The sequence below is a fragment of the Bacillus aquiflavi genome (genome assembly GCF_019915265.1).
Lineage (GTDB): Bacteria > Bacillota > Bacilli > Bacillales > Cytobacillaceae > Bacillus_BT > Bacillus_BT aquiflavi.
In genome coordinates this window covers 3,229,598-3,287,268 of record NZ_CP082780.1, presented here as the reverse complement: position 1 = coordinate 3,287,268, position 57,671 = coordinate 3,229,598, and the positions used below count along the sequence as shown (strand labels likewise).

Annotated in this window: 49 protein-coding genes and 4 pseudogenes (2 of these 53 running past the window's edge); 32 read left to right on the top strand and 21 right to left on the bottom strand. The window is 34.0% G+C overall.

The window, feature by feature from the left end:
• The 4 genes from K6959_RS15925 to K6959_RS15910 all read left to right on the top strand — a co-directional run.
• Nucleotides 1–1,557 carry the 3' portion of a serine hydrolase domain-containing protein gene (locus K6959_RS15925; protein WP_374058342.1) on the top strand. It extends 162 nt beyond the left edge of the window, so only the last 1,557 of its 1,719 coding nucleotides appear in the window; its start codon lies off the left edge, out of view; the stop codon is at nt 1,555–1,557.
• Between the two features lie 68 nt (nt 1,558–1,625).
• On the top strand, nt 1,626–3,674 hold the full coding sequence (locus tag K6959_RS15920) for a glycoside hydrolase family 3 protein (protein ID WP_163240480.1): 2,049 nt from the start codon (nt 1,626–1,628) through the stop codon (nt 3,672–3,674).
• A 21-nt stretch (nt 3,675–3,695) separates the two neighbouring features.
• Nucleotides 3,696–4,952, top strand: a complete 1,257-nt coding sequence (locus tag K6959_RS15915) for an exo-beta-N-acetylmuramidase NamZ family protein (protein WP_163240403.1) — start codon at nt 3,696–3,698, stop codon at nt 4,950–4,952.
• A gap of 515 nt (nt 4,953–5,467) precedes the next feature.
• A complete protein-coding gene (locus tag K6959_RS15910; protein WP_223087000.1) occupies nt 5,468–6,826 on the top strand; it encodes a DUF6612 family protein in 1,359 nt (452 codons plus the stop codon).
• A gap of 209 nt (nt 6,827–7,035) precedes the next feature.
• On the opposite strand, the gene K6959_RS15905 is transcribed toward K6959_RS15910, so the two are convergent.
• Together K6959_RS15905 and K6959_RS15900 are read right to left on the bottom strand one after the other, a co-directional pair.
• Nucleotides 7,036–7,947, bottom strand: coding sequence for a DUF4097 family beta strand repeat-containing protein (locus tag K6959_RS15905; protein WP_163240399.1), 912 nt, complete (start codon nt 7,945–7,947; stop codon nt 7,036–7,038).
• A 250-nt stretch (nt 7,948–8,197) separates the two neighbouring features.
• A complete protein-coding gene (locus tag K6959_RS15900; RefSeq protein WP_223086999.1) occupies nt 8,198–10,546 on the bottom strand; it encodes a glycerophosphodiester phosphodiesterase family protein in 2,349 nt (782 codons plus the stop codon).
• A gap of 409 nt (nt 10,547–10,955) precedes the next feature.
• On the opposite strand from K6959_RS15900, the gene K6959_RS15895 reads away from it, so the two are divergent.
• The 11 genes and pseudogenes from K6959_RS15895 to K6959_RS15850 all read left to right on the top strand — a co-directional run bounded on the left by K6959_RS15895 (nt 10,956) and on the right by K6959_RS15850 (nt 23,027).
• Nucleotides 10,956–13,115: a beta-propeller domain-containing protein gene (locus tag K6959_RS15895; protein WP_163240394.1), complete on the top strand. Its 2,160-nt coding sequence runs from the start codon at nt 10,956–10,958 to the stop codon at nt 13,113–13,115.
• Between the two features lie 142 nt (nt 13,116–13,257).
• On the top strand, nt 13,258–14,295 hold the full coding sequence (locus K6959_RS15890) for a hypothetical protein (protein ID WP_163240392.1): 1,038 nt from the start codon (nt 13,258–13,260) through the stop codon (nt 14,293–14,295).
• A 382-nt stretch (nt 14,296–14,677) separates the two neighbouring features.
• A complete protein-coding gene (locus K6959_RS15885) occupies nt 14,678–15,598 on the top strand; it encodes an ABC transporter ATP-binding protein (RefSeq protein ID WP_163240391.1) in 921 nt (306 codons plus the stop codon).
• Between the two features lie 476 nt (nt 15,599–16,074).
• Entirely contained in the window at nt 16,075–16,284 is a 210-nt protein-coding gene (locus K6959_RS19370) for a hypothetical protein (protein WP_246234530.1), read from the top strand.
• 130 nt (nt 16,285–16,414) lie between these two features.
• A complete protein-coding gene (locus K6959_RS15875; RefSeq protein WP_163240389.1) occupies nt 16,415–17,401 on the top strand; it encodes a diaminopimelate dehydrogenase in 987 nt (328 codons plus the stop codon).
• 207 nt (nt 17,402–17,608) lie between these two features.
• Nucleotides 17,609–18,514, top strand: coding sequence for a LysR family transcriptional regulator (locus K6959_RS15870; RefSeq protein WP_163240387.1), 906 nt, complete (start codon nt 17,609–17,611; stop codon nt 18,512–18,514).
• Nucleotides 18,515–18,667: 153 nt separating this feature from the next.
• Nucleotides 18,668–19,684 (top strand): NAD(P)H-dependent amine dehydrogenase family protein, encoded by a 1,017-nt coding sequence (locus K6959_RS15865; protein WP_223086997.1) that lies wholly within the window; start codon nt 18,668–18,670, stop codon nt 19,682–19,684.
• 372 nt (nt 19,685–20,056) lie between these two features.
• Complete coding sequence (locus tag K6959_RS15860) at nt 20,057–20,914, top strand: CNNM domain-containing protein (RefSeq protein ID WP_316252504.1); 858 nt, start codon at nt 20,057–20,059, stop codon at nt 20,912–20,914.
• A gap of 15 nt (nt 20,915–20,929) precedes the next feature.
• A complete protein-coding gene (locus K6959_RS19715) occupies nt 20,930–21,226 on the top strand; it encodes a transporter associated domain-containing protein (RefSeq protein WP_316252503.1) in 297 nt (98 codons plus the stop codon).
• 166 nt (nt 21,227–21,392) lie between these two features.
• On the top strand, nt 21,393–22,091 hold the full coding sequence (locus K6959_RS15855) for a response regulator transcription factor (RefSeq protein WP_223086995.1): 699 nt from the start codon (nt 21,393–21,395) through the stop codon (nt 22,089–22,091).
• Nucleotides 22,092–23,027, top strand: a pseudogene (locus K6959_RS15850) (sensor histidine kinase).
• A gap of 347 nt (nt 23,028–23,374) precedes the next feature.
• Here K6959_RS15850 and K6959_RS15845 read toward each other — a convergent pair.
• The 9 genes and pseudogenes from K6959_RS15845 to K6959_RS15805 all read right to left on the bottom strand — a co-directional run bounded on the left by K6959_RS15845 (nt 23,375) and on the right by K6959_RS15805 (nt 30,348).
• Nucleotides 23,375–24,301: an ABC transporter ATP-binding protein gene (locus tag K6959_RS15845; protein ID WP_163240377.1), complete on the bottom strand. Its 927-nt coding sequence runs from the start codon at nt 24,299–24,301 to the stop codon at nt 23,375–23,377.
• Nucleotides 24,301–24,987, bottom strand: coding sequence for an ABC-2 transporter permease (locus K6959_RS15840; RefSeq protein WP_163240375.1), 687 nt, complete (start codon nt 24,985–24,987; stop codon nt 24,301–24,303). The genes K6959_RS15845 and K6959_RS15840 overlap by 1 nt, the downstream gene beginning before the upstream one ends.
• Before the next feature lie 252 nt (nt 24,988–25,239).
• Nucleotides 25,240–26,802, bottom strand: a pseudogene (gene tnpC, locus K6959_RS15835) (IS66 family transposase).
• An 85-nt stretch (nt 26,803–26,887) separates the two neighbouring features.
• Entirely contained in the window at nt 26,888–27,241 is a 354-nt protein-coding gene (tnpB, locus tag K6959_RS15830; RefSeq protein ID WP_262421998.1) for an IS66 family insertion sequence element accessory protein TnpB, read from the bottom strand.
• A complete protein-coding gene (locus K6959_RS15825) occupies nt 27,238–27,432 on the bottom strand; it encodes a hypothetical protein (RefSeq protein WP_223086993.1) in 195 nt (64 codons plus the stop codon). Before K6959_RS15825 ends, tnpB begins: the two co-directional genes overlap by 4 nt.
• Nucleotides 27,433–27,577: 145 nt before the next feature.
• Complete coding sequence (locus K6959_RS15820; protein ID WP_163243463.1) at nt 27,578–28,306, bottom strand: LytR/AlgR family response regulator transcription factor; 729 nt, start codon at nt 28,304–28,306, stop codon at nt 27,578–27,580.
• Nucleotides 28,290–28,427 (bottom strand): cyclic lactone autoinducer peptide, encoded by a 138-nt coding sequence (locus tag K6959_RS15815; RefSeq protein ID WP_163243464.1) that lies wholly within the window; start codon nt 28,425–28,427, stop codon nt 28,290–28,292. Before K6959_RS15815 ends, K6959_RS15820 begins: the two co-directional genes overlap by 17 nt.
• On the bottom strand, nt 28,424–29,053 hold the full coding sequence (locus K6959_RS15810; RefSeq protein WP_163243465.1) for an accessory gene regulator B family protein: 630 nt from the start codon (nt 29,051–29,053) through the stop codon (nt 28,424–28,426). Before K6959_RS15810 ends, K6959_RS15815 begins: the two co-directional genes overlap by 4 nt.
• Complete coding sequence (locus K6959_RS15805) at nt 29,050–30,348, bottom strand: sensor histidine kinase (RefSeq protein ID WP_223086991.1); 1,299 nt, start codon at nt 30,346–30,348, stop codon at nt 29,050–29,052. Before K6959_RS15805 ends, K6959_RS15810 begins: the two co-directional genes overlap by 4 nt.
• Nucleotides 30,349–31,276: 928 nt before the next feature.
• On the opposite strand from K6959_RS15805, the gene K6959_RS15800 reads away from it, so the two are divergent.
• The 5 genes from K6959_RS15800 to K6959_RS15785 all read left to right on the top strand — a co-directional run bounded on the left by K6959_RS15800 (nt 31,277) and on the right by K6959_RS15785 (nt 34,806).
• Nucleotides 31,277–31,507 (top strand): AMEP412 family response elicitor, encoded by a 231-nt coding sequence (locus tag K6959_RS15800; RefSeq protein ID WP_223086989.1) that lies wholly within the window; start codon nt 31,277–31,279, stop codon nt 31,505–31,507.
• 144 nt (nt 31,508–31,651) lie between these two features.
• The gene (locus K6959_RS15795) at nt 31,652–32,380 is read left to right on the top strand and encodes an ABC transporter ATP-binding protein (protein WP_163243468.1); all 729 of its coding nucleotides are present in this window, start codon (nt 31,652–31,654) and stop codon (nt 32,378–32,380) included.
• A 4-nt stretch (nt 32,381–32,384) separates the two neighbouring features.
• Nucleotides 32,385–33,872 carry an elicitor-associated permease-like protein gene (locus tag K6959_RS15790; protein ID WP_223086988.1) on the top strand — a complete coding sequence of 496 codons (1,488 nt, stop codon included), beginning with the start codon at nt 32,385–32,387 and terminating at the stop codon, nt 33,870–33,872.
• Between the two features lie 65 nt (nt 33,873–33,937).
• Complete coding sequence (locus K6959_RS19360; RefSeq protein ID WP_258561202.1) at nt 33,938–34,072, top strand: hypothetical protein; 135 nt, start codon at nt 33,938–33,940, stop codon at nt 34,070–34,072.
• 524 nt (nt 34,073–34,596) lie between these two features.
• A complete protein-coding gene (locus K6959_RS15785) occupies nt 34,597–34,806 on the top strand; it encodes a response regulator transcription factor (RefSeq protein ID WP_374058382.1) in 210 nt (69 codons plus the stop codon).
• A 456-nt stretch (nt 34,807–35,262) separates the two neighbouring features.
• Here the strand turns inward: K6959_RS15785 and K6959_RS15780 are convergent.
• A pseudogene (locus K6959_RS15780) lies at nt 35,263–36,380 on the bottom strand (IS4 family transposase).
• 258 nt (nt 36,381–36,638) lie between these two features.
• On the opposite strand from K6959_RS15780, the gene K6959_RS15775 reads away from it, so the two are divergent.
• Nucleotides 36,639–37,379: a YiiX/YebB-like N1pC/P60 family cysteine hydrolase gene (locus K6959_RS15775; RefSeq protein ID WP_163243320.1), complete on the top strand. Its 741-nt coding sequence runs from the start codon at nt 36,639–36,641 to the stop codon at nt 37,377–37,379.
• 326 nt (nt 37,380–37,705) lie between these two features.
• On the opposite strand, the gene K6959_RS15770 is transcribed toward K6959_RS15775, so the two are convergent.
• Complete coding sequence (locus tag K6959_RS15770; protein ID WP_163243319.1) at nt 37,706–37,885, bottom strand: hypothetical protein; 180 nt, start codon at nt 37,883–37,885, stop codon at nt 37,706–37,708.
• The gene (locus tag K6959_RS15765; protein ID WP_163243318.1) at nt 37,849–38,154 is read right to left on the bottom strand and encodes a hypothetical protein; all 306 of its coding nucleotides are present in this window, start codon (nt 38,152–38,154) and stop codon (nt 37,849–37,851) included. The genes K6959_RS15770 and K6959_RS15765 overlap by 37 nt, the downstream gene beginning before the upstream one ends.
• Nucleotides 38,155–38,469: 315 nt before the next feature.
• Here K6959_RS15765 and K6959_RS15760 point away from each other — a divergent pair, with 315 nt between their 5' ends.
• Together K6959_RS15760 and K6959_RS15755 are read left to right on the top strand one after the other, a co-directional pair.
• On the top strand, nt 38,470–39,393 hold the full coding sequence (locus K6959_RS15760) for an ATP-binding cassette domain-containing protein (RefSeq protein ID WP_223086986.1): 924 nt from the start codon (nt 38,470–38,472) through the stop codon (nt 39,391–39,393).
• 237 nt (nt 39,394–39,630) lie between these two features.
• On the top strand, nt 39,631–40,329 hold the full coding sequence (locus K6959_RS15755; RefSeq protein ID WP_163243315.1) for an ABC transporter permease: 699 nt from the start codon (nt 39,631–39,633) through the stop codon (nt 40,327–40,329).
• Between the two features lie 329 nt (nt 40,330–40,658).
• Here the strand turns inward: K6959_RS15755 and K6959_RS15750 are convergent.
• Nucleotides 40,659–40,775: pseudogene (locus K6959_RS15750) on the bottom strand (H-type small acid-soluble spore protein); the annotation flags it as partial.
• Nucleotides 40,776–41,033: 258 nt separating this feature from the next.
• Between K6959_RS15750 and K6959_RS15745 the strand changes: the two are divergent.
• The 5 genes from K6959_RS15745 (at nt 41,034) to K6959_RS15720 (ending at nt 47,425) form a co-directional block, all read left to right on the top strand.
• Nucleotides 41,034–41,720: a phosphoribosylaminoimidazolesuccinocarboxamide synthase gene (locus K6959_RS15745; RefSeq protein ID WP_163243313.1), complete on the top strand. Its 687-nt coding sequence runs from the start codon at nt 41,034–41,036 to the stop codon at nt 41,718–41,720.
• Nucleotides 41,721–41,877: 157 nt separating this feature from the next.
• Nucleotides 41,878–42,498: a peroxiredoxin gene (locus K6959_RS15735; protein ID WP_163243312.1), complete on the top strand. Its 621-nt coding sequence runs from the start codon at nt 41,878–41,880 to the stop codon at nt 42,496–42,498.
• Nucleotides 42,499–42,636: 138 nt separating this feature from the next.
• Nucleotides 42,637–44,178: an FAD-dependent oxidoreductase gene (locus K6959_RS15730; protein ID WP_246234905.1), complete on the top strand. Its 1,542-nt coding sequence runs from the start codon at nt 42,637–42,639 to the stop codon at nt 44,176–44,178.
• A 343-nt stretch (nt 44,179–44,521) separates the two neighbouring features.
• The gene (locus K6959_RS15725) at nt 44,522–46,360 is read left to right on the top strand and encodes a monovalent cation:proton antiporter family protein (RefSeq protein ID WP_223086985.1); all 1,839 of its coding nucleotides are present in this window, start codon (nt 44,522–44,524) and stop codon (nt 46,358–46,360) included.
• A gap of 144 nt (nt 46,361–46,504) precedes the next feature.
• Nucleotides 46,505–47,425, top strand: coding sequence for a DUF1002 domain-containing protein (locus K6959_RS15720; RefSeq protein ID WP_223086983.1), 921 nt, complete (start codon nt 46,505–46,507; stop codon nt 47,423–47,425).
• Between the two features lie 320 nt (nt 47,426–47,745).
• On the opposite strand, the gene K6959_RS15715 is transcribed toward K6959_RS15720, so the two are convergent.
• The 4 genes from K6959_RS15715 to K6959_RS15700 form a co-directional block, all read right to left on the bottom strand.
• On the bottom strand, nt 47,746–48,762 hold the full coding sequence (locus K6959_RS15715) for a DUF1646 family protein (RefSeq protein ID WP_223086982.1): 1,017 nt from the start codon (nt 48,760–48,762) through the stop codon (nt 47,746–47,748).
• A 222-nt stretch (nt 48,763–48,984) separates the two neighbouring features.
• Nucleotides 48,985–49,356 carry a VOC family protein gene (locus K6959_RS15710; RefSeq protein ID WP_163243441.1) on the bottom strand — a complete coding sequence of 124 codons (372 nt, stop codon included), beginning with the start codon at nt 49,354–49,356 and terminating at the stop codon, nt 48,985–48,987.
• Nucleotides 49,356–50,390 carry an S-adenosylmethionine:tRNA ribosyltransferase-isomerase gene (locus K6959_RS15705; protein ID WP_163243442.1) on the bottom strand — a complete coding sequence of 345 codons (1,035 nt, stop codon included), beginning with the start codon at nt 50,388–50,390 and terminating at the stop codon, nt 49,356–49,358. The genes K6959_RS15710 and K6959_RS15705 overlap by 1 nt, the downstream gene beginning before the upstream one ends.
• Nucleotides 50,359–51,117, bottom strand: coding sequence for an SDR family NAD(P)-dependent oxidoreductase (locus tag K6959_RS15700; RefSeq protein ID WP_163243443.1), 759 nt, complete (start codon nt 51,115–51,117; stop codon nt 50,359–50,361). The genes K6959_RS15705 and K6959_RS15700 overlap by 32 nt, the downstream gene beginning before the upstream one ends.
• Nucleotides 51,118–51,324: 207 nt before the next feature.
• Here K6959_RS15700 and K6959_RS15695 point away from each other — a divergent pair, with 207 nt between their 5' ends.
• The 4 genes from K6959_RS15695 to K6959_RS15680 all read left to right on the top strand — a co-directional run bounded on the left by K6959_RS15695 (nt 51,325) and on the right by K6959_RS15680 (nt 55,231).
• Nucleotides 51,325–51,801: a DinB family protein gene (locus K6959_RS15695; protein ID WP_163243444.1), complete on the top strand. Its 477-nt coding sequence runs from the start codon at nt 51,325–51,327 to the stop codon at nt 51,799–51,801.
• Between the two features lie 482 nt (nt 51,802–52,283).
• Nucleotides 52,284–53,357 carry an efflux RND transporter periplasmic adaptor subunit gene (locus K6959_RS15690; RefSeq protein WP_163243448.1) on the top strand — a complete coding sequence of 358 codons (1,074 nt, stop codon included), beginning with the start codon at nt 52,284–52,286 and terminating at the stop codon, nt 53,355–53,357.
• On the top strand, nt 53,341–54,036 hold the full coding sequence (locus K6959_RS15685; protein ID WP_223086980.1) for an ABC transporter ATP-binding protein: 696 nt from the start codon (nt 53,341–53,343) through the stop codon (nt 54,034–54,036). The genes K6959_RS15690 and K6959_RS15685 overlap by 17 nt, the downstream gene beginning before the upstream one ends.
• Complete coding sequence (locus tag K6959_RS15680) at nt 54,020–55,231, top strand: ABC transporter permease (RefSeq protein WP_223086979.1); 1,212 nt, start codon at nt 54,020–54,022, stop codon at nt 55,229–55,231. Before K6959_RS15685 ends, K6959_RS15680 begins: the two co-directional genes overlap by 17 nt.
• 136 nt (nt 55,232–55,367) lie before the next feature.
• Here K6959_RS15680 and K6959_RS15675 read toward each other — a convergent pair whose 3' ends face one another.
• Both K6959_RS15675 and K6959_RS15670 read right to left on the bottom strand, forming a co-directional pair.
• Nucleotides 55,368–56,447 (bottom strand): Delta(10) desaturase DesB, encoded by a 1,080-nt coding sequence (locus K6959_RS15675; protein WP_163243447.1) that lies wholly within the window; start codon nt 56,445–56,447, stop codon nt 55,368–55,370.
• A 478-nt stretch (nt 56,448–56,925) separates the two neighbouring features.
• Nucleotides 56,926–57,671, bottom strand: the 3' portion of a protein-coding gene (locus tag K6959_RS15670; RefSeq protein WP_163239088.1) for an IS110 family RNA-guided transposase. It continues 490 nt past the right edge of the window; the window shows 746 of its 1,236 coding nt (coding positions 491–1,236); its start codon lies beyond the right edge, outside the window — the gene reads right to left on this strand; its stop codon occupies nt 56,926–56,928.

The following is a 57,671-nucleotide window of genomic DNA, read 5'->3' as shown; positions in this document are numbered from 1 at the left end:
CCATCCTTTTCATGGGATCAGTCAGGTCCAATGTCTCCTATTTTACATCCTGGTTCTCCGAGAGGTGCTGGAATGTTAAGTGGATCACTTCGTAAAATAGACGGAGTCATGACCGCTGCAATTGATAACAAGCTTCTACCCGGGGCGGTCGTAATGGTGGCGAGAAAAGGGCATATCGTTAAGCATCAGGCGTACGGACATGCTGCTCTTTATGAAGATGATCATTTTACAATGATGGACAAACCAGTTCAGATGAGGAAGGATACTATTTTTGATCTGGCCTCCATTAGTAAATTGTTTACTTCTACTGCTGTCATGAAACTATATGAACAAGGAGCAATTGATCTTGATGAACGAGTTGCTACTTACATTCCTGAATTTTCCCAAAATGGAAAGGAAGCAATTACTGTTAAGCAGCTAATGACTCATACTTCTGGACTTCCTGCATGGGTTCCATTGTATCGTATGGGTGAAAATAGGGAAGATCGATTGCAAATCGTGTTCGGGCACGCATTACAAAATCAACCGGGAACCGTTTATACATATAGCGACTTGAACATGATTACATTAGGGGCAATAGTTGAAAGAATATCAGGAAAGCGTCTCGATGAATTTGTTAAAGAAACAATTACAGATCCGTTAAAGATGAAAGATACAATGTACAATCCTCCTCATTCATTAAAAGATCGTATTGCAGCAACAGAATTCCAACCGTGGACAGACCGCGGTCTCGTTTGGGGAGAGGTTCATGATGAGAATGCTCTGTCTTTAGACGGTGTTGCAGGTCATGCAGGGGTTTTTTCAACGGCAGAGGACTTAGGGAAATTTGCCCATATGTTTTTAAATGATGGACGATACGGTGACAAGCAAATATTACAACCTGAATCAGTTCGGTTAATGATTGAAAATCAAATTCCTGACTTTCCTGGAAACGATCACGGTCTGGGATGGGAGCTAAATCAAGGATGGTTTATGGATGCGCTCGCAGAACAAACGACGTTCGGTCATACTGGCTTTACAGGCACTTCAATCGCTGTCAGTAAAAGCAATCAAACAATTGCGATTTTGCTTACAAATCGGGTGCACCCTTCTAGAAATCAAGGCTCAATTAATCCTGTAAGAAGAGCGTTTGCTAGATTAACTGCTGATGCAATTCCAGTAAACATTCCGTTTAAAGGAAAAGCGTGGTTTTCAGGTTATGGAGATCAATTATCACGTTCGCTTACTGCAAAAGTAAAAAATGGCTCGCCTGAAACACTCACATTTGAAACGTGGTATCGGACAGAGACGAATGCTGATTACGGTCTCGTTGAAGGATCTAATGATGGTATCAACTATACACCAATTAGTGAACAATTAACCGGAAGCAGCAACTGGGCTAAACATACAATGAAACTTCCAGAAGGAATAACATATGTTCGTTTTACCTACTATACTGACAGCTCTGTAAATGGCCGCGGCTGGTATATAAAAGATATTTCTTTTCAGTCCGCTGACAGAATGGAGTTAAAATCAGAAATTTACAGAGATGATGGCTGGGAATTAAGAAATGATTGAAAGGGAACTAACACTTAATTAAAAGGAGAGGGTGCAAGTTGAAGAGGTTTGTAAAGGTGCTATTGTGTATGTTGCTTGTTATTCCGTTTGTTGCATCCGAAATGTTCACTCATGTTCATGCCGAGGAAACGAATAAAGTGAAAGATGTAATCATTTATCAAAATATCCCTGAAGTTAACTTACAAACTGAAGCTGAACTTCAATTAAAGGCACTCCACATTTATGAAGATGGCCATTTTAAGTTTACAGACGGAGTAAAATGGAATTCCTCTAACAAGAAAGTGGCGACTGTAGATGAGGAAGGTAAAGTTACTTTTACCGGTAAAGGTGGAAAAACGTTTATTAACCTATCAGCTGGTCAATATAAAGACCGGATTGCGATCCATTATAAGCAAGCAAAAAAAGGCCGTAATGCTGAAATAAAAGTCATAAAGCAAAAAGGAAAACGTTATCAAATAATCGATACAGCAATAAAAAAGATGACAATTGAGGAAAAAGTCGGGCAAATGTTAATGCCTGACTTTAGAAAATGGAATGGCAAAGACGTGACTGAAATGCTTCCAGAAATTGAATCACTTGTGAAACAATATCATCTTGGCGGTGTCATTTTATTTCGCGAGAACGTAGTAACAACTGAACAGACAACAAAGCTAGTATTTGATTATCAACAAGCGGCAGAAAAGTTCGGTCTTTTGCTAGCTATTGACCAGGAGGGTGGAATCGTCACTAGACTTCAATCGGGAACAGATATGCCAGGAAATATGGCATTAGGTGCAACGAGATCTAAAGAGTTAGCGAGAAATGTCGGCAACGGAATTGGCGAAGAACTTTCTGCGCTAGGCTTTAATATGAACCTTGCTCCAGTTCTTGACGTTAACAATAATCCAGATAACCCTGTCATTGGCGTTCGCTCGTTCGGAGAAAACCCTGAATTAGTAGCAGAGCTAGGAACAGCTTACATTAATGGACTACAAGAGACTGGTGTAGCAGCAACCGCAAAGCATTTTCCAGGGCATGGTGATACAGCGGTAGACTCTCACTTAGGATTACCCGAAGTCCCTTATGATAAAGAACGTTTAATGAATGTGGAATTGTATCCGTTCCAAAAGGCGATGGAAGCAGGGATTGATGCAGTAATGACAGCTCATATAACCTTTCCAAAGATCGATGATACGAAAGTAATTTCTAAAAAGGACGGATCAGAAATATCTCTTCCAGCAACATTGTCCTATAAAGTGTTAACAGAATTAATGCGAGAAGAGATGGGATATAACAGTGTCATTATAACAGATGCATTAAATATGAATGCAATTGCTGAACACTTTGGTCCTGTTGATGCTGTAATTCGTGCTGTAAAAGCTGGTACAGATATTGTCTTAATGCCAGTCGGCTTAGAAGAGGTAGCAAACGGACTTCTTCAAGCAGTCGATAGCGGTGACATTTCTGTAGCACGTATTGAAGCTTCAGTAAAACGAATTTTAACATTAAAAGTTCAAAGAGGAATAATTCAATCAGAGACACCGGATGATCTTGAGAAAAAAATTGAAAATGCCTTATCAGTAGTAGGATCTGAAGCTCATAAAAATATTGAAAGGGAAGTAGCTAATCAGTCAATTACGCTTCTAAAAAATAATGGGGCTCTTCCACTGACAATAACTGATGAGGAAAAGATTGTTCTGATCGGAAACACATTTATTGAATCTTTAACGAAAGCGATTAAAGCATATCATCCAAATACAGTTGAAATAAAAGCAACAGGACCGTTGTCAGAAGAACAATTGGAATTAATTAAAGATGCGAAAACAATTATCGTTGGCACATACACATTCAATGTGCCCGGTAGATCTCCGGATAGTGATCAGATGAAATTAGTCAATCAAATTATTTCGCAATCTGAAGTTCCTGTTATCGGAGTCGGTATTCGCAATCCCTATGATATTATGGCTTACCCTCATATTGATGGATACCTGGCTCAGTATGGTTTTAGAGAGGCAAGCTTCGAGGCAACAGTAGCAACAATTTTTGGAGAAAATATTCCTTCAGGTAAACTGCCAGTTACGATTCCTGATGGCTTAGGTAATATTCTTTACGAATACGGTCATAGTTTAACTTATTAAGACACGGAGGGGGGATCTCAAATGAAAAAATGGTTAATTACAGCTTTAACGTCCATTCTCGTTCTCTCAACTTTAACAGGTGCAATGGCAAGCAATGACGGAAAAAAAGGGAAGAAAGCAAAAAAGTTTCGCCTTGGGATTGAAGTGCTTCTAAAGGATAGAAAAGAATTAATAAAAGGAAAACGGGTTGGATTAATTACAAATCCAACAGGAGTAGACAAAGATTTAAATAGTATTGTTGATACATTATTTAATGATTCTGATGTCCAATTAACGGCTCTGTATGGACCGGAACATGGAGTGAGAGGGAGCGCTCAAGCAGGAGAATATGTAGAATACTATATTGATGAAAAGACAGGTCTCCCAGTATATAGTCTCTATGGTAAAACGAGGAAACCAACACGAGAAATGTTAGAGAATGTGGATGTATTAATATTTGATATTCAAGATGTAGGTGCGCGCTTTTACACATATATATACACGATGGCTTTAGCAATGGAGGCCGCAAAAGAAAATAATATTCCATTTATCGTTCTTGATCGTCCAAATCCATTAAGCGGTGCAAAAGTAGAAGGTCCTGTACTTGAACCGACATATTCCTCGTTCGTTGGTCAGTATCCTATCCCGCTTCGCCACGGGATGACTGTCGGGGAATTGGCTCAACTGTTTAATGAAGAATTCGGCATTGGTGCAGATTTAACTGTTGTCAAAATGGATGGATGGAAGCGGAATATGTATTATGAAGATACTCGTCTAGAGTTTGTCCTTCCGTCGCCAAATATGCCGACAACGGAGACAGTCCTCGTATATCCAGGTGCAGCACTAATAGAAGGAACGAATGTTTCAGAGGGAAGAGGTACGACCAAACCATTTGAACTTATTGGTGCACCATTTATTAACGGTGAAGAACTAGCTGAAAAACTAAATAGTTTTAACTTGCCAGGAGTAAAATTCAGACCAGCATCTTTTACGCCAACATTTTCAAAACATAGTGGTAAGTTATCTCATGGAATTCAAATTCACGTTACGAATCGGAAGGCGTTCCACCCTGTAGAAACTGGACTGCATATTGTGAAAACAATCCATGATTTATACCCAGATGATTTTCAATTCAGGGCAGAAAACAATCAAGGAATCTCTTTTTTCGATAACTTAGTAGGAAATGGCTGGATTCGCGCTGATATTCAAGCAGGTAAATCCGTAGACTCGATCGTCTCAAAATGGCAAGAAGAGCTGAACGAATTTATGGACATCCGTGCACAATATTTACTCTACTAATTAAATATCATGTTAAGTATTTCCCGTATCTTCATTTTAAGGTGCGGGAATTTTTGTGTAAAATTTCAAATCAACCATTAACTTGCTTGTTTAATGAAGGATTCTTTATAAGAAGAGAGGGAGATATGTTTGTTGCTCCCAGTGCTAAAGAGATCATATTAACTATAGGAAGAAAGACGTTTTATCAAGATGAAATTGCCGAAGATATGATGAACATGATGAAAAACAAGAGTGAGAGTTATTGTTTTAGGGGGAATTTGTAAGCGTGGCAAAAAGATATCGAAACCAAAGCTTATATATTGGGTTAAGACGTGCTTTTTTTCCTGTTTTGTATCGTAAGAAGGTAGTAATGAAACAGCAATCTCACTAGATTAACAGAGCCTTTACATGACAAAATGATCATGTTAAATACGCATTCAATTTTAACAAGTTAATTGGAAAAAAATAAACGATTGTATTGTAACATTTATTTATAAATGTAATAATTGACATAATAGATAGGAGGATATAAAAATATGAAAAAATTAGTTTTACCTTTTTTATTAGTTATTAGTATTTTTACTTTAGCTGGATGTGGGCAATTAACGCCGAAAGATTTATTCGATAAGGTGAACAATGCTCATAAAGATATTGAATCAGTAGAGATTAAGTTTACAGAAAGCTCAAAAACAGAAGACGAGGATGAAAAGTCTACAGGTATCCAAAAAATGGATTTTAAAAAAGATGTATCTTACATAAAATTTAACGAAGATGATATGATTTTATATAAAGATAAAAAGGAGACATTACTATTTTACGATGGTTTTGAATTAGGATTGGAAGAAGATGAAAAGAAAGAGTATAAGAATTATCTTAAATATAATAAAGATAGACAAAAAAACCAGCTAGCATTTTTGCAACAGTTTGATGATAAGCTTTTTGAAAAGTTTGAATTAAAAGAGGAGAAAGATACATACATTTTAACTTATAAAGGCAGTAAAGAAGATAAGAAAAAATTATTAGAGGCAATGTCACGTGAATATTATAAAGAGTTATCTAAAAAGACAAAACATGAGATTGTTGATGTTGAAGTATTTGATCTTACTTTTAAAATAAACAAAAAGACGTACTTAATAGAACAGTATCAATATGATCAAAAGTTTACCGAAAAACTTGACGGTGAAGAATCAAAATATGACCGTTCAACTACTTATCATTATTCAAAGTATAATAAAGTGAAAGATATTAAAAAGCCAAAAGAAACTAGCGCAGATTCTGGTGACGATGAAAAGTTGACTTTAAGTAAAGAAGAACAGGAAACTTACGAGAAAGAGGCAGCCAATTATGTCAGTGCTTTAATTCAAGCAACAGTTTACCAAAATGTTGATGGATACGTAGAGAATGCTCCAGATACAGAGTCACAAGAAGAAAAGGTTAAAAGTGCAGAGCACCAGAAGTCAGCGTTCAGATCAATTTATATCGAAAATGGAAAAAAAAAAAATACTATGCAAAGTGTTGGAGCTGAAGTTAGTGACAGTCAATTTGAAACATTAGCAGATGGATTCCTTAATGCTTTGTCTAAAACGAAATATGAAATTGTTGGCGCAAAGGCTGAGGGAAATGATTCATTTGTTGTAACGTTAAAAATTGAAGGTTTTAATGATGGAAAATTAATAAGTGAGACACAAGCACCTATACAAGAACAATTCCAACAAGGGAATTTAACAGAGCAAGAGTTTGTTGATAAGATTATGGAATCTTTGGCACAAGCTTATAATGGCGAGATTACGTTAGAGGCTCCTGTAGAAATGGATGTTAATGTAATTAGAAATAATGACGGAACCTATATAGTTGCTCTGCAAGATCAATATTTGGGAGGATTTGTACAATATTAAAAATGTGTAAATCAGTTCAAAACTTCATTAACTGGGCAATTATAGTAAGCTCGGTCTTACAAATGATTAAAAGACATGAACCTCTTTACGACGTTACGTAAGGAGGTTCAGACCATTTTATAAGAGCTTTTTATTAGGGCAAGTAAAGTATCTATTTATTCTTATTAGCACAACTTAATATTTGCACCGTAATTAAAAGGCTCTATCTCTTAGTAAACTTGAGCAATTCCGCTTGAAACATCTAGTTCAATCTCATGCTTTCCAGATCCATGAGTACCTTCGATTCCTTTTTTATCGCTTTTTTCACTTTTAAGTGGAAAGTCACAAGTGATACTGCCACTGTTTGCCTTTCCCTTAAAAGAAAAATTAGCATTGCTTGGAATATCAAGGTCAACTATGCCCGAACTGACATCCATTTTAATTGAGTCTAATAATTGATCCATCTGAAAGTGCACCTTACCCGATGACACGTCAGCCTTTATTTCTCCAGCATACTGTCTTGCTTCAAGACTGCCTGAGCCGATATGAAAGACTCCTTTATTTGCTGTTAATGAGTCTATCTTCACTAACCCAGATGATCCTTCCACTTTTAAATGATCAACAGAAAGTTTTTCTAGTGCTACAATACCTGAGCCTAATTCTACCAATAAATTATTTAGCAACATCGGTTGTTTTGTTGAACTGCCTGAATATTGTAAGCTTCCAGATCCTATATTTAATGAGATATTTTGATCAAAGCTTTCGGGGATATAAAGATCAAGCTTTACCTTATGGTTAAATGGAAGCCAGCGATCCCACCAATCGTGTTTCACTTTTACAACTATTTTATCATCCGTTTGTTTTACAGATAACTTTGCCGACCCATTTAAATCAGCTTTTATAGTTTTTCGGTCTTCTGGAATGATTGTTGCTTTTATGCTGGAGATGTCAATGCTGATTTCTTTCGTTTCTTCAGTTATTTTCATTTCCTTTTCTGAATGACTAAAAGTCCATGCATTCAAGAAATCTGTTTTAAAAAAGATAATATAAATTCCAATAGCACAAATAAGAAGGACAGAGAATACTTTCAAATCATTTTTTCCTTTTTTAAACTTCTTTTCTTCATCTAGTTTAAAATCCATTGTTATCACTCTTTTTCCTTATTTTACATTTGTTAATCTTCCCTTGAAAAAATCATAAATTAAAATGGAATCTCCTTCAATGAGCCGGAGAATGATCTTTTTATAAGACTTAGGACTTATGGTAAGGAGGTTAATTAATCTGGCGAATTGAATAAATAAATGAAAAAGAAGCATCTTTCATTTAATCGAAATGATGCTTCTCTAGTTTCTATTCATCTCTTATTCTTAAGAAAGGAGATTTGATTATATTTTATTCTGATATATTTACCTCAATCGGTTCCGCAACGAGATTCCACTCTTTCCCTAACATCGAAAATGTATGTTTAAAGAAAACATTCACTTTTCCTGGGGAAACAGCCTTGATCGTGTTTCCTTCTATTTGGACAGCATTTTGATCACCGATAACAAATAAAGTTGTTTCAATGTTTTCTTTCTTGTCTTCACGGTAACTAACGAACGCTTTTGCATGAATAGTGGCAGTTTTTCCAACTTTTAAGTTTCGCTTTTTAATCGGAGTTTCCAATCTAATTGGAGCATCTGTCAGCCATTGAGTATAGTCAGTAATTGGACCGATCATACCTTTTAAGAGCTGGTCTTCTAGTGCTTGTTCGTTTCTAAATGTCCAGTGAAGACTTGTCATTCCTCGCTGGCGCATATACGTAATAAATTCAGACGATAGACTGCCGTAACTCGCATTTAACGTTGCATTTAATGTTGCTGCATAGTTCAGCATTTGCTGAGCATTTTTTAGCTTTCCTTCTTTCGTACCTGGTACACCTGTCGAATAAAGAAAGCCGATGCCAATTTCCTGTTTAAGCTCGTGAATCTTCTGAATACTGCTTAAATTAAAGCTTTGAATTAACACTTGATTAGTCATACCTAGCTGTTCTATTTCCTCAACGACTTTTTCTTCAATACCAACGTCCTTTAACTCTATGAGAAGGACTACATCTTTTCCTTTAAAGGCTTGTAAGAACTCACGGAAGGTTGGTACTTTTTTACCTGCAAATGTTGAGTTAAATTTAATGCCAGCATCTAATTGGCGAATTTCTTCTAAAGTAAGACTCGATACTGCTCCCGTTCCATTTGTTGTTCTATTTACAGTATTGTCATGCATAATGACGAGATGGCCGTCTTTTGTCATTCTAACATCAGTTTCAATTAAGTCTGCTCCAAGTCCATAGGCTTTCCAATAGCCAACCATTGTATTTTCTGGAGCCAATGAAGGGACTCCGCGGTGAGCGGCAACTATTGGACGTTGAACAAAGGTGTTTTCTGGATATTGGTTGTAAGCCAACAATGTTGTAGTTGGGTCTTTAGAAATGATCCCATCTACTCCTGCATGAATAAGCTTGTGGGCATCTTTTTCAGTTTGTTCGCTCATTCCCCATACAGAGATCGTTCGGCTATGTAAGTAATGGACGATTTCTGCTGATAACAATTTTTGTGGAATAACAGCAACCTTGCTCTTATTTTTATGTAAATCTTTTGCTAAATTTTCTAAGTCATGTTTATTTAACGCATTTCTCGTATATACGACTCCACCTCGAGCTGTTGGTATCATTTCTTTAAACTTCTTGATTAGTTCCGGTTTTGAAGAAATTACTTGGATATCTTGGATTGAAGCATTTTGTAATACTTTTGTAAGTGGTTGAATAACTGCTTGATCCTCGATTTGAATAATTGGTATTACTTTTCTTTTTATCTTTTGAAGAATCTCAGAAAGGGCTTTGTTTTCAACTACAATTTCACCATTATTCTTTTGTTGAACAGGTAAAATAATGGATGAAACGCCTTTATCCACTAGTTGGTCGATCATTTCAATAGATGTTGCCTCTGAAATGACAGTTGGTGCATTTAATATATTCGTTTCAGGTTCTTTTGGTAGAAATGCACTTGATTCTTCTAATGGAGGTAGTTCTTCTGTTTGTGTGGTTACTTTTACATTATCAAACTGAACAGTGACACCTGTTGCTTGAAAGCCGATGTCTCCTTCAGTCCATTTTGAAGCTAAATCTGTATCAATAATAAGCTGGTTGTTAACATATTGCTGAACGCGATTTCCTTTTGCAATCACTTTAAGATGATAGCTTTTATCGAATTGAAACGGTTCAGAAAAAAATGTCTTCTCTGGTACTTCCCATTTATTGTTCTCATTACGTATTGCAAACTCTACCCCATTTAAGGCAGTTGTACCTCTGCGAATGGCAAATTGATAGTATGGATAATCCCCGGATTGGATCCGGTACATAAGAGATGCCCAGCGTGTATCTTCAACTGCTGAGAGAAAGGTCATATCTGCTTCAAATACGTAGTCTCCAGTATTTGAAGGAAGCGGAACGAGTACACGGCTCGGCTTTGAAGTAGAAGGTGATGTCAATAGTAACTTTCCGTCTTGTACTTCACCGTGTCCTTGCGTAAGCTTCCAACCGTTAGGTAATGTTTGATTTTCGACACGATCAAAATTTTCCTCGATTAGTATCGTTTCTTGACTCGCTGCATGTACAGAGTTACTTTCAAAAAAAGATGGAAAGGAGAATATTCCCATTGTAACACTTGCGGCTAAAACAAACGGAGCCATTTTTTTAATCTTATACATGATTACATACCCTCCTAAGTTCGCTTTTTCATTTGTCCAATTTCCGTTTCCCATATAGATGTTGAGATTACAAGCAATCAGTGAACCAACTTTTACCTTATATTATAACAACAAAGTATAGAGGTATTATTAACATAATGTAAAAATTACTAATCGTCTGAACTTGCAAACATGAGTTACTTTTATAACCGATTACCTAGTTGACACAACTGCTCGCATTCTTTATTGCACTTCGTTTGGACTTTCTATTCGCTTGCGGCTATCACTAGCGTGTTTTAATGGCTTCAAACAATTAAGTTTATTTACAAGCTTTAAGTGGATTTTTCTTATAAAAATTTTATTTTATAAAGTTTTCATGTAACGAAATGGTTGTTAATTTCGACTAGTTTTGTAAAAGAGGGGTTTTTGAATGAGAAAAAAGCTTGTCATTAGCGGAGTGTGCTTTTTATTCGTCTTAGCAGCGGTACTTTATTCCAAGTCACAATTAAAAGTTGTAAGCGGTGTGGTGGCGAATAGTGATGATACACCAATTGTACTTGCTCATAAAGTATGGAAAATTACATTCTCCGAGAAAATGGATCAATCTATTTTAAAAGATGATCTAATCTACGTAACGAATGATAAAGGAAAAAAACAAAATGTTGCTCTTTCTTTAAGTGATGATGGAAAAACAATTATGATTCAACCACCTAAAGATGGATACGCCGTAGACACAGAGTATACACTTTATTTGGACAAAGACATCAAATCAGCCCACGGTAAAAAGTTAAAATCGAAGAAAGAGTTTTTGTTTCTTGTCCAGCAAAACATACCAGTTATCGGTTCAAAAAAAAATTTACGTAATTATTTTTCAAAGGTGATAGAGTATCAAAAAGAAACGGCAAAGTTTTTTGGAAGTGAGGAAGAAATATCACAAGAAATCAGCGATAGTACAGATCAAGCTAACAATCAAGACGTATCCGAAACAAATATACAAGTTCAAGGAGTAGATGAGGCAGATATTGTTAAAACTGACGGAACACATATTTTTAAGGTGCAGGACGGCAAAGTAAATATTATTAAAGCAGTTCCGGCAAATGAAATGAACGTTTTAGCCAGTATTTCTTTTAAGGATGTATTTTCACCTGAACAATTATTTTTACATGAAAACCAATTAATCGTAATAGGACATAGCCAAACGGCAAATGAACCGCAAAATAAAAAACAGGGGAAAGAAATAATGATTGCACCAATTTATCATTCGGTTAAGGCGATTATTTACGATGTGAAAGATCCGAAAAACCCTAAACAGATTCGAGAAGTTGAAGTAGAAGGTTCAATTGTTGCAGCACGTAAAACGGATGGAGTCGTTTATTTAATAGCAAATCATATCCCTGATTTGTTTTGGGCATTAGAAGAGAAACGAGATATAGATCTGCGACCGAAGTTTTCAGATACAGCAGTTAGTTCTGATATCCAAGCTGTTGATTATGACCAAATTCAATATTTTCCCGATTCCAATGAAGGGAACTATACAATCATTGCAGCTGTGGATCTTGAAAATCAGCAAAAAGAAGCGAGCATCACGACATATTTAGGAAGTGGGGAAGAAATTTATATGTCGAAGAACAGCCTTTATCTAGCGGTGAGAAACGATATCAATCCAACGAAGGAGGAGGTTGTTGTTGATTCGAATACAAATATTTATAAATTCTCAGTTAACGGTTTGAATGTTGCTTTACAAAGCTCAACTGAAGTGGAAGGCACTGTTTTGAACCAATTTTCTATGGATGAATATAACGGTTACTTTCGAATTGCAACGACAAAAGGGAATGCTTGGGAAGATAAACGTCCTTCTGCTAATAATCTCTATATATTAGATGAAAATTTAGCTCAAGTTGGTCAACTTAAGGACCTTGCACGTGGGGAGCGTATTTATTCAGCTCGATTTATGAACGACCGCATTTATATTGTAACTTTTAAAGAAACAGATCCATTGTTTGTCATTGATGCGAGTGATCCGAAAACTCCCAAGGTGCTTGGCGAGCTAAAAATCCCTGGATTTAGTAATTATCTACATCCTTATGACGAAAATCATTTAATTGGCTTTGGTCATGACACAAAAATAATTTCTGAAAAAGGGGCTCAACCTTTTATTAGGACAAATGGAGTAAAAATATCGCTGTTTGATATAAGTGATGTCTCAAATCCAAAGGAAAAATTTACAGAAGTGATTGGTGGAAGCGGAACATCTTCACCATTGAATTATGATCATAAAGCATTACTTTATCATAAAAATAAAAACCTTTTTGCGTTTCCTATTTCGGTTTATCAGGATGTAGAAGGAAAACAATTTGATCAGTCGTTTGAGTTTCAAGGAGCATATGTTTATAACATAGATTTACAAAATGGGTTTACACTAAAAAATAAAATTACCCATACGAAAGAGAATGCTCAATATGAGGAATGGGAAAATAGTATTGATCGACTTGTATATATAGGGGATTATTTATACGCTTTATCACCGGCAAAGATAACAGTGCACGATTTGAAAAGTAACCAACAAGTGGGTGAGCTTCCTATACATTAACCATTCATTATGAGGGGCAGTTATTTACCCATATGACAAAGCCCCTAGCAATTTTTTAGAATAAAGCCGCTAATAATAATTCAGAATTAACTGACAATAGAAATGATAAATGGTATATTTATGGGGAAAGGAGGAGTAGTCGATGGAAGTTTCATTTCAAAAGGTAATAGAATGGTTTACATTTTATGATGGAGAGGGGAAGCAAATAAAAAGAAAAACAGAAGTTCGAATTGATCCTCTAACTGGAGAATCATCCCGTCTCGTGTTTGACCCTGGGACGACATTTACGCCCCCAGATTATACAGAAGTCGCTCAACAAACGGAAGGTGTTAACTGTCCGTTCTGTCCCGAAAATATACTAAAGATGACACCTGTTTTTCCAAAGGAGATTAGTGAAAGTGGCCGAATTTTTGCAGGAGAAGCAATTTTGTTTCCGAATTTATTTCCTTATAGTAAACATAATGGTGTTGTTACTTTTTCAGGAAACCATTACGTCAAATTAGACGAATTTACACCTTTAATGATCAAAGATGCGTTTATTGCTTGCCAAACATATATTAAACGAGTAATGCTTCATGATAGTAGAGCTAAATATGCTTCAATAAATTGGAATTATCTTCCTTATTCAGGAGGAAGTATTATTCATCCGCATATGCACGTAATTGTATCAGAATCACCTACTAATTATCAGTCTAAAATCCAAACGGAAGTTGAGATCTTTGAAGCAAGATATGGAGCAAATTATTTTACTAGCTTATATGAAACAGAAAAAAAGCTTGGCGAGCGTTGGATTGGTGAGCATGGAAATGTAGCATGGATTCATGCGTTTGCTCCAAAAAGTCATAATGATTTTATCGCAATTTTTCCAAAGGCAATGTCAATACATGATGTAAGTGAAAATGACTGGCTTGATTTTTCAGAAAGTATTCAATCAATTTTTGCGGTACTAAAAGAACAAGGATTTTCCAGTTTTAATATGACGTTAATATTGCCGGATGAATCTTCTGGAACATCGTTGCACGTACGTCTTATTCCTCGTTTTACAATTGGTATGCTCGAAACAAGTGATATGAACTTTTTCCAAGTACTGCATCAAGAGCCTCTTACATATAAAATACCAGAAAAGATCGCTGAAAAGGCACGTAATCTTTTCTTAAAAAGTAAGAAAAGTTCCTTTTAAGACAAAGTCAGTATAAGAATAGTACCCAGGCTAGTTTAGAATGCTTGTCAGTTGAGGCGGAAGCCGAATAGAAATATAGTTCATGAGTATACGTTTTTCTAACAGTATGAAGCTGTATCACAATTAAAAGTGGTACAGCCTTTTTAGGGTTAAGCTAAACAATATCATGACTTGAAAATAGTAGGTCTTCGACGAGATGAAATGAGAAAAAGTTGGCTTTCTTCTTTTGTTCTATCAACCTTCCTATTGTTAGAAGTGAAAGGAGCCAACATAACCGTAAGAGCAAAGGTTTTGTAATTAAGAAACTTGTAAGAATTGTTTAAGAAAAATGAGATTTGTCTTTTTTATAATAAAAGCATCTTGATATAAAGGAGTTTTCAAAATGACTCATATTATAAAAACGTACGGACTGACAAAAATCTATGATCATAAAGAAGTCGTTTCGCAAGTTAATATGAATGTAAAGAAAGGAGAAATATATGGATTTATCGGGCCAAATGGAGCAGGGAAAACAACAGTAATGAAAATGTTAATTAATTTAATCAAACCAACAAGTGGTGAGATTGAAATTTTTGATAAAAGATTAACAAATACATCGTATGAATTGTTAAAAAGAATGGGAACGATTATTGAATACCCAATTTTTTATGATAAGCTGACAGCAAATGAAAATTTACAGCTTCATTGCGAATATATGGGTTATTACGATAAAAAGGCAATTAATCAAGCATTAGAGCTAGTAAATTTAAAAAATATTGAAAATAAGCAAGTGAAAGATTTTTCTCTTGGCATGAAACAAAGACTAGGAATTGCACGAGCGATTACAACAAAGCCAGAATTATTAATATTAGATGAACCAATTAACGGTCTCGATCCTCTTGGCATAAAAGAAATGAGAGATTTATTTAAAGTTTTATGCAAAGAATATGAAATGACTATTTTAGTTTCAAGCCATATTTTAGGAGAGTTAGAGCAAATAGTAGATACAGTAGGAATCATTAGAAATGGAAGATTAATAAAAGAAGTTTCAATGAGTAGTATTCATAGTATGCATTCAGAATATATTGAAGTTGTTGTAGACAATGTAAAAAATGCATCCTTTTTACTTGAGCATGAGCTTAAACTTACAAACTTTAAAATCATTGACAAACGAAAAATACACATTTTCGAACCACATATTACACAACAGGAACTATCTAGAGTGCTTATTGTTAACGAAGTTGCTATTGATGGAATTAGCAAAAAAACCACTTCCCTCGAAGATTATTTTTTCGAGTTAATGAATGGGGGAGAGGCTAGATGATAAGCTTATTAAAATTAGAGCTAAAAAAATAAACTTAGTTCATATATACGCGGGGCAGCGATTGCAAACATCACTATAGTTAGTTTTATCCTAATGGTTACACACGTTTCAAAGCTAGAGAAGGAATTAGCATTTTATGATTATCATGAGGCTTTTTGTTACAATTGATACTCTAGTAAGAGCCACATTCATTATTTTTCCGAGCCACTCTTATTGCAAAGTGCATTATTGATGAGTTTAAAAACAAGACGATTACTGTTTTATTTATGTACCCTATTAGTAGAAAAAAATGAATTGCCGCAAAGCTGTTAGTGGTTATCTTTTTTACTTTTAGCGCAATTGTATTATCAAATATACTTGTTTCGATTGTATTTTGCTTGTATAGCGAAAGTCAACATTTAATTTTAAGTACTTTAACAATAAATATTATAGTAGAAAACGCAATCAAAATGTTAAATGCATTGGGGGCAACAGGAATGAGTCTAATTCCGTTATTTTTTGGATTGAAAAATTATTCTATTCCAGCGACTATCACTTCTTCGATTTTAATCGTTGCGATTGTTTGCTCAAATAGTAACGGATTTACATTAAATCATATTATTTTAATTCCTATTACACTCGCACTCATCGGAGCTTATACCGCTTATTTAGCAATTCGAAATATTGAGAAGGTCGATCTAATTTAATAATGGTTCAGAACAATGAAAAAACAATCGCCGCATTTTATGAAAATGGATTGCTTATTCCCTATTATTGCGCATTAAAAAAAAAAAAGTTACCATGTAAGGAAGTAAAGCAATACAGGAGGGAAAAACGATGGGGAAGCAAATAAGAATCGGAATTGTTGGTTACGGCAATTTAGGCAGAGGTGTTGAAGCAGCAATAAAACAAAATTCAGATATGGAGCTTGTAGCTGTCTTTTCACGGCGAAGTCCTGAAAGTGTAAATGTAATTGATAAAAATGTAAAGGTCATACATATTTCAGAAGCTGAACGTTACCAAGCAGATATTGATGTAATGATTTTGTGTGGAGGTTCAGCTCGGGATCTTCCAGAGCAGGGTCCTGCTTTTGCAAGATTATTTAATACGGTTGATAGTTTTGACACTCATGCAAAAATTCCGGCCTATTATGAGTTAGTTAACGAAGTAGCTAACATGAGCGGAAAAACGAGTATTATTTCAGTTGGCTGGGACCCTGGGTTATTTTCAATTAATCGAATGATGTCTGCATCCATTTTACCTAAAGGAGAAACATATACATTTTGGGGAAAAGGTTTAAGCCAAGGGCATTCCGATGCGATTCGCAGAGTAGAAGGGGTAAAGGGAGGCGTACAATATACGATTCCTTCTGAAACAGCGATTGATAGAGTAAGAAGCGGAGAAAATCCTTCATTGTCTACAAGTGAGAAACATAAAAGAGAATGTTATGTCGTTGCTGAAGAAGGGGCCGATAAAGCCAAAATAGAGCGGGATATAAAAACAATGCCGAACTATTTTGCAGATTATGAGACAACTGTACATTTTATTACAGAGTCAGAACTGAAAGAAAATCATTCAAAAATGCCTCACGGTGGCTTTGTTATTCATAGCGGTACAACAGGCGAAGGCAATAATCAAATTATAGAGTTTTCTTTAAAATTAAATAGTAATCCGGAATTTACAGCAAGTGTTTTAACAGCATATGCGCGTGCTGCTTATCGTTTAAATAAGGAAGGTCAAACAGGCGCGAAAACTGTGTTTGATATTGCACCTGGATATTTATCACCAAAATCAGCCGCAGATTTAAGAAGAGATTTATTATAAAAGCGATGATGGAAAAGATCCCGCCTAAAGGCTAAAAATCGCTTAGACAGCCTTGGCGGGGAGATTTTAGCAGTCATTAGTCGTTAATGCAAGCATTTATCACAGTCTGTAATCATCTACAATTTTTTTTGTTTTACTAAATCCATTTAAGAGCTTCAAGGATTTGCAGTTTGTGCGGATAGATAAATAAAACATAAGGGTGAAACGATGAACTTACTATCTTTACGTTATTTTATTGAAGTAGCTAAAACATTAAATTTTACAGAAGCCTCCAAAAACTTACACGTATCTCAACCTGGTATTAGTCAACAGATCAATTTACTAGAGGAAAAGCTTGGAGTGAAACTTCTTTATCGGACAACGAGAAAGGTCGAGCTCACTGAAGAAGGTAGATACTTGTTTGAGAAAACTGCTCCTTCGTTTGATCAAATTGAAAATACAGTATTTAATGTGATCGATTCGAAGACGCTGCCCCATTTAGTGAAGATTGCAACTATTCCCTCGGCAGCTAGTCTCTATTTACCGATTATTTTAAATCAACTTCATATCCATTATCCAAATATTGAATTTAGCATAAAAGAGACGACTTCTGCTCATGTAGTAGAGTTAATTAAAAATAGAGAATATCATCTTGGTTTCATAAGGACGCCAGTAAATTTTGAGTCGAATGAACAAGAGGGGATCAAATATTTAGAATTGAAACGCTCTCCAATTCGAGCAGTTGTCTCTTCTGATCATAGGCTTGCTTCACGAGAGAAGATCAAGTTAAAAGAATTAAGTGATGATTTTTTTTTACATTATGATTCAATTCAATCTCCAGCTCTCCATCAGTTACTCCAAACAGCTTGTGCAACAGCCGGCTTTATTCCAAAAACGATATGCAGCGGTTCTGAATTATTGACTATTGCTTACCTCGTCTCTAACAATTTTGGTGTAACGCTTATGCCGGTGGACATGTTTAAACTAATTGATTTTATTGATGTGAAAAGTTTGGAACTTGAAGATATTTATTTAGAAAGCTCAATTTCTGCGGTTTGGGAAGACAGTCCTTACATTCGATTAAATAAAAAACACATTGTAAAATTACTTGCTAATTTAAAACTGAATTTATAAAGTCCCTTAATTAAATATAATATATTAATAATCATTAATTATTAATATATAAGAATCCTGTATTTCTCAACATTAAAAAATTCTGTTAGCATTTTAGTGAAAACAGAGATATCGATTTGTGGAGAAAATAAACAGGATAAAGGGGTAATCAATATGTCAAACACATTAAAAAATATTGAGCTTGTTGTTTATGGTTTAGGACCAATTGGTCTAGAAATATTGAAAAAATGCGAAGAATATTTACCGGGAAAAGTGATTGGTGCTGTTGATATTGATCCAAATAAAGTTGGGAAAGATATTGGTGAATTAACCGGCAGAACTGAGCGAGGAATATTTGTCGTTCCTTCAATTAAAGATGTCAAGGCTAAAAGTGATCAACAAAGGATTGCAATTCACGCTACTGGGTCAAATTTAAAAGCAGTATGGCCCCAAATGAAAGAATTATTGGATAATGGATTTTCCGTTGTTTCAACTTGTGAACAGCTTTCATATCCATGGAGTCGCTATCCTGAACTATCAAAGGAAATTGATCATTATGCGTCTGAAAAGGGATTGACTGTTATTGGTTCAGGCGTAAATCCAGGGTATGTGATGGATACGCTCGTTTTAAGTTTAACATCAGTTTTAAGTGACATTTCGTCGATTCGAGTTTCTCGTCGTGTTGATGTGAAAAAACGTCGACTTCCTTTACAAAAGAAAGTTGGGGTCGGAATGGCAGAAGAAGAGTTCAACAGCCTTGCTAAAGCAGATAAAATTGGTCACGTTGGTCTTGAAGAATCGCTGCGTCTCGTTGCTGCTGGTCTGAATTTAGAGCTCTCACATGTTGAAAACTCAATTTTGCCAAAGGTGACAGATAAACCAATTTCTTTACCACATTTTCATGTAAAGGCTGGGGAAGTAAATGGACTTCATCAAGTTTCCAAAGGGTCGACAAAAGATGGAAAAACAATAGAGCTTGATCTTGTAATGGCTACCTCAGTATCTGAGTCTGAGGATGTAATCGAAATAGAAGGTGACATGAGGCAAAAGCTTGTCATTCCAGGTGGCGTTTTTGGCGACTCTGCAACGGCATCGATTATTATTAATACAGCGAAAACAGTTGCAGTTGATACAAAACCAGGTTTAAAAACAATGAAAGATATTGGATTAACGAGGAATATTCATCTGTAAATAAAGAAAAAGGCTTTTTAGTTCTAATTTGAACTGAGAAGTCTTTTTTTTTATAAAATTTAAGTTTGATCACTTTTTAAGGGAAAGATATTATTAGAGTAGGACTGTTTAATTTAAGGCAATATATAAAAACAAACGGAAAATAATAATAATTTTAATGAAAAAGCAGTCTATGTTGTAAAAGGGTCCGATTAAAATCATCTATTTTTAGCTGTTCGTTTAATACCTCTTTTGTGGCTAAAAGCTAGCTGATCGTTTTATTTTTATACTAAAACGGGAATATCTTTTTTTGAAAGGATTGAACATCCGTTGTTATTTGCCATTCTTTTTTTTATGCTTATGTCGTTTTTCCTCTCAGGCAGTGAAACGGCATTGACTGCTGTGAATAAAATGAAAGTGCATTCACGAGCGGAAAATGATGATAAAAAATCCCTAAAGCTCTTAAAGTTGATTTCTAAACCAGATCAATTAATAACGAGCATTTTAATTGGGAATAACATTGCAAATATTATGCTGCCTACTTTAGTGACAATGATTGCGATCGAGTATGGGTGGAACGTTGGAGTTGCAACTGGAATTTTGACCGTTGTGCTTATTGTTTTTGCTGAAGTGTTACCAAAAACGATTGCTGCAACGTTTGCTGATAAAATTGCCTATATCGTGGCTCCAGTGATTAGATTGTTAATTATCATTTTAAAACCAGTCACCTTTTTAATATCCAGGTTTTCAAACATGGTCATTAGGCTTATTTCAAAAGGTGAAGTTCAAGAAGCTACGCTTTCCAAAGAAGAGTTAAAAACAATGGTTGATATTGCTTATGCTGAAGGAACATTTCGAAATGAAGAAACTATGCGAATTAAAGGAGCAATTGATTTTTACAGTATGGATGTGCGTGATGCACTTAAAACTCCAAGAATTGATATGATTGGTATTCCAATTAATAGTACCTTTGAGGAAACAAGAAATACGATTATGAATAATCGTTATACGAGGTACCCAATTTATAAAGGGGATATTGATAATATCGTTGGGGTATTTCATTCTAAAAGGCTTTTGGAATGGTCTATGGAGCCAAAGAAGAAGTTAGAAAATTTTATTGATAAGCAACCATTGTTTGTTGTGGAATCTACCGCGATTGAAAAGGTTTTTAAAATGATGTTGAAGGAAAAGAAACATTTAGCGGTTGTATTAGATGAGTACGGTGGAACGATGGGAATGATAACGCATTAGGATATTATTGAAGCAATGATTGGCCAGGAAATTGAAGATGAAACAGACATTGAAGATGAAGTATTAATTTATGAATTAACCGATTCATACATGATTTGTCATGGAAGACTGCTCATCTATCGACTAAATGAGGCTTTTAAAATTAAGCTTCCAGAAGATACTGATATTTTAGCTGGCTTCATCTTAAAAGAGCTTGAACATATTCCAGTTGAAGGAGAAACATTTGAATATCATCATCTTCATTTTGAAATTCTTGAAATGGATCGGAATAAAATTATTAAAGTGAAAATAATAAAGAAGACACATTCTTAACACTTTTATGTTTTTTAATGGTAGGGCTTCTGAATACAAAATAGCCCTATCCTTTAATTTTAATTAACCGCTTTATATGATGGAAATTATTTAAAAAATGGCCTATTTGGATAGAAATGACGTAAAATAAAAGGAGCTGATTTATGTTTAACGGAGGGATAAAATCATGAAACATAATGTATTACTTGTTGAAGATGATGAATCTATTGCAGAAATGGTGGAAAGTCATTTATTAAAAGAAGGCTTCATTGTAAAAGTGGCATATGATGGGGAAGAAGCAGTTCACACATTTTTTAATGACTCTTTTGATATTATCCTTCTTGATCTAATGCTGCCGAAGCTTGATGGTATGACATTTATGAAAATTATAAGAGAAAAAAGCTTAATTCCTATCTTAATCATGTCTGCTAAAGATAGTGATGTTGATAAAGCATTAGGACTGGGCTTTGGTGCGGATGATTATATCTCAAAGCCTTTTTCAATGATTGAGCTTACAGCAAGAGTAAAGGCTGCAATTAGACGTGCAACTGATTATACACAATCGAAGAGAGAGGAAGGAAAAAACTTTTTGCAGATTGGTAACTTGCAAGTAGATTTATCCAACTATTCGGTTGTGAAAAATGGGGAAAAATTACAATTAACAGCAAAGGAATTTAATATTTTAAAGCTGTTTGTGCAAAATCCTAGCAGAGTTTATACGAAAGAGCAAATTTATAACTTGATTTGGCATGAAGATTATTATGGAGATGAGAATATCATTAATGTTCATATTAGAAGAATTAGAGAAAAAATAGAGGAAAATCCATCTTCACCCCAATATATTAAAACTTTATGGGGAATAGGATATAAGCTCGGGGAGTTTTAAATGACAGTTGTATTATTCATGATTATTATCATCTTCATTGTGGTCATTTGGATTCAATATCAGAAAATAATCGTGAGAAATAAGCATTTAGTATACATACATGGAAAATTAAAAACCATTATTGAAAAAAAAACAGCTGAAAAGCTGTTAGTTATGACGAATGATCAATATTTAATGAAAATTTTAACCGATATAAACGATCTGTTATATAAGAACCAAAAAACAATTGCAAATCATAAAAAAACGGAAGAAGAATTAAAAAAAATGCTTTCAAATATCTCTCACGATTTCAAAACTCCACTCACAGTTATATTAGGATACATCGAAATCTTGCAAATGAATCAAGAATTAAGTAAAGAAGAGAGAATGAAATCTCTGAAAAAGGTACAAAATAAAACAGTGGAATTACTAGATCTAATTAATAAGTTTTTTAATCTTGCAAAATTAGAATCTGGTGATCAAGATGTTCCAGTGACAAAAGTGAATTTAAGTGAAGTATGCAGAAAAAATATCTTATCCTTTTACGATATTTTAGCTAACAAAAATATAGAAGTTGAAATTAATATTCCGAAAGATAACGTCTATGTATTAGGCAATGAAGAGGCTCTTAATCGGGTGTTAAATAATTTAATTTCAAATGCTATTAACTATGGATATGAAGGGAAATTGATTGGACTTGATTTAAGAGTTGAAGATGAATATGTTTATGTTGATGTTTGGGACAAAGGTAAGGGGATTGATGAAATACATAAACAAAAAGTTTTTTAAAGATTGTACACGCTTGAAGATTCCCGAAATAAAGCATTTCAGGGAAGTGGGCTAGGATTGACGATTACGAAGCGGCTTATTGAACTGATGGATGGTGAAATTACGCTTTCCAGCAAGCCATATGATAAAACAGTATTTTCTTTTAGACTAAATAGAATCAGTTATTAGGTGGCTTCTAAGTCTTCCTTTTGTTCTTTTTATTTTTGTTACCAATAAATAAGGTGCTTTTCTTTTTCATTAGCAAACAAAATGATTAACATGTAAGCAAAAGGCGAGCACTATTAAGTAAAGTAGCTTGTGGGTGTTAATGCTTTGAAATCATTCTTTTTCTAAAAATAAGGAGGGAGCTGGTTATTGGATGTCACCAGCTAGGAAAGAAGGGCTTTCAATAGCCAAAGCTCCCAAAAAAATGTATTGCGCAGTACGAGGCGAAAGTAATTAGGACAGTCGTTCATAAGCTATACAACGAAGTACAAGTAACGAGCAATGCGAACGTTTGACAACAGTCTGTCATATTACGATATTTTTTTCTTTTCTTTCCTTTTATCTAAAAATATTTCTTCCAAAGAAGGTTCATTTACGTTTAATCGATAAATATCAATTTTATGGTTCGTTAATGCTCTGACGATGGAAGGGATTTTTTCTTCCGAATTTACCACTAATGATGTTTTATTGCCCTTAGTTTTAACATTCTTTCCAATTGAATTTAGAAACTGAGGAATTAAATCAATTTCTCGATTAGAGAATGCCGAATGCTTAATTTCAACTTCAATTGAGGAAGAATATCGCATTCTTAAATCTTCTAATGTACCTTCATTTAAGATAGATCCATCTTTCATAATTGCCATGCGGGTACAAATTTTTTCAACCTCATTTAAATTATGGGACGTCATAAAAATCGTCTTACCCTCTGCTTTTAAGTCTAGAATTAATTGCTGAATGTTCAGTCCCGATTCAGCATCAATCCCAGAAGTTGGTTCATCTAAGAAGATCAATTCTGGGTTATGAACAATGGCTTGTGCAATTCCCAATTTCTTTTTCATACCAAATGAAAATTTTCCTGCTTTTTTATTGGCATGTTCAAGGAGTCCTACTCGATCTAAAATTGATTGTCCTTCCTTTGTAGAAATGCTATATCCATTAATTTTTGAATAATATTTAAGGTGTCCTAGTGCTGTTAATGAATCATAAAACGTTGAATAATCAGGAAGAACGCCAATTCTATGATAAACTTTATCTAGCTTCGATTCGTTCAATAACTTAAATTCACCTGAAGTCGGTCTGACAATCCCTGTAATCATATTAATAAAGGTCGACTTCCCTGCGCCGTTCCGACCTAAAAATCCATATATTTCTCCTTTCTTTACAATTAAATTCACATTATTAACAACCGTTTTCGGTCCATAGATTTTTGTCATGTTATGTGCTTCTATGACGTTCACTATAAATCTCTCCTTTCAAAGAGCTTTATTGCAATAAGCAACAAAACAACCGTGTAGCCAATGTTAATAAGGAAGTAAGAATGTCCTATAGTTGAATAGTAATAAGGGGTAAAGAACTTAAACCAATGAATAAAAAGTCTTTCGTCATAAATTGCCCAAAAACTAATGACTGGAAAAACTAAAGCGAAAACGATCCCAAAAAACATAGAAACTGATGGTTTCGGTATTAAAATTGAAAAAATTAAATTTAAGGCTAAGGCGGCAGAGATAAATATCATATTTTCGATGATCCCCGACCATAGAAAATTTTTTGATATAATTGTAATTAATATGAAAGAGGTAAAGATGCAAAAGAGCCAAAAAAGCCAAACGCCAAAATATTTACCTAATAATATTTTTGTTCTGGATGTTTTTGTTACAAGGAATCTCATCGTCCTAGTGCTTACTTCTCTGTTAATTAAATCATGGGATAAACCAGTAATAAAAATGAAGCCAAATACGAATATCATAAAGAAAGCTCCGATAGCAAATCGATCAGTTCCTAATTCCTCTAATTCAAGTTGAACCGCTACATTTGTCATAAAGTCTGCGGAAAGAAAAGTTACTCCGAAGATGATAGCTATTACAATAATTGATTTAATACTTTTAAAATGCCCTTTAAATTCATTAAAACAAATTGCCCACATTTTATATCGCTCCTTTCACAAATTAGTATAATATTGGTATCTTATTAGAGTTTTACCACAACCTTAATTTATCTTTAATAAAAATTGGATATTTGTTAATCAATCATCTTCAATAATTAATCTAGGTGTTTAGCAAAATAAAAGGTAAGCCCGAACTATAAAAATATGCGCACCTTCTGGTGCGCATGACAATTAACCGTATTTCATGATCTTTTTGGTCAAAATACGGCTAATTTCATTTATTTACTACATTTATTTACTACATTCTGCCTTGATCATTTTCGACCATGGCATATATTGATCTAAAATTTCAGGGTTCTGATGGATACTACAATTTGGTAGATCGGTCAAAAGCTTTTTTATATATTCGTAGAAATCGATGCCGTTACTTTTGGCTGTTTTTCTGCGATACTCAAACAAATGGCGTTGGCTTTTGCCCCAGCTTCGCTGACCGAAAATAGCCAATTTTTTCTTCCAATGACATTGGGTCGGATGGCATTTTCCGCGGGATTATTATCAATTTCAATCCGGCCATCATATAAGAATGCCTTTAATCCATCAGCTCTATTAAGTGTATATTCTGCCGCCTTCGCAAGGGCATTTTTTCCGAAGAATGGCGATGTTTCAACCCAGTTAAGGAATTCCTCCACTATTGGCTTTGAAAACTTTTTGCGTTTTTTTCTACGTTTTACTCGGGGACAAATGTTTAAACTTCCTCTCGAGCCGATACAAATCATCGCAATACTTCACACCAATTCGGCCATTTTTGCTGTCTGCTTTCAGCCAATAACGCCGAACATGAGCCCAACAATTCGCAAAGCTGATTCCTTCAATTTTGTCATATGCAGAATAACCATCACAGATAATCGTTCCTGAATAATCTTCAATAAAACTTTCAAGAACTGAACGTGCACGTGATAATGAACTTTGAAATAGAACTATCGTTGGCCCCTGGCAAGGTATACTTCGGTAGACCCAGTTATAGGCATTGGCTTGACCCGGTTTACCGTCAGAACGATTGATAATTTTTGCATACGTTTCATCAATATGTAAAACGGATTTTGCCATCATGATCGTTTTCATTCGTTCATAGATAGGAAGTAGCCAATCACCTGCTACACGAATGACCCAATTGGAAAGGTTTTTGTCATTCGTATCCAGTCCATAACGAACCCATTCCTTCACCTGACGGTGAAGGGGTAAGTACTGCACAAATTTATCATAGATAACTTTGGCAAGTACACTGGGACTAGTAATACTGCGTTGAATAACTGGTTGTGGTGCTTTCCCACGTTTTATTTGCGCTGGTTGGGATGAATCCCCCTTACATTTTGTACACCCATAAGCATGTTCAATGTGTTGAATTTTCTTCATCCTTGCTGGAATGAATTCTGCCTCTTCACGTACGATTGTGCTGCCGATCTCAATCATTTGCCCTTGGCAACACTCACAGATTGTATTTTCTGGATGATGATGAATGTCATCTACTTCAATGTCATCATGTAATGAATCGTTTCTTTTTTTCTTTTGAACTTTTCGTACAACAGTATAAGAAATCGTCTGTTGGCTTTGTTCTTCTGTGTGCTCAGAATCGCTAAAAGACGAATCATCATCAAATAAAGAGGCTTGCCCGTCTGGCGCATTGTATTTAGATTTCTCCGTTTTAGAACCATATAAAGCTTTTGTTAGCTGGCGAACTTGCTGTGATAGAGAATCAATCTTCTTCATTAATTCTTTATTTTGCTGGTTCGAATGAGCCAATTGTTCTTCGAGTAATTGAATTAATTTGTCCTTTGAAGAAGAGTCTTTTCCCACAATGTTCACCACTTTTCGTCCATTTTCGTACTCCTATTATAATCATTTTAAACCTTGAAATAAAGGAAAAATAGGTAGAAAAAGTTCAGAACGCGCCTTTTGGCGATGGTTGAATGGCCTTTGGCTGCTGAATGGATAACCCCTCAAGCAACCACCTGAGCTCCTTCTGAGATAGATTACGAACTGCTTGTTCATCTTTAGGCCATTGTAGCTTACCATTGTCCAGTCGTTTATAGAGCATGGCGAAGCCATCCCCATCGAAATACAGACATTTATATCTATCTTTCTTCCATCCGGCAAATAAGAATATAGAGTCGCCATAGGGGTCTAATTCAAAAAAATCTTGAATTAGAGTAGCCAATCCGTCAATCCCCTTCCGCATATCCGTTTTCCCACAGATAATATAGATATTTTTCACATCCGTATAATCATGTTTCACCAATGTTTCAACTCCCTCATGATTGCTTGGATGACGTGCTCCTCTACGCCGTTGAAGAAGGCAATTTCCGCAGCTGCTGTTTTAATCATGCAAGCAGGTTTTGAGGAAAGCTCAGCTGGAACTGAACTAGAAGAATTATTGTTTTTGGTATGTAATGTAACGGGGACAATAGTCAATTTTTGTTGTGGCATTTGAAAAGCACCTCCTTTTTTAATAGATACGCTTATCGTACCAGGAGGTGCTTCTATTTTATATGCGTTGTTTGAATTCGGGCTTACAATAAAAGTACAGGATTTTTAAAAATACAAAACCCTGTACTTATTTATCAGTTTAGTTTTAACTTAGCAAAAACTTTTCTAACTCTTGTTTTAATTCTTTGTATTTATTCCTGCTAACATTAATATTAGTTTCACAATCCTTTAATTTAATATTGTATGATTTCATATAATTGTCAGGTGAAATTTCTTGAATTTTATCTAGCTGAACTAAAAACGACTGATGTGTACGATAAAATCCTTTTGTTGCAAGCATTTGTTCTAACACATTCAAATTTTCATTACAATTGATAATTTGATTATTTTCTAAATAGATCCTTGTTTTTCTGCCTTTCCTTTCCACGTATTTAATCTCGTTGACATTAATAAGCTTAAAAACCCCGTCTGAACGAATCCCAATTTTATTATTTACGATACTGTTTGATTGGTTAGTTATTCTATTTATTGTTTGCTTTAAACGTAAAAAATTAACTGGTTTTACAAGATAATCTTCTGGGTAGAAGTTATAACCTTTTAATGCATATTCATGATATGCACTCATAAAAATAATTTTTATAGAAGGATGGTTTGATCTTAAATAGTCTGCTAACTGAAAGCCATCAATTTCAGGGATGTTAATATCAAGAAGCACTACATCAATGTTAATTGTGTTTAACTTTTCTATTAACTCGTTTGCATTTGTTGTCATACATTTTAGAGATACTTCGGATATGTTCGAAAACAACTTCACCAAATGATTTAAAACAGCAACTTCATCATCGACAATAGCTATATTAATTTTTGTCAACATTTAAATGTTGCCTCTTTTCAGGTGGGGTTGGTTCATAAGCAAACCAAAAACAGCTATTGAATGTCGCTATTTTATCAGTCAATAGAGCAACAAACCCCAAAAGTGAAGCTAAAAATTTCATAAAATATCTCTCCTCTTTTGTAATATATTGGATAACCAGTTATCGATAGATAACGTAGTTATTTCACCTATTTTTGTAACAGAATAAACTTGCAACAACATGCTAGCTAATATACACATTTTATAGGATGGCTGCAAAAACAAACTGTATATACTTAAGAATAAAAAGACTGTAAGTGCAGCTATTTTCAATTTGTTTTTTTGTTCGTTAGTAAAATGATCCTTTTTCTTGTATAACTTTGGAGCATTCACTAGTAGAATATAAAAAGATATACAGATTAAAAGATATAGAATATATTGAACAAATATGACTTTATCTAACGCGTTGCTAAATGTTGCGATTAAAACGACTTGAAACGAACTGAATAATAGACATCTAAAGTATCCTGAAAAATGAATACCTCCAGCAAACATTTTTAACAACGCTCCACTTGCAAGGCAAATTAAAGCTTCCATATGAAGGTTAAAAGGATAACTGAGAAGTAAAACAAGAAGGAATTGATTTAGACAAGAAATAATCCACTCTAATCCATGGCGAATATTATCTTCTTTGTCTTTGTATTTTGGATGATAAAAGACTACAACAGAAGAAAGATTTTTTGATATTTCACTCGGATAGAAATTCATATTTTCATCACCCTCACTTTAATGGGAATAGTAACCGTAAATACTATTAGTTCATTTTTGATTTCTGGGAATATTGATCCATTATATTTTTCTACAATTTTGTAAACGTTAACTAGTCCAGCACCTTGATTTTCTGTATAATCTTTGGTAGAAAATCCGCGCAAAAAAATTTTATCAATATTATTGGAAAATTCAACGATATCACCATAATTAGAAACTTCAATCTGAATAGATTTTTTGCTTTTTCTTATGTAAATTGCTACTTCCTTTTTGATCGTTTTTTCAGCTTCTTCAATTGCATTTTGGATTAAATTACCTAAAATTCGATTCGTTTCAAATGTTTTACAAGGTATTTCAGCTAAATTATCCAAAATACTATAGTTAATAGTAACTCCCTTTTGCCTTGCTTTCATTTTATAGGCCAGTAAGAGCCCGCTAGTAGCACTCGATTTTAAAGGCAAGACTTCACTTATTACAGAAGCTTCATTTAATACTTCATTGAGATAGTTTTTACACATCTCGTTATTTCCTTCAGAAAGCATTCCGTGAGCTGCTAATAAATGATGTATAAAATCATGACGTTGCGATTCTACAAGAGAGATATATTGTTTTTCATCTTCTTCGTATTGTTCCTCATTTTTTCTTGCTATTTCCGCCATATTTCTATTTAAACCGACTTTAAATAAATATGAGATCGTAATCGTTGAGCCAATAAAGAATCCCGTCGAAAGATAATTGATAATATACTCGTTATGCCTTTCATAAAACCAAATAAAATATAGTGTTAACGATCCGATTATTCCTAAATTCGCTAAATGAATTGTAGGAATTTTTCCTAGCTGTTTTCCTTTTACAATTTGTATTTCCTTCTTCTTTAAAAATAAATAAGTAATCATTAACAATGTCCAATGAGGAAGAGCTTTAATTAAAGGATGCAGTTCAAGAAAATGATCTTGAATATTCAAAGGCTTGCTTATAAGCAAAATAAGGGCAAAACTAATACTTTCGGCAATTAACAAACAAAGACTTCCGAAAAACACCAGTAGGAGACAATGAAGTATATTGAAATTCAAAATTAACGCTAGCAATATACCTAAACATAAAACGAGAATAAGTAAATAAATTTCCAATGATAAAGTGCTTTTTAACATAATAATTAAGACACTTCCGTAAAAGCTAACAATTGAAACTGCAATTAATCTGTTTTTCAGCTCTAGGCCGATAAGATAAAAACCAATCATTAAAATTAAAAATGTCTCTATAAATGCGCCTAACAGACTGCTTAAAATATCCATAGCCACCTCATATATATTATTTCTTTTTTGCAATACTAGTTTCATGGATACATTTATATTGTTAACAGTATTTTATTGACTCTTATAGATAAAAACTCCTTTCTTATGTTAAAAATTAGATAGTGTAGCACAAAAAGAGATCTTGGCAAATTGAACCGTATGTCATGCATTTGAAATCATAGGCTTTCAAGCTACTCAGGTAAACCATTAAGAAAGAGAAATAACTAAATAAAAAGGTTTGGAATTTCATTAACTATGCGGAAAAGAGACCATCTATATGAAAGTAACAGCAAAAGTACAACACATTCATAGATACGAGAGAGGAGTTCGATTTACTGGATCATGTCATACCCAATAATCTTACAAACAATAGGTGTTATTAAATTCAGTGTTGGACTTTTGTCAGTATTTAGTTTTATGATAAGCCACAAAAAAGTTCATAGAAGTTAAGACTATAGTATGCTGTACTACTTCGAGAACTACTTAGGGATATATACACTTACTTTTACATAGAATGATAGCCTCGAATGGCGGGGTGCGTAGGCCCGGTAGAATAATTCATGCCATGTATGAGGAGGCTTCATGTTAAGCCCAATCTTATAAAGGATAAGTATTTATGACTGAGAAATTTACATCAGTTATTAGTATATATAATGTTATCCATATTTTTATTAATTTCAACATATATTACAATGAAAACACGTAAATCATACAATTTATCTATAGAATAATAGGAATATTGGTATATAAATATGGGAAATATAGGGCTTTTTAATATTAATTAATAATAGAATTAAAAAAAATGACAATTTTTTCGGAGATACGCAATAATAGGAAAAATCCATTGATTATTCCATCTTCTGCATTTAATATGGAAAGTACCAAAGGCCTTTGGTAAAAAATACTTTTTATACTAGGAGGATTTCTAATGTTAACAGCAATCTATAATGCTTTAAAAGCACTAGTATCTAGAATACCTTTGGACAAAGTAGCGAAATTTTTAAAATGGGCTTGGGACTTAGCTGTAGCTGCAACAGCCAAAACTTATGAACAAGCTCTTAAAATTCTTAACTTTATTAAAAATAACCCAGGAAAAATTGTTGACTGGTTTTTAAAAGGTTACTCAGTGTATGAGATTATCAGAATGATTCTTGGCTAAACCTATAAGCTTATTATAAAAAGGCTATCCGGCAAGGTAAAACTTGCCTGGATAGCCTATATCTTGACAATTTAAAGGAATAAGGATACTATTATTTCAGATATTCCAAAATTTAGGTATATACATAAAAGGAGTTAATCAAACTTGGATATATTACGTTTGGAAGGAATAAAAAAAAATTATGACGGTCAATGTGTATTATCTATTGATTCCCTTACGATTAAAAAAGGGACAATTTCAGGGTATTTAGGGACAAACGGTGCTGGTAAATCCACAACGATTAAAATCATAATGGGAATTATCATACCTGATCAAGGGGAAGTTATCTTTCAAGATAGAAAAATAGATTATAATCATCCAGCTCATAAAAAGTATATCGGTTACTGTCCAGACTATCCGGCTGTCTTTGAAAAACTTACGGTTTTGGAACATCTTAACTTTATGGCATATTTATTTGGATTAGAAGATTTGAAAGAGATAGAGAAAAGAATTCAAAAATATCTTAGTCATTTTGAAATAGAGAAGTATAAAAATACTTTGATTAAAAACCTCTCAAGAGGGAATAAACAGAAAGTTTCAATCGTATCCTCTCTTATTCATGAGCCAGAGCTTTTAGTTTATGATGAACCCACTTTAGGTTTAGACCCATTAAGTATTAAACAATTTAAAGCAATGTTAATGGAGTATACCCAAAATGGAGGTACTGTTTTTTTATCTTCACACTCACTAAATACAATAGAAGAAATTGCAGATACTGTTTCTATTATTCATAATGGACTTATTGTTAAGGAAAATATTTTTGTCAATGAGATACGAGAAAATTTAGTCAGTGTTGAAGATTACTTAATATCTGTTGTAGAAGGACGGGAGTAGTCTAATGAACTTCATCAACTATCTTTCCTTTAAATATAAAATTAATCGCCGTAACCCTAAAGGTTCTAAAAAAGAAAAAATTGCTGAAAGAATTGCTATTATTTTATTATTTCTATTAATCACTTTTACGATTTTTTTTATTGTTAGATTATTGCCGCAGGGTATCCAAGAAAATATGAATAAGTATATGGTAGGATTCTTTGCTTTTCTCTGTTTGATTTCTTTTTCAACTGCTGTAAAAAAATATTATAAGGAGTATTTTCTCTCGCCGGAGCGAGAAATTCTTCTCATTGCCCCTGTAAAGAACTCTCAAATCATTTTATCAAGATTTTCAATCGTTGCGATTGAAGTTATTATTATTAACACTATGTTTTTAATGCCTTTTGCAATGGCAAATTATCTTGCAGGAAATATTTCTAAAGAGATCGTTTTAATTACGATCCCACAAATTGTAGCAATGTCATTTTTTTTTAGTGCCATTACTCATATTATTTTTGCTATTGCTTATTTAATTTCAAAAGGAAAAGGATTAAAAACCGTTGCTTATTCTCTAATGACAGCTGCTTCTGTTGGAGTAATAGTTATTATTGTATTTTTGCAAGGTTATAAATCTTTATTGTTCATTCAGGATAAGTTAATTGAAAATCTTCTTTATCTTTTATTACAATATCCCAAATATTTAATGATTAATAATATAAAATTTATAGATGTCGGTTTGTTTACAATCTTTATTGCTTTAAATACCTTATGTTTCATTGCGGCTGCATATTGGATTACAGCATATAGTTATAAAAAAGGATTATTGACAATTTCATCAAGAGACTTAGAAAAATCATTCTACTCATTATTCGTAACAAATGTAATTCATAAACATATTCATACTCATTTTATAAAGAAAGATTTATTATTTTTAATTAGATCTCCACAGCTGTTCTCAGTCTATGTTTCACCAATATTATTTACGAGTGTAATTGAAATTCGTAATCAATTTGCCTCTTCAGGGGTATTATTGACGGTTTTAATTAATATTTTTACTTTTGTTATTATAACGGTCACTTTGCATATATTAATGTCTGATGATGCAACTAATAGCGAATTATTGTTTACTATTCCGATAAATACGCAAGAGTTATTTAAAAGTAGAAGTAAACTACTTCATATTTTAACTTTTTTAAATGCAAGTATATATTTAGTTACTGTCTGTCTATTAGAAGCAGTTAGAATTGAATATATTGTTTTTGGGATTTTGCAAATATTTATCCTTACCTACATTGCTTCTCGTATATTATTAGCCCGTGTGATTAAAAGGAGTCAAAAAAATAGCTCTGGATATTTATTTAATGGTTCTATTGTAAGAACAATCTTATATTATTTCTTTGTTTGGAATATTCCGTTGCTCATCTTCTTCAGTATTTTACATGAATATTTAAGGCGAGTATTAGAAACAGGCTCATTATCTAGACATGCGACTATCATGTTAATTATCATATAAGCAATTGTAGTCGGAATGTTATATAAAAGTACAAAATCAAAAATTTATCAAAAGGGGGAAGGACTATGCCAAACGTAAATAAAAAAGAAAAAACCCTGATGCAAAAATTAAGTTTGGGATTTACAATTTTTTGTGTTGTCTTTCTAGTATTAAGATTTTCTGGGGCGTTGGATTCTATTATCGAATATTTTAAAAGCTAAATTTAACATTAAATGATCAATTAATTTAAATATGATTTAGTTATTTGGCCGTTATTTCCTAAATGCAGTTTACCTCTTAGTTTGAACTGTTACTAAAAGCATTGTTGAACGAGCCGATAGCTTTAAAACTAATTTATTTATTATGGTTTTAGAGCGTCGGTCTTTCGTTCTGAAAAGCTTAGCGATTTAATTTTAACTTCGATGCTGTTCATTTCTATCCACTTATATCTATTTGTTTTTAATCCACTATAAACTTTTTCAAGCTTTCATCATACGTGAAAAAATTATACAAAGCTGTCTTACCGATAAAGCCTATGTTAAACAATATAGTTGCAGTAGGCTCATTCCAATGCGAACGCACTCTTAAAACAACAAAGGTATCTAATTGTCTAATGAAAAAATAGGGCTGAATGGACATAAAAATATACATAAACATACATATTTGGAGCAAATTAAAATAATGTTAAAAAAAATCCCAGTTAATTTGATACAATTTAATTAAACTTTATGAAGGAGGCATAATGTTGGATAAAATAGTATCAAAAATATCTCAAAAGGAACTAAAAATAATTGAAATGATTGCCGATGAAATGCCAAATAAACTAATTGCCAGTGAATTGAATTACTCGCAAAGAATGATAGAGTACTATATAAATAGTTTAACTAAGAAACTGAACGTACAAACAAGGGTAGGAATCGTTTCAAAAGCATATAAGATGAAACTTCTTAATTAAGTTTAGTTCTATTTTTAGGGAATGGGTTAAAAGGGTTCAATTATAGAGGGAATTCTCTCTCTGTATACGTAGTATTTAATAGATTCTTCGTAATAAGAATTTCAGGAGTATGAAAGGAAAAAGCTAAATTTTAAAATTTATTTGCTCGTTCGGTTGTTACAACTGCAGAGAGACCTTCTCTTTAAGTTATTACATAGATGGATTATGAAAGATAACATGAAAGGAATGGACGCAAGTTAAAACAGTCTATTAGAATTTAATGAAATATGATAATTAATAAATAGGAGGAAAAAATGTTTTCTAAATGAATTCATTAGCATTGCGTAAATTGGGTTAGAATTTTCTGTTAATATATTTCTTCGTTTTTGAATTAAAAAGACAAGACCTAAATAAAGGTGGTACTGTCCATTTGGTAACAATATACAGTTATCCCAGAGTTACAACAACAAGATTCTTTTACGGACTAGAGCGTTCATCAAACTTTCGTGTCCAAATATAAGAAGGTTTCCAAATTGCTCTCTTTAACCAGCGAGTGATTCGAAGTAAAGATTTACTACTACTTTTCATCTCTAATTGAATGAGAACATTTAGGCAATAGGTGATAAGGGCTAAGAAAATTTGGTTTTGAATCGCGGTCTCACTCATACGATAAAAATGCTTAATTTCTACGTGCTGCTTCAGCCATTTGAAAAATAGTTCAATGGCCCAACGAGAACGATAAATATCACTGATTTCTTCAGCACTTAAATCAAAGCGATTCGTGATTAAACGAAGGAAGTTTCCTTTTGTATCCTTGACTTCAAGAAGACGAAAGACATTTTCTGTTCGATTTTGTATGCTACCGATGTAAACCCTTTTGTCGGATTGTACAGGGCAATCATCCGAAATTGAAAAAGAATGAACTTCACGAATGACTGCATTTTTCTTCAGTCGTGATACGAAAAAATAACCTTCATCGGTCATCCGATCAAATCGTTCATAATCCACATAGCCACGATCAAACACGTACATAGCTTCTTTATCATCTACCAGAACTTCAAGCTGATTTCGGTCATGTTCTTTTGCCGTTGTAATGACAGCTTTTTCTGGATAAACAGCATTTTTATCCATGAATACAAGTCGTAAATGTAGTTTTACACCTGCTTTTGTTTGACGAAACTTCGCCCATTGATAGTTAGTTAAGTTGAGTGGTAGAGTACTCGAATCAATGATTTTTAGTGGCATTCTCTTTTCACTTTTCATGTGATAATGTTGAATTTTCCACACAAAATCAAGAACATATGAGAAAGAATGAGCGGATTGATATTATTTTTCTTTCGTGATAACTGAGATGTACTAATTGATTCAAATCCGAGTATTTTCTGAAGATCTTCGTCTAAAAGGGCATCACTGATTTCTTCTAAGCTCTCATATTCATGAAGCTGGGCAAAAAGCAAAAACTTAATATAAGACTCCGTTGTAAACTTCTTTGTATAGTAGTCCTGTTTTTGTTCTTTAACAAGTTCAGAAAGCTTTTGAATATTTATTGGTGAAACCCATTTACCAAATGACGTAATTAGTGTATTCTTGTCCATGATGTATTCCTTTACATTTGGATTTGGACAGGAACCACCTGTACTTCCATTGTAAAGGATTTTTTTGTTTTACAATCACATTATTTTTTTAAATTCCTAGTATTTTAAATCATCTGAATATGTTAATGCAATGCTAGTGAGAATACTAGTGAAAATTAAATAATAAATCTATTGTTTTTTTCGGAAATATGCTAGTATTTAGTATAAATAACATTTAGTTTAATAATATGGTAAAAATTAAAAAAGGAGATTTTGCTGGTGAAAAAGTTTTTTAAGTTTTTTAGTATTATTATCATTTCTTTTTTATTTTTTACACCTCTTAATGAAACTAATGCACAAAAAAACCAATTAACTGATGAAGAATCGAGCTTTTCAAACACATTGAAAAATGATTACGTACATTTATTAAATGATAATGTATTATCAAAGGATACAACTTATGAAGAGTGGTTAGAGATTACAGGAATATTAGAAAACGGCATTTCTTATGATTTAGAAGAAGATTTTAATGAGAAACTTGAAATAGTAGATCCTCTTACAAACTCTATAACTACATCTATCAAAAAAGGCGATATTTTAATTTCTAACCATACTATTAAAAATGGTTTGACAGGTCATGCTGGGATTGCACTTAGCTCCACTCAAGTTTTACATATAGCTGGCCCTAGACACTATCCAGAAGTTTTGTCAGTAAATAATTTTGTAAAAAAATACAGGAAAACATTAACGGTTTATAGAGTTCCTAATTCAAAAATAGCGAATGCAGCCGCTGATTGGGCTTCTAGAAATTATGTTGGTAGAAAATACCATTATGCTATTACAGATAATATAAAGTCGAAAAATCCAACTTACTGTTCGAAAATTGTTTTCCAAGCTTATTATTATGGAACAGGTTCTGCTCCAGTTATAAAAACTGTACCTAAAATAGCTTTACCTTATGCATTGCCAGCCTATTTTAGTCCAGCTTACAAACCTAAAGTGGTCGGGAAATTTAACTAAATAGTTATACATTTAAGAGTAGCAAGGTACCGATCCCCGAAAGTTAGAGTGATAAATCTAACTTTCGGGGGGCGGTACCCTTTCGGGAATTTGCTTACTCAGCCTAATTAAAAACGCTTAACAGTAGAAGAACGCAGCACGACGCGGAAGCCGAATAGAAGCTTGGCAACGAAGTCAAGTAACGCAGAATGCGAGTGTTTGTCAACAGTCTGAAAGGGGCCAATAATTAGATTTTAAGCTATTGGAAGCCCCTTTAATGCTCAACAATGTTGATATATCAACATTGTGGTTTTATTGTATTACCCCTTCTGAGACAGTCTCCTATACTATTTATATTCAGAAAGATATTTGGTCACTTCTTTTGGAACCTTGAAACTAAATGTATAATTTTTCATATGAAATTCAATATAAGGAATATTTTCATACACTGTAATATCCGCAATTTCATTTAATTTGTTATTGTTTTTGCCTAATTCAGAAATTGTAATCGTATCTTCTTGGTACATTTTGTATTTCCTTCCACAGCTCCTGAAGGGATTTCTTTCGATTTCCACTCATTAAGTTTAAGCGAATCAATGAAGTTTTTAACTTCTTGATCTTCTGAAATCGTAGTAATCACGTTATCCTCGTTCGGTGATGTCACTTCAATTTTTTGTGTTTTCGCCAAGTGATCGGTCCAGTTTTTATCATTAAATTTTTTATTCCCCGCGCTACAACCTACTAAAAGAAATGATATACTCACTAGAAACAAAAACTGCATAAAAACTTTTTTCATTGAAAAAACACTCCTTCGTATTATATAAATTGTATTAATATAACGGTACAAATACTATGATTTAATGGAGTCATCATAATTATAAACAAAATGATATTTGAACTTACGCATTTTTGAAATAACTATCAAACAATATAATATGATCGTTTTTCTTTTTTATGGCACTAAAAACATTGTACAAGTTGCCATTTCCAACAACAACCGATTCGTCAATGATCTCAACTTAATAATTTTTTAAGATATATGTTAGTTAATTGAAAGATTACATATATAAAATATATTTATAAGGAGTAAAACAAAAGGGGGAGAGATTTTTTGTCATTTATAATACAAACTTATAATTTAACAAAAATTTTTAATGGAAAAGAAGTTATTTCAAATGTCAATTTGAAAGTCGAAAAAGGAAAAATTTATGGCTTTTTAGGTCCGAATGGTGCTGGGAAAACGACTGTTATGAAGCTTATTACAGGTCTTTTAAAGCCAACTGCCGGGGAAATTGAAATGTTCGGTGAGAAACTTACAAATACATCTTATGAAATCTTTAAAAGGCTTGGTCTTATTATTGAGTATCCGATTTTTTACGAAAAGCTTACAGGTAGAGAGAATTTGGAGTTGCATTGTAAATATATGGGCTTCCATAATGAAAATGCAATTGACGAAGTATTAAAACTTGTTAATTTACAAGGTATTGAGGGAAAGGAAGTTAAGGATTTTTTATTAGGGATGAAGCAAAGATTGGGGCTGGCAAGAGCAATCATTACGAAGCCAGAATTATTAATATTAGACGAACCAATCAATGGCTTAGATCCTGTAGGAATTAAGGAGTTTAGGGAAATATTTAAAATGTTGTCTAAGGAATACGGTGTCACGATCTTAATATCTAGTCATATTTTGAGTGAGTTAGAAAAAAATGCTGATACGATAGGGGTAATTAGCGAAGGGAAGTTAATAACCGAAGTCTCCATGGAAAATATTAAGGGGGAGCATGTAGAGTTTATTGAGGTTCAGGTAAAAGATGTTAAGAAAGCTTCTTATGTTTTAGATCGAATCCTAAATATTTCTAACTTCAAAGTTCTTGATCAGCATTTAATAAGAATTTATGAGTCAGGATTTACAACGAATGAATTGTCAAAAGCTTTCGTATTAAACGACGTGGACATTGAATCCGTTACAAAAAAACAAAGTACGTTAGAGGATTATTTTTTGAAGTTAATTAATGGAGAAAAAAGATATGTTTAATTTAAAAAGACTAGCCATTATAAAATTAAAAATATTAATTTATTGGATGGTGCTATTAGTTAATTTTACTTTATATTTAATTGAACATAGTAATGGACATATCAATTCAGAGGAAAAGTTCATCATTACCGTTATCAATGCATTTATTATTATATTTATTGAAGATCCTCGCTTTAAAAGCCAGAAAAGAGTGTATTAAAGAAGATTATTTTCTAAGGGAAAAAAGAGGTGGCTTGCATGTTTAATCTTATAAAGTTAGAATTAACGAAATTTAAAATAAAAGGCAATATAGTAGCATCATTTATTTGTACGTTATGTATTCTAGGTTTTACTTGGTTACTCTTTTTTTTAGTAGGTGCAGAAGGAACCGCAACTGCTAATGACTATAAAGTTATTTTACAGATAGTTAATCAATTTATAAACGGTGTGTTTGTATTATTTGCAGGGGTATTAATTTCCAAGTTTATCATTGAGGAATACAAAAATAAAACTATCTTCTTGTTATTTACTTATCCAGTTAACCGAATACAAATTTTATTGGCGAAAGTGATTATTATCATTGTTTTTACATTTCTTTCAATCGTATTATCATCTTTCCTTATTTATAGTTTTTATTATTTGTTACAAGTTACATCCGGTGTTGTTATTTGGGAATTAACATTACCATTCGTTGTAAAACAGTTAGCCAACATTATTTTATTGGCCTTAACTAATTCAATCATTTCTTTAGTGCCGATATATTTTGGTTTAAGGAAAAACTCAGTTGCCACTACGATCATAACATCTATCTTAATAGTAACATTCTTGTATTCTGGGTCTCCAGAATTTAATTTATATTCTACGATAGTAGTACCGATCTTCATGATGATAGCGGGTATTTTTGCCGTTTACTTTACTGTGCATAATAGTGAAAAGGAAGATGTGAAAATGGGTTAACTGTTTATTTAAAGAAACGGCTTGGCATCATAAATTGTCAAAGTTCTACATTCGGTTTCAAAAAAAATTATTGCAAAAAAACCACTTCATTCAGTTTAAAAGAATTATAAAAATAATAATTTAAAGAGGGAAAGCCACACCTTTAAAAATGAAGTAGTCAAAATGAATATTGAATCAATTCTGGAGACTGGTTAAAAACGCATATCAGCACGGGCACGCAACACGGGGCGGAAGCGAATAGAACAAATCGTTCATAGCTTACAACAAGGGTGCAAGTAACAAAAAATACGAGCGTTTATCAACAGTCTGAAACCACTTCACTTCTATTAAATTCTAGCAATTCCATTTGCGTCATCAACATGTTGAATGTAGATGGGAACCCCTTCATGAATGACATTTGCCATTATAGGAGAAGCAGCAATTTCTTTAGCACGTTGCTCGTTCATTTTTGTATCTTTCCTCCTTGTTATTCCTGACATAAAGATAATTTAGCTAGGAATTTGCCCAATGGTTGGGGATAATTCCACTTATAATATTTGCTTAATGTGCGTAAACTATTCAACGCTTTAAAGGGATTTAAAAGAGGAGATAAAAAAATAAATTGGTCATTGCTTTTAGTAATTTGCCACGTGATATAATAAATCATATATTTATTTTACATTTGGAATAGCGGTTAAAATCTTTATGTGGAAAGGACATGTAAAATGAAGCTTATATATACGGGTAAAACGAAAGATGTGTATGCTTTAGATGATGGGAATTATTTGCTTAAGTTTAAAGACGATGTAACAGGGGAAAATGGGGTGTTTGATCCTGGGGCTAATACAGTTGGGTTAAAGATAGAAGGAGCAGGAAGAGCAGGACTTAGCTTGACGAAATACTTTTTTGAAAAATTAAAACAAAAAGGTATCCCTACTCACTACATAGATGCAAATATTGAAGAAGCTATGATGACAGTTAAACCAGCAACAATGTTCGGGAATGGACTTGAGGTTATTTGCCGTTACAGAGCAGTCGGAAGTTTCCTACGCAGGTACGGCATGTATGCTAAAGAAGGACAAGCCTTGGATGCTTTCGTTGAGGTGACTTTGAAAGATGATGAACGTCAAGATCCGCCTATAAGTCAAGATGCTCTTCATATGCTTGGGATTTTGTCAGCGGATGAATATGTAGTATTAAAAGATTTAACGAAAAAAATTAGTCAAATTGTAAAAGATGAATTAGCTAAAAAAGGCATTGAACTGTATGATATAAAATTAGAATTTGGCAGAGCAGGAGAAGATCGGCAAATTATTCTTATAGATGAAATTTCAGGCGGAAATATGAGGGCATACAAAAACGGAAACTATATAGAACCGTTACAATTAGAACAATTAATGTTAACAGACTGAAATAATACGATTTAAAAAAGGCTCTTATTAAGAGAGCTTTTTTTGTGCAAAAAACGCAAGTAGCGGAGGAAAATTGAGTTAAAAAAATAAAGAAGTTACGATAAATATTTAGAAACATATGATACATTACCTTATAAAAAAAAGAGGGGTGTATGCTATGTCTGAATTAAAGCGCTTGACGGTAGACCAAATCCCACCACAGTGTCCATCTCCATTTTGTGCGACTCGAGATGATTTTGCGCCAACATTTGAGGTAGATGGGTATATAAATGGTGAGGTAAAGTCTTTTCGGTTAGAAGATTATATTGGGAAATGGATCATCTTATTTTTCTATTCAAGTGATTTTACATTTGTTTGACCGACAGAATTGGCAGCGGTCGCTGCTATTTATCCTGAGTTAAAGCAATTAAATACTGAAGTTTTAGCAATAAGCACAGACAGTGTTTATGCTCATAAAGTATTTAAAGACGTTTCACCTTCCGCTAAATTAGTTCAATATCCTTTGCTTTCCGATCGTAATCAGCAAATTTCTAAAGCGTACAGAGTATTAGATGAAGAAGCGGGTCTTGCTTTTCGAGCTACTGTATTTATAGATCCCGAAGGAAGAATAATTTCTAAACTTATTTATCCGAAAGAAGTGGGTCGCAATGCATATGAAATTTTGCGAATTATTCAAGCGGTCCAATTTGGTAAAAGAACAGGACTTGGTGCTCCAGCTAACTGGGTACCAGGTATGCCCGGGATCAAACGAGATATAAAAAACGCAGGAACAATCTAGAATGATTGAGGATTTATGTGACGGAATCCTTTTTTGATTGGGGAAGAGTACTGAACGAAAAGAGCAAATAACGAAATACATGAATTTTTACATGATAGGGAAAATTAAATGTAGAAAAAATTTTTGGAGGGTGAATTCATGTATAGTGAGCAATTTAAAAGTGGAAGGATGACCCAGTTCCCTCAATCATATTGGACGGATTCCGTAAATTTCAAAAAGTTTCCTGCATTATCAGAAAATCTTGAAGTCGATGTAGCTGTAGTTGGCGGTGGAATAACAGGAATTACAACAGCTTATTTACTAATTAAAGAAGGATTAAAAGTAGCATTAATAGACGCTGGTTCTATTTTAAATGGGACAACAGGGCACACGACAGCCAAAATTACTGCACAACATGGAATTATTTATGATGAGATTATTAGTCATTTTGGGGAAGAGATAGCAAGGCTATATTTTCAAGCTAATAATGAAGCACTGCAATTTATTAGAAATATTGTAAAAGAGAAAGAAATCGATTGTGACTTTACGGATGAGGATGCGTACATTTATACAAATGATTCTCAGTCGATCAATAAGTTAATAAATGAAAGCAACGCTTATGAGAAAATTGGGATCAATGGGGACTTGATTGAAAGTATTCCGCTTGACATACCAATAAAATCTGCATTGGTTATGAAAAATCAAGCTCAATTTCATCCTCTTAAATATTTAAAAGTGCTCGTTAATGAGATAACTGAAAATGGCGGATTGATTTTTGAAGACACTACTGCAGTAGATGTAGACTATAGTGAAAAGACATTAGTGAAAATGAGGAATGGTCACCATATTGCTTGTGATTATGTAGCCGTTTGCTCACACTATCCGTTTTACGATGGTCTTGGCTTTTATCCAACAAGAATGTACTCGGAGAGATCTTACCTTATGGCGGTAAAAACGAAAAATCCTTTTCCTGGCGGCATGTATATTAGTGCAGAGGATCCGAAACGTTCACTTCGTGATACAGTCATAAATGGTGAAAAAATTTTGTTAGTTGGAGGAGAAAATCATAAAACAGGTCAAGGTATTTCAACCATTCGACATTATGAAGCATTAAGAGATTTTGCTCAACAAACGTTTGGAATTGAAACGATGCTTTATCGTTGGTCCGCTCAAGATTTAACGACCTTAGACAAGATTCCATATGTTGGACGTATTACGAACGAAAAGGAAAACGTATTAGTTGCAACAGGCTATCGAAAATGGGGGATGACGAATAGTACTGCTGCTGCACAAATAATTCGTGACATTATCGTTGGTAAAGAGAATCCTTTTATCGATGTCTATACGCCTTCTCGATTTAAAGCCGATCCAAGTGTGAAAAACTTTATTAAAACCAACATAGATGTTGCAAAGCATTTAATAGAAGGAAAGTTGGAATATCCTTTACGAACAGCCGACGAGCTTAATCATGATGAAGGTTCTGTTGTCAATGTAAATGGAAGAAGAGCTGGAGCGTATAAAGACGAAAAAGGACAGCTTTACATTGTTGACACAACGTGCACCCATTTAGGCTGTGAATTGGAATGGAATAGCGGTGATCGCACATGGGATTGTCCGTGTCATGGGTCTAGATTTTCAATAATAGGTGAAGTGGTAGAAGGGCCTGCTGAACAACCTTTAAAAAGAATAGAAACAAAATAATCATTTGTGAACACTTAAATCCAATTAACCATTTATTCTCTATTTAATAGTGGGAGCAAATAAAGAATAACAATCAGTCAATTATGCTGATTGTTATTTTATTTTATATGTTAAAAAAATTAGATGTATATTTGTTTTACAAAATATTCAGTTCATTTATAATAGGTGTGGTTCAAAACTTCACGAGAAATTGACTTACTTATAGGACAAAGTTAATACTTGGAAAAACCCTCCCTTAGTTAAGTAACGCAGCCCGAGGTGAAAGCAAGTTAACTGTATTTTTTATAAATTAACAATAATTTAATAGTTACCGCATGATCATTAAATAGAATGGGAGTCGATTATGGAACAAACAACTTCTTTAATGTCACTTATGATTGTCGTCGGAATTGCATTTTTGATCCCCATATTGCTTCATCATTTAAAATTACGTGCACTTCCAGTTGTTGTAGCAGAAATTGTTGCTGGGCTTATTATTGGAAAAAGTGGATTTAACATAGTTACAGACGATCCTTGGTTAAATCTGTTATCTTTACTTGGGTTTATTTATTTAATGTTTTTAAGTGGGGTTGAGATTGATTTTAATTCTTTTAGTGGAAAATCAAAACAGCGCAAAGGTGAACCCAATCCTCTTATCATATCGTTAATTATATTTGTAGCAATTTTATTACTATCATTTGTTTTTTTCTTCATTCTTGTGATGTTAGGTTTTGTTTCTGAACCGTATTTAATGACATTAATTATCGCAACGATTTCACTTGGCGTTGTTATGCCGGTTCTTAAAGAAAAAAAGCTAATGAAAACTGGAATTGGTCAAACCATTTTGCTCGTCACAGTTATTTCTGACTTTGTTACAATGATTTTATTAGCTGTTTATTTAAGTGCGCTATCAAAAGACTTTACAAAAATGCTGCTTTTAATCGTTTTCTTTGTTTTAGTTTTCGTAACGTATATATTAGCAAAGCGGTTTTCGAACCGCGGTTTGTTCGCTTTAATTAGTAAAGGAACAGTGCAGTTGGGTACAAGGGCTGTATTTGCCTTGATTTTGCTATTTGTTGTTTTATCAGAAACGCTAGGAGTTGAAAATATTTTAGGAGCATTCCTTGCTGGGGTGATCGTTTCTTTATTAATGCCTGACAGGGACTTTGCACATCAGTTGGATACATTTGGCTATGGATTTTTAATACCGATATTTTTCGTGATGGTCGGTGTTAATCTGGACTTGTGGAAATTATTTGCGGATCCGAAAGTTTTTTTATTAATTCCGTTATTACTCATGATGATCTTTCTTTCAAAAATGGTGCCAAGTTTAATTCTTAAAAAATGGTATCCGTGGCCAAACGTCGTTGGAGCAGGTCTATTAATATCCGCGACCTTGAGTCTTGTCATTGCCGCATCAACCATTGCATTACAAATGAATATTATTAATGAACAAATGCACGGGGCACTTATTTTAGTTGCGATATTATCATGCCTTGTATTTCCAGTTTTATTTAACAAAGTGTATCCTAAAGAAGAGGAACGAAATACGGTTGTATCGATTATAGGGGCTAATCATGTCACGCTCCCAGTTGCACACGACTTATTGAAGTCGGGCTATGAAATCAAGATGTTTGCCTCGATAAAGCCGGACGATACAAATAGGGAACTAAAGCGCGAAAACGGTAAAAATATTCCCGTTATTGATATTGAATTAACTGTTTCATCATTGACCGATAACGGTGCCTTTGAAGCTGATATTATTGTGTTTGGAAGTATGGATGATGAAGCTAATATTCGGCTAGCTAAGCATGCTCAGTTAATTGGGATTCAAAGAATTATTACTAGAGTTGAAACACCAGATCATGAAAATATTCATGTTGAGCAGGAAGGGATGGTGCTATTTTCAACATTGTATGCTTCAAGAACGTTATTAAAGGCGTTAATTGAACATCCAACCGCTGTAGAGTTAATTACACAAGATGACGATTCTATTCATGAAATACGGATGGATAATCCTCATTATCATGATCGCTTATTACGTGAATTACCGCTTCCTATCAATATTCTGATTTTAAGAATTTATCGCGGAGAGTCATTTATTATTCCCCATGGTAACACACAAGTTCAACAAGGAGATCGATTACTTGTTAGTGGTAATGCCGAAGATATTCATTCTTTAAAAGAGAAGTTTGAGTATTAATCAATTTTTTAAAAATATAGTTTGAAAATGATAGTAGCACTAAAAAAGCTAATTTGCTAGGGTCATTTTTTGTTTGCACAAGTTTATTTAAACGGTAATAATGAATTTAGCCTTAAAAATAAAAAAGGAGAAGGAGTTACTATGATGCTAAAAAGATTAAGCAAAATTGCACTTGTTTTTATCCTGAGCTTATGCCTAGGGATGAATAGTGTAGCAAAAGCTGCTAATGATGACTCAGAAGAGGCTATAAATGAGAAATTTGGTCTTCCAATTGTTGTATATGGGGAAACATTAACTGCTGAACAGAAAGAGGAAGTTAAAAAGTTATTAAATGTAAAGGATAGCAGTATGGTAGAAGAAATTACGGTGACTGCTAAGGACCTCGTTCGTCTCATTGATGGAGATCCGCGTTCACGTATGTTTTCTTCTGCAAAAATAACCCGGAAAGAAAAGGGTGAGGGATTAGTCATTACACACGTAACACCTGGGAATATTACAGAGGTTACGGATGAAATGTATGCTAACGCCCTGTTGACTGCCGGAATAGAAGATGCAAATGTAGAAGTGGCTTCACCTGTTAAAGTGACCGGGCATTCAGCTCTTGTTGGAATATATAAAGCCTATGAAGTCGGCGGTGAGGAACTCGATAAGGATCGCATGGAAGTAGCAAATGAAGAGCTGGGCCTTGCGACAAAACTAGCTGAAAGAGAAGGCATGGATGATGAAAAAGTTAGTGAACTTTTGACGGAAATTAAAAAAGCGATTGCCGAACAAAACCCTGCTACAAAAGAAGATGTAGAAAAAATAGTAGAAGAACAATTAAAAACCTTAAAAATTGAATTGAGTCCAGAAGACCGTCAACTACTTATCGACTTATTTGAAAAAATGCGTTCTTTAAATATTGATTTTGACAAAGTAAAAAAGCAGCTTAACGATATTACGAAAGACATTAGGGATAAAATGAAAGAAGTTGTAGGAGACGAAGGTTTTTGGCAAAGTGTCGGTGATTTCTTTAAAAAGATATTCCAGGCAATTGGAGACTTTTTTAAAGGGTTATTTGATTAATTAATTATATAAACAGTAAGTATGAACAGAAAGGGGCTGGGACATAACTAAAACAATCAACTCTAAAAACGAACGATATGCTCATCCAGCGGAGAAAATATACGTAGACTCCTGCGGGAAAAACAACAGCTGAAAATCCCGCAGGAAGCGGTTTTTGCTTCCGAGGAAGTTGAGGCGTTGCCCGCGGAAAGCGAAGTATATTTCCGGAGCGGGATATAAGCACTAACTATCTCATTGTTCGGATTTATCTTTGATTAAAATGGTTTTGTCCCGACCTCTTTCCGTTTACCCAACATCAGGTATTTTCTTATGCTCATTTCTTATCCAATAAGAAGAATAATTAAAAAATATAACAACATTGTAATTAAGCCGATTGGCACACCGAATCGAGCCCATTCTTTACTTGTAATTTGCAGTTTTCCTGCGGCGATAATATTAGGAATATTCCCTGGAATAAGCATACCGCCACTAATAAGAAGACCTAATAAAATAGATTTAATTGTTGGATGATCCATTGCAGGACTAATCTCAGCTGCTGCGAGAGTAGCGTTATCAAGTACTGCAGAAATCATATTAATCCAATATAAGATATATGGACTTAATCCTAACAAGTAACGATTGATTAACGGTTCAAAACCTGCACCTAACAATGTTAACCCCATGACGAAAAGATAGATTTTTAATGCACGTATAATGATTTCCTTATAAGATTCTTTCGTTTGATTATGTGATAATCCAACAGTACTTTTTTGAGGTTTCACTAATACCATCGTTAATATTCCGAAAATGATGACCGCCGGAATTACTTCAGGTCCAATCAGACGCAATAAAAAGAAAAAATCTTCGTTTAGCTTACTTACTGCAAGTGTTGATAATGGTTCACCAATAGGAGTTAAAGAAGCACCCAGTCCTATGTAAAAGCAAGCTAAGATCACTAGTCGAACCTCTGACTTTCGGTCAAGAGGTAGAACACTCACGATAATGACTAATACAAGCGCCGCTATAATAGCAGTAATAACACTTGAAATTAAGCCTAAAATGATAACGACTAGCGCTAAAAACACTCTGTAAGGGATTGCCTCACTCATTTTTATTATTCTTTTTTCTAACGGATCCTGTAACCATTTAAATAATAAACCGGCAACTAATACCGCTAATGAAATATTTATTGGATCTTCAAGTGCTTTTCCAAATAAAGACTTGGTTAACTCTCCACTTACTATCGCAGCTAATAGCCCCATTACAAATAAAAATACTTCTAAGTTATGTTCGACAATTTTAACGGAGAATGGTAAAAATAAAACGAGAATTAAAATAATAAGTAATCCTACTATCATTGACACTATTCCTTTACTTTTTTATTTTTTAATATTATGTAGATCTTGTGCATCGTATTTTCAAAGCGGGGTAAAAATAGGGTGCATTTAATATATTAGAAAAACCTCTACTTTAAGAATATTATATTGTTTAACTTAAGTAAAATAATTATTTACATAGAGGGTTGATATGTTTATGGAAAATGGGGCACTTTCAAGTAGAAAATTAGGGGAAGGGACTAATCAAATATCAGTCCCTATTGATTTTATCTCGATTAACTCTATTATTTCTTTATCAGGCCCTTCATAAAAGACGCAAGTCCAGCCATAGTCAATTTCAACCGGTCCTTCAACGGGATTCAGCCCTGCACCATTTAATGTGGCAATGTGGGCGTTAAGATCTTTCACCTGCCACGAAAAGTGCACAGAATTTGCATAGGAATGTGCTTCATTTGCTTTAATCAATTCAAGCATAACTGGTCCATTTCGTAAAAACACAATCTTTTCTCCATGAAGAATGAGACAATTTATCACAACAAAACCAAACATTTTTTCATAAAACTTTATCGAAATGTTTAAGTCTCGCACTTGAATACCAATATGATGCCAATTCATTAACATTGCTCCAAGATGGGTATGATCAAGTTCATATCCCCAAACTCATGCCATAAATATCCCATGTCAATCGCTTCTCTATAAGCTTGTATGAGAAAGTTTTCATCGATAAAAGCTGATAATAAATCAAGGTGACTTGCTTCAGGTTCGTGAAAACCTGTTAGCAAACCATCTACAACCTTCAAGGAATAACTTTTTTGAATATTGAGCTTTGTAATATTATCTTGTGGTTCTACTTTACCACATCCATCAACAGAAGACTCAAGGGCTCTAACAACAGTTGTTCCTACAGCAATCACACGATTATTGTTTTTCTTTGTTTTATTGACTAAGTCGGCAGTCACGGCTGGAATATGAAAGTGTTCGGGATGCTCATTTGCAACCGGCCAGCGATTTTGTCCATAATAGCTTAAACCAGCGTGCAGTTGTAAATAGGCAATCTGGATTCCATACCGTTTAAGCATGTTCAGCATTTTCCATGATAAAGCTCTTCCAGCAGATGGCATCTCGACTGATCCTGGAACAGATGCGTATACATTTTGGTAAGCATCAAGCGGCCAAGGATGATCTATATATTCATAGCGAATTGGTTCACCATATTGATAAATAATATGATATAATTCTAAGCTTTCCTTTGAAAAAGCAAGCTTTGATAACGGAGAGTTTTTTTTCATTTCTGTAATTCTAGCTGTTAAACCTGCTGGAAACTCAATAACATTTCCAATTGAACATTTCCCCCCAATTATAAGCACTTCCCATTCATCGTCGGATAAGCGCCGAGATAAACGAACCTCGATATTTTTACCATCCAGTCTTCCTTTTAATACACTAGGAATCGTTCTGCTATTGTTTAAAACGAGCAAATCTCCTGGTGAAAGAAAGGAAACGAGCTGAGTGAAAAGGCTATGAAAGGTTCTCTCCCTTTTCCGATCTAAAACGAATAAACGAACGTTTTCTCGTTTTCCACGACGATATTCAACTGGAGAGGATGCATTTAAATAATCAGGAATTTGAAAACGATGTATCGCAGTCATCATAGTTGGCCTCCTTTCTTACCAACTCTTGTGCTTTAAAACGCTGACCATTAATATGAGCAGACTTTTCCGAAGCTAAATATAAAAAAACGTCTACAACATCTATTGGATCTGCAAGCTCATAATCGCAATCTGGAACAGCGATTTGATGCATATCTGTATTCATTTCCCCCGGATCGACCATATTAATACGTACCTTCGTTTCACTTAATTCATCAGCCCATGTCTGTGTTAATCCTTCAACTGCAAATTTCGATATCCCGTAAGATCCCCACTCAGCAAACCCAGTATGACCGGCTTCAGACGTCACATTCACAATAGATCCCGCATTTCTAGCTAGCATTCCAGATAGGACTCTTTTTGTCATTAAAAAAGGATTTAGGACGTTAACTTGTATGACTTCCGCAAAATCATCCGCAGGATAATCAGCAAGTAAAGTAGGGCCAGGTCCAAAAATAGACGCATTATTTATGAGTACATCAACTTTGCCAAAGGATGATTCTGTAAGAGACACGAATCGATCGACATCGTTTGCATTAGATGTATCAGCAACAACTGCAATCACTTCGGCTCCATTATTTTCAAGCTCTTTTTTTACTTTTTCAAGTCTTTCTTTATTTCTTGCACATAGGGCAAGACGGGCCCCTTTTTTTGCAAAAGAAAATGCCAGCTCTTTTCCAAGTCCTCTTGATGCCCCCGTAATCATGACAACTTTATTTTTAATCATGTTAATGACTCCTTTCGATGATGAATAATGGTGTTGCTTTCATTTTAAAAAATGGGGAAGCTTTCGACATCGGTTAATAGAGGGAAGTATTCGTCATAAAATAGGATGAACAATATTTAATACTTATGGATGATTAATAAAAAATCGTATTATTCTGACTATTTTTCTGTTACGATCATACTAAATCCACAGATAGGAGGTTTTAACATGTTACAAAAGCTTATTGAGTTAAGGAATGAAATATTTGCAGTGATTGGGGAATTAACAGATGAACAATTAAATGTGAAGCCAAATTCCGATAAATGGAGTATGGTACAAATTTTACACCATCTTTATACCGCTGAACAATATGGAATAAAACAATTAAAAAAAGGTTTAAAACATGAAACGAACAAGATAGAAAATAAAAACTTGCAATTTTTAAGTGATCGAACAGATAAACGGAAGTCACCAGTTGATCCCCCCACAGATTTTATGACGAAACAGCAAATGACATCTATGTTAGTACAATCACGACAAGAGTTAGAACAAATATTAGCCTCAATTGATTTACAAACGTTAGAAGACAAATCTGTTAACCATCTAGCTTTTGGTCCAATTAGTTTAAAAAATATGGTTGATTTTATTTATTACCACGAACAGCGTCATCTCGAACAAATGAAAGAGCTGATAGCTTTCCTTTAAAAATCTTAGATTGATGGCAAATGCTTGAGTTCCTTGCTCCTTGCCCTTCGTGATCAGCATATAAACTACAAAGTCTATTCAACTTCCGTATCGACTAACATGTGCTTTTTAGTATTTCTTCGGTAATTGTTTCAAAGATTGATTTTGTCTATAACTGGATTGCTTTAAAATGTTTTGTTTTAAAGTAATCTTTTTTGATTTAATAGAAAAAATTTCTTTGTTCTCCACAAGAAGAGGCTTAGATTCATAGGAAGTCATTACAAAGTAAGACAAATACTATAAAATTTGAAACCTTTTGATAAACTTTACGTTATATTTCTATGAGACAACAATTCTAACTTCATAGTTTTTTCAATAGTGAACTACTAGTGTGGTGGGAGGGGAAAAAAGTGAAAAAAGTGTTAATTTGGATTTTGGTTGGAGCAATTATTCTAGCCGGTATTTGGTTCTTTCTATTGAGAAACAAAGTGTGAATAAAAACGATGGGTGATGAGACCCCAGAAAATACTGTAGCGGTTCAAAAAGCAAAGGAAGAGGAACTGAGCGAAACAATTTTAGTCACTGGTGAAATTGTTCCTGAAAGCGAACAAAAAGTATATTTATCTCCAGAAAAAGGTGAGATTATTGAATTTAAGGTGGAAGAAAACCAAGCGGTGAAAGCTGGCGATCCACTCGTGATTTATGATACGTCAAAACAGCAAGCTGAATTAAATAAAGTAGTTCGTGAGAGAGATTTAGTTCAAAAAAGAATAAAAGCTGAGGAAAATCAAATAAAAGAAAAAAATCAAGAAATGGCTCAAGCAAAGAAAAATGGAGATCCAAAGGAAGTTATTGACCAATTAGTTAAAGAGAAATCAGAATTAGATATTCAATACGAGACAACTAAAGCTGAAATTCAAGGATTTCAAGAGCAAATAAATGAAATTGAGAATCAAAAAAAAGAAATGGTTGAAAAAAGTAAAATGGACGGAATCGTTGTAAAGGTGAATAAAAATGTTGCAAAAACAGAGTCAGGCTCTACCGAACCTGTCGTTCATATTATTTCAAATGAACCATACAAAGTAGTCGGAACAATGAGTGAGTTTGATGCTGTAAAAATAAAGCCTGAACAACATGTGATTATTCGCCCTAAAGTATATAAAGACCGAGAGTGGAAAGGCGTTGTTGAATCAGTATCGCAATTTCCTAAAGATGAGGGTGCAGAATCTGGAGTTCCTGGTGAAGGCGGAAATGTAACGATGTATCCTTTTAAAGTAGTCATCACTGATGACACGTCAGAGCTGCGACAAGGATTTCATGTTTCCCTTGAAATTCGATTAGACGAAGGAGGAAAAACGTTAGCAGTTCCCCGCTCCGCAGTCGCTGATGAGGATGGAACAAATATAGTTTATGTTTTAAAGGATAAAAAACTTCAAAGACGTGAAGTGGAGACTGGTTCAGAAAGCGATGAATTTGTCCAAATAAAGTCTGGTGTAGAAAAGGGAGAATTAATTGTATTGATGGCGGAAGGGATGTATGACGGAATGGAAGTGAGTTCCTTTGATGAGATTAAATAATATTAAAAAAGTTTATGGAAATGGATCACTTCAAGTTCCTGTTCTGCATGGGATTAATCTAACGATTACAGATGGAGAATTTGTTGCCATAATGGGACCTTCAGGGTCGGGAAAATCTACCTTAATGAATATAATCGGCTTCTTAGATACTCCTACTGAAGGGACTGTCATCCTTAATGAGGAGGAGGTTCGTCTAGTAGGAGAAAGCAGATTAGCAAAATTACGCAATGAGCATATAGGTTTTGTGTTTCAACAGTTTTTTTTACTGCCGAAATTATCCGCCCTAAAAAACGTAGAGGTTCCCCTCCTTTATGCAGGTGTTCCTAAAAAAGAAAGAATGGAACGATCTAAGGAAATGTTAACTAAAGTTGGTTTAGCCAATCGTTTCGATTATTTGCCAAATCAATTGTCAGGTGGACAAAAGCAACGTGTTGCCATTGCGCGCGCGCGAGTTAATAATCCAACGATTATTTTAGCAGATGAGCCAACAGGTGCATTAGATACAAAAACGAGTGCTCAAATTATGGAATTGTTCGTTCAATTAAATCAAGAGGGTAAAACAGTTATTATCATCACACATGAAAAGGAAATTGCCATGTATTCAAATCGAATACTAACATTAAGAGACGGATTAATTATCGAAGATCGGAGGAACGAAAAGCATGAGTCTTTGGGCTAGTTTTAAAATCTCTTTATCCTCCATTTTAAACCATAAAATTCGTTCTTTATTAACAATGTTAGGGATTATTATTGGTGTAGGGGCAGTGATTTTAATTGTTGCGATTGGAGAAGGCGCAAAAGAAACAATGAAAGATGATTTATTTTCCGCAGACAAAAACGTGATCGAAATTATGTATGAAGTAATTCCTCCAGAAGGATCTTCTGAACCAATATTTTTTGGGGAACAACCTGAATTAACACAAACCGATCTTGAGAGGTTGGAAGATGTTCCTGGAGTTAAATATGTGATGGGAACTAATAGCGGATATGGAAGTATGATGCATAATAGTAAAGAAGGGGATCTGGAGATTACTGGTGTAGATGAGCATTATTTATCCGCTAAAAATATTGAGATCGTTGAGGGACGGGGGTTTAATTCAACAGATTCGGGAAGTACAAACCGAATTATCATGATCGATACTAAAGCAAAGGAAAAGTTCTTTAAATCTGAAGATCAAGTAATTGGGGCGATTGTGGAGGTAAATGGGAATCCCTATAGAGTGGTTGGCGTTTATAAATCACCTATTCCCGAGGTGTGGCAGATGAGCGAAAACGGGGAAATGCTAATGCCAAGAACACTTACTTCCATTATGTTTGGTTCACGTGAGATTGAAAATATCGCTGTTATTGCAGAGGATGCAGATCTTATTATTGAGACAGGGGAACAAGTAATACAAACATTAACGGATTTAAAGAAACCGGAGGATGGTCAATATACAACTTATGATATGGATAAATTTGAGGAAGATTTAGATACCTATTATGGAACAATGACCTTATTTATTGGGAGTATTGCTGGAATCTCTCTTTTAGTAGGCGGCATTGGCGTAATGAATATTATGCTTGTGTCTGTAACAGAAAGGTCAAGAGAAATTGGTCTCCGTAAAGCTTTAGGCGCAACAAGGGGAAAAATATTATTACAGTTTTTAATTGAAGCTGTTACTCTTACCTCTATTGGAGGCTTGTTAGGAATTGGGTTAGCGAAGCTAGGAACATATCTTGTTGGACAATTTACACCCATTGATCCTGTTATTCAAGTTCAAGTTATTATTATTGGTGTTTCGTTCTCGGCATTTATCGGGATCATCTTTGGAATTATTCCAGCAAATAAAGCATCAAAGCTAGATCCGATTGAAGCATTACGTTATGAATAAACTGCTCGTTGTATCCAAACTTAGAAAGGTTTAGAAATACTAAATGTATTAACAATAATTGAAGATAGCTAACGAATCAGTAATCTTATTTTAAAATCCCCCTCTTATCCTTAATTGAGAGGGGGATTTTAATCGTTTAAGCATCTCGATGCAATGTTTTTCCTTTTTTATCTACTTTTCGAAAGTTAATTTTACTTGGCTCTAATCCGTTTCCTAAAGATCCATATACTTTTCCTTGATGGGGATCAATTAATTTATGCTGTTCATAATAGATGCGCGGTGTTTTCCATAATGCGATTAACGCTTTCCAGAGTGGCATTTCATGATAGCGTTCCGGCCACATTCTTTTAATATGTGTTTTTACTAGTGGATAGTATTTAGGATTTATTCCTGGAAACAAATGATGCTCTGCATGGTATGAAAAATTAAAATGAAGCGCATCAACCCATTTAGGCACTGTCACTGTAAGACTGTTTGCAAGCGGATCATTGATAGGCGTAAGCGGGTTTAAACGATGATTTGTTGAAATATAAGCCATCACAATAAAATTTGCGATTAACAGTGGTATTAAAAACGCAAATAACCACTTAATAGGCCCAATTATAAATAATAATCCAATCCATGTAGACCAAGGTAGCACACACTCTAGCCAAACGACGGGTCGTTTTGTCGGTTTAAAATCTTTTAAGTAAACAATGAACATTCTCGCGGAATGTACTGTAAATGTAATCGTTAACGAACAGAAGTTTGCAATCGCACGGATGGTAAATGGAAGTCGGTAAATCGAACGGAGCAAGCGATTTTTAACAAACTGTTTCATGCTTGGCCAAGCATCGGGATCGTGTTCTTCGTGTTGTGTATGAAGATGGTGATTCATATTATGCCACTTTCTCCACAGTCTCGGTCCAGTGCTTAGCGGCCAGAATGCAACGGCTCCAAGTAAATCTCTTAACCAACTTTTTCTGACAACTGTGCCATGCAAGATTTCATGACCTAAAAAACCCATGGAAGCAGAACTGGTTCCGATCAATATTCCGATAGCAAGGTTGATGAAAGGATTCAAATTAAAAACGCTAATGGCTACAATACCAGTTATTGAGATGAGCAAGTGTACAAGTCCGCCAAAAAGACGTGAAGGAACTGGCTTAAAAACATCTTTAGGTAAATGTGGAGCTATGCGGGCAGCATACCATCCAAAAGTTTGAAGACTTTTCATTATTGACTCCTTTCAAATTTTAGATCTTTGTTTGACTCTGGGGTCATTTAAGCCCCTATTTAACTGTAGTTTGAGGGTACTTTTCTCTTATTTCTTAACGCTTATAAGCGTACCACACAATGATTGAAATTGTAACTAGTTTTTTATTACCAGGTATTAAGATTTGGTATTAATGAGAATGACCAGTTAACAATATTTAAATCTCTTTTTATTAATATTTCACGAATGGTTAAGTGGGTATACGATAAAAAATTTCAGCTTCGAAAGGTTATAACATTGTTGTAAAATGAAAGTTCATAAATAAGCCCAGTGGTAATATGTCAAGCACTAAAATTCGGTGGATTGGAAATTAAATTTGGATTTCATTGAAAAGTGCTTAAAAAGAGTATAACAAATAAACCTCACACTATTTTCAGTTTTTTTTACCAATCACTATTAGTGTGAAGCTGGGTGTTTGAAAGGGTCTGAATAAGAAGTTTTAATCTCTCCTTTCAGGTGGTGTGTACAACTGATTGGTGCGTAGTAGCGAAAACACCAATCGTACCAGTTTTCTTGCAGTTAAGACGAGAGCGCGTTTGTGTTTATGTTTTGGAACTTCATCGTACTTTTTTGTGTAAAAAGCTTTATATTCAGAGTCATACTTTCGGATCTTATCGGCAGCTTGAATAAGGTAGTATCGCAAATATTTATTGCCTGTCCTCATTCTTGCCGTTTCTTGGGATTCGAATTCGCCCGATTGGTTTTGGTTCCATACCAAACCAGCATATTTCGCTAAGGCATGATGATCTTTAAATCGCTTTATATCGCCTATTTCGGCTATCAGCCCTGCCGCATAAACGTCTCCAATTCCTTTTACAGACGTTAGAGTTTGCGGTATGCCTTTCATTAACTTGGCAATTTCTTTATCTAGCCGCTTTACTTGTAACTCGATATGTTGAATGGTACTTAGAGTAACTGACATAGAAATATTTACGGGATCCTGCATAGCCTTATTTAACCGATAAGATGATCTAGCCAACTTATGAAGATATTTTGCGATTTCTTCTGGGTTTTCAAATCGGTTCTTCCCTTTATCCTGCAGGAACTCGACGAGTTCTTCGATACTCATTTCAGCGATGGTTTCGGGCTCTAGTTCTTCCATGACAGCCATACTCGTAGCTCCGAATTTATCTGAAAATGGATTATCTTGTCTCAGTCCACTGAACTTTAAAAAGAGCTGGTTAA

Excerpts from the sequence above, each read along its gene's own strand:
- K6959_RS15915 (WP_163240403.1), top strand. The coding sequence starts at position 3,696 with ATGAAAAAATGGTTAATTACAGCTTTAACGTCCATTCTCGTTCTCTCA.
- K6959_RS15695 (WP_163243444.1), top strand. The coding sequence starts at position 51,325 with ATGTTACAAAAGCTTATTGAGTTAAGGAATGAAATATTTGCAGTGATT.
- K6959_RS15715 (WP_223086982.1), bottom strand. The coding sequence starts at position 48,762 with ATGATAGTAGGATTACTTATTATTTTAATTCTCGTTTTATTTTTACCA.
- K6959_RS15805 (WP_223086991.1), bottom strand. The coding sequence starts at position 30,348 with ATGGATATTTTAAGCAGTCTGTTAGGCGCATTTATAGAGACATTTTTA.
- K6959_RS19360 (WP_258561202.1), top strand. The coding sequence starts at position 33,938 with ATGCCAAACGTAAATAAAAAAGAAAAAACCCTGATGCAAAAATTAAGT.
- K6959_RS19370 (WP_246234530.1), top strand. The coding sequence starts at position 16,075 with ATGAGTCTAATTCCGTTATTTTTTGGATTGAAAAATTATTCTATTCCA.
- K6959_RS15700 (WP_163243443.1), bottom strand. The coding sequence starts at position 51,117 with ATGATTAAAAATAAAGTTGTCATGATTACGGGGGCATCAAGAGGACTT.
- K6959_RS15905 (WP_163240399.1), bottom strand. The coding sequence starts at position 7,947 with ATGGATTTTAAACTAGATGAAGAAAAGAAGTTTAAAAAAGGAAAAAAT.
- K6959_RS15890 (WP_163240392.1), top strand. The coding sequence starts at position 13,258 with ATGGAAGTTTCATTTCAAAAGGTAATAGAATGGTTTACATTTTATGAT.
- K6959_RS15720 (WP_223086983.1), top strand. The coding sequence starts at position 46,505 with ATGCTAAAAAGATTAAGCAAAATTGCACTTGTTTTTATCCTGAGCTTA.
- K6959_RS15885 (WP_163240391.1), top strand. The coding sequence starts at position 14,678 with ATGACTCATATTATAAAAACGTACGGACTGACAAAAATCTATGATCAT.
- K6959_RS15865 (WP_223086997.1), top strand. The coding sequence starts at position 18,668 with ATGTCAAACACATTAAAAAATATTGAGCTTGTTGTTTATGGTTTAGGA.
- K6959_RS15800 (WP_223086989.1), top strand. The coding sequence starts at position 31,277 with ATGTTAACAGCAATCTATAATGCTTTAAAAGCACTAGTATCTAGAATA.
- K6959_RS15815 (WP_163243464.1), bottom strand. The coding sequence starts at position 28,427 with ATGAAATTTTTAGCTTCACTTTTGGGGTTTGTTGCTCTATTGACTGAT.
- K6959_RS15875 (WP_163240389.1), top strand. The coding sequence starts at position 16,415 with ATGGGGAAGCAAATAAGAATCGGAATTGTTGGTTACGGCAATTTAGGC.
- K6959_RS15820 (WP_163243463.1), bottom strand. The coding sequence starts at position 28,306 with ATGTTGACAAAAATTAATATAGCTATTGTCGATGATGAAGTTGCTGTT.
- K6959_RS15765 (WP_163243318.1), bottom strand. The coding sequence starts at position 38,154 with ATGAAAAAAGTTTTTATGCAGTTTTTGTTTCTAGTGAGTATATCATTT.
- K6959_RS15755 (WP_163243315.1), top strand. The coding sequence starts at position 39,631 with ATGTTTAATCTTATAAAGTTAGAATTAACGAAATTTAAAATAAAAGGC.
- K6959_RS15745 (WP_163243313.1), top strand. The coding sequence starts at position 41,034 with ATGAAGCTTATATATACGGGTAAAACGAAAGATGTGTATGCTTTAGAT.
- K6959_RS15900 (WP_223086999.1), bottom strand. The coding sequence starts at position 10,546 with ATGTATAAGATTAAAAAAATGGCTCCGTTTGTTTTAGCCGCAAGTGTT.
- K6959_RS15705 (WP_163243442.1), bottom strand. The coding sequence starts at position 50,390 with ATGACTGCGATACATCGTTTTCAAATTCCTGATTATTTAAATGCATCC.
- K6959_RS15770 (WP_163243319.1), bottom strand. The coding sequence starts at position 37,885 with ATGTACCAAGAAGATACGATTACAATTTCTGAATTAGGCAAAAACAAT.
- K6959_RS15825 (WP_223086993.1), bottom strand. The coding sequence starts at position 27,432 with ATGCCACAACAAAAATTGACTATTGTCCCCGTTACATTACATACCAAA.
- K6959_RS15675 (WP_163243447.1), bottom strand. The coding sequence starts at position 56,447 with ATGAAAAGTCTTCAAACTTTTGGATGGTATGCTGCCCGCATAGCTCCA.
- K6959_RS15855 (WP_223086995.1), top strand. The coding sequence starts at position 21,393 with ATGAAACATAATGTATTACTTGTTGAAGATGATGAATCTATTGCAGAA.
- K6959_RS15910 (WP_223087000.1), top strand. The coding sequence starts at position 5,468 with ATGAAAAAATTAGTTTTACCTTTTTTATTAGTTATTAGTATTTTTACT.
- K6959_RS15895 (WP_163240394.1), top strand. The coding sequence starts at position 10,956 with ATGAGAAAAAAGCTTGTCATTAGCGGAGTGTGCTTTTTATTCGTCTTA.
- K6959_RS15725 (WP_223086985.1), top strand. The coding sequence starts at position 44,522 with ATGGAACAAACAACTTCTTTAATGTCACTTATGATTGTCGTCGGAATT.
- K6959_RS15790 (WP_223086988.1), top strand. The coding sequence starts at position 32,385 with ATGAACTTCATCAACTATCTTTCCTTTAAATATAAAATTAATCGCCGT.
- K6959_RS15920 (WP_163240480.1), top strand. The coding sequence starts at position 1,626 with ATGTTGCTTGTTATTCCGTTTGTTGCATCCGAAATGTTCACTCATGTT.
- K6959_RS15710 (WP_163243441.1), bottom strand. The coding sequence starts at position 49,356 with ATGAATTGGCATCATATTGGTATTCAAGTGCGAGACTTAAACATTTCG.
- K6959_RS15730 (WP_246234905.1), top strand. The coding sequence starts at position 42,637 with ATGTATAGTGAGCAATTTAAAAGTGGAAGGATGACCCAGTTCCCTCAA.
- K6959_RS15810 (WP_163243465.1), bottom strand. The coding sequence starts at position 29,053 with ATGAATTTCTATCCGAGTGAAATATCAAAAAATCTTTCTTCTGTTGTA.
- K6959_RS19715 (WP_316252503.1), top strand. The coding sequence starts at position 20,930 with ATGATTGGCCAGGAAATTGAAGATGAAACAGACATTGAAGATGAAGTA.
- K6959_RS15690 (WP_163243448.1), top strand. The coding sequence starts at position 52,284 with ATGGGTGATGAGACCCCAGAAAATACTGTAGCGGTTCAAAAAGCAAAG.
- K6959_RS15680 (WP_223086979.1), top strand. The coding sequence starts at position 54,020 with ATGAGTCTTTGGGCTAGTTTTAAAATCTCTTTATCCTCCATTTTAAAC.
- K6959_RS15840 (WP_163240375.1), bottom strand. The coding sequence starts at position 24,987 with ATGTGGGCAATTTGTTTTAATGAATTTAAAGGGCATTTTAAAAGTATT.
- K6959_RS15870 (WP_163240387.1), top strand. The coding sequence starts at position 17,609 with ATGAACTTACTATCTTTACGTTATTTTATTGAAGTAGCTAAAACATTA.